Below are 56,692 nucleotides of genomic sequence, written 5' to 3'. Positions count from 1 at the left end.
GAACCACGTGGAGGGTGAACCACGTGGAGGGTGAACCACGCGGAGGGTGAACCACGCGGAGGGTGAACCACGCGGAGGGGACCGCGTGGGGACCGCGTGGGGGCCACGGGGGGACCGCGGGGGGCCACATGAAGGGTGGGACCGGACGTGAGTTGGACCGAACGTGGATGGGACCGAACGCGTGGTTGAGCCGAACACGTGGTTGAGCCGCGCGGAGGGCGAGGCCCGTGCGGGTCGGCCCTGCGGGCTTTGGGCCCGGCGGGGGCCAAACCCCGCAGGGGCTCGGGCCGCGTGGGTGTTGAGCCGCGCGGGGGGGGGCGGGCCCACCCAACGCTTGGGCCTCGCATGACCACCCCCGCCGAGAGGGGCCGCATTGGGCATTGGGCCGCGTGGAGAGGCCCATGCCTACGGGGTTAACCCCTGCGGACGTTGGGCCCCCTTGGGCCCAACGTCCGCAGGGGTTGGGCCGCGCGCGGGGTTGAGCCGCGCGGGGGCGGGCCCCACACGACGCTTGGGCCGCACGGCGTTGAGTCCCGTGGGGGTGGTTCACACAGGGGGCCATACGGGGCTTGGGCGCACGCGAGACGAGCCGAACGGGGTTTGGCCGCGCGCATCGGGTTGAGCCGCGCGGGGGCGGGTCCCATCACGGCGCTTGCCCACACGGCGCTTGCCACAAGGGACTTGGGCCACACGGGCGTGAGCCATGCGGGGGTGGTTCACACAAGGTTGGGCCATTCGGGGCTTGGACCGAACGCGAAACGCGCCAAACGGGGTTGAGCCGCATGGCGAGGTCAATCCCTGGGGGTTGACCTCGCGCATGGGGGTTAAGCCGCGCGCATGGGTTGGGCCGCGCATGGGTTGCGCCGCGCATGGGATTCAGCCGGGCACGGGGGCGAGGCCCACTGGAGGGCGGCCCAATGCCTTGGGCCTCGCGTGACCACCCCGCCGGGAGGGGGCTGCATCGGCATTGGGCCGCGTGGAGAGGCCCATGCCCGCGGGGATTACCCCTGCGGGCGTTGAGCGCCGTTGGGCCCAACCTCCACCGGGGTTGGGCCACGCACGAGGGATTGCGCCGCGCACGGGGGCGAGGCTCACCGGAGGGCGGGCCCGAGGCCTTGGGCCCCGCGTGACCACCCCCGCCAGGATGCGGCCGCATCGGCATTGGGCCGCATGGAGAGGCCCATGCCCGCGGGGATTACCCCTGCGGGCGTTGAGCGCCGTTGGGCCCAACCTCCACCGGGGTTGGGCCACGCGTGGGCTTGAGCTGCACGTGGGGTTAAGCCACCCGTGGGGTTGAGCCACGCCATGGGGTTGGGCCGTGCGCGGAGGGGAGGGCGCGCGGCCGGGTGGGGACTTGGGTGGGGTCAGGTTGTGGGGGTTGGGGTGGATTGGGGGGTGGACTGGGGCTTGGGGGTGGTGGGGGCGGGGGTGGGGGGTGTGGTGAAGCGGGGGACGGCGAGGGTGGTCAGGGCGGCGGCGGCGAGGACTGCTGAGGCGGTCCAGAGGGCGGCGGTGACGCCGGTGGCGAAGTTGTGGGGGGTGGTCATGTCGCCGGTGGCGGTGAACACGGCGCCCAGGACCGCCACCCCGAGGACGGTGCCTAGTTGGCGGCTGACGTTGCTGATGCCGGACGCCACTCCGGTCTGGGTGGCCGGAGCGAAGGCCAGGACGAGACGGGTGACCGGCGCGAAGAACAGGCCCATGCCGATGCCCGCCAGGACGAAGCCCGGGACGAGGGCGCCATAGCCGAAGGTGGGGGCGAGGCGGACGGCCAGCCAGGCCAGGCCCGCGGACTGGAAGAGCAGGGCCAGGACGAGCACCGTGCGAGTGCCCAGGCGGGATGCCAGCGGGGCGGTGAGGGGGGCCACCAGGAGCGGCATGGCCGTCCAGGGCAGGGTGCGGACGCCGGCCTCGAGCGGGGACATGTGGCCGATCAGCTGCAGGAACTGGACCAGCAGGAACGTCACGCCGAACATGCCGAAGCACATGGCGAGGCTGATCAGGTTCACGAGGGTGAAGCCGCGGGAGCGGAACAGGCTCAGCGGGAGCATCGGGTGCGGTGTGCGGGCCTCGTGGACGAGGAACGCGGCGAGGAAGGCGGCGCCCGCGATGACGGAGCCGAGGACCTGGGGGCTCGTCCAGCCGTGCTCGTTGCCGCGGACCAGGCCGAGGACGACGCCGAGCAGGCCGAGGGTGACCAGGACGGTGCCGAGCGGGTCGAGGCGCTGCGCGGAGCCGTGGCTCTCGGTCAGGAATCGCGGGGAGAGTGCGAGCACGAGCAGTCCGGCGGGGACGTTGATCCAGAAGATCCACTCCCAGGTGGCGTACTCGGTGACGGCGCCGCCGACGATCGGGCCCAGGGCGACGCCGAGGCCGCTCATCACGCTCCATGCCGCCAGGGCGACGGCCCGGCGGGCGGGCGGAACGGCGTGCGCGAGCAGGGTGAGGGTCAGCGGGGCGACGATCGCGCTGCCGATGCCCTGGACGGCCCGGGCCGCGATGAGGACGCCGATGCCGGGGGCGAGCGCCGCGGCGGCCGAGGCGAGCGTGAACAGGGCCATGCCGAGCATGAACAGGCGTCGCCGGCCGTGCCGGTCGGCGACGGCCGCCGCGGGCAGCAGCAGGACGGCGAAGGTGAGTGTGTAGGCGTTGACCGTCCACTGCAGCCCCTCGAGGCCGGTGCCGAGGTCTGCGCTGATGGCGGGCAGGGCGTTCGTGACGATGAGGTTGTCGAGGGTGACCATGAACAACGCGATGCCGGTCACCACGAAGGTGCGGAGTGCGTGAGGTCTCATGAGGCTTCCTTGATTAGTTATCAGTCACTAACTTGCTCGGGCAAAAGAAGGCGCGTCGGTGGACGCGCTCGGTCGAACGGCTTTTGCGGCTCCGCTTACCCCTCTTCAGCGGCCGCCGAGGAGGCCGGCACCGGTGGCGAGTGATCGGCGGCGCGACTTCCCACCGGGGCCTCGTAGGGGTGCTGCGACCACTCCACCAGGACGTGGGGCAGCCGCTCACCGCGGTCGAACGGGATGTTGAAGGCGGTCAGGACGTTCAGGAGCATGCCGACGGAGACGAACCGCAACACCTCTTCGGGCGTCTCGCCGGAGAGCTCGCCGATCGTTCGCCACAGCCGGGCCCACTTGGCGTTGCCGAGGTCGCGGAGTTCCGGGTCGTCGACGGCGGCGGCGTAGATGTGCAGCTGGAAGCGGAGCAGAGTCGGGTCGCCCGCCAGGATCTCGCGGTAGCGATGGCCCATGGCGGTGATCGCCTCGCCGCCGTACAGGCCGCCCGCCGCCTCGCGCATTGCCAGCTCTATCTCGTCGAAGCAGCGTTCGGCGGCGGCGAGGAAGAGCGCCCGCTTGGACGGGAACAGCCGGAACAGGTAGGGCTGCGAAACCCCCACCCGCTCGGCGATCGCCGCGGTGGAGGTGCCGTCGAAGCCGCTGCGGGCGAACTCGGCCATCGCGGCCCTGATCGTCTGCTCGCGGCGCTCGTCGGCGCTCATCCGTGGACTCATGGATCCGAAGTTATTGGTCGATCACTAACTTCGTCAAGCCGACCCCCGCCACAGTCCTCTTCCGTTTCGGTAAGCGACCGCGGGGCGAGGACTGTGATCTTGAGGGTCAGAGCGTCACGCCGACGAAGACCGGCTCGTTGACCAGCGCAACGCCGAAAGCGGCGTGGACGCCGTCTCGAACCTCGCGCGCGAGCGCGAGCAGGTCCTCGGTGTTGCCGCTGGCCGGATTGGTGAGGGCGAGTGTGTGCTTGGTAGAGATGCGCGCGCGCCCGCGAGCATGGCCCTTGGTGAAGCCGGCTCGGTCGATGAGCCATGCGGCGGATGTCTTGGTGCGGCCGCCATTCTCGGGGAAGCGCGGGAAGGTCACGTCCGGGCCAAGGCGCTCAGCGACGCGTCGTTCGAGACCGGCAAGGGACGCCGCGTCCAGGATCGGGTTGGTAAAGAACGATCCGGCACTGCGCGTGTCCGGGTCAGAGGGGTCGAGCACCATGCCCTTGCCCCGCCGCAGTTCGAGGACGGCGTCGCGCGCCTCCTTTAGCGGGACGCACGCACCCGGCTCAGCGCCCACGCGGCGGGCGAGCTCCGCATAGGCGATCGGCTGAGAGTCCTCGGACTCGCGAAGGGCGTAGGTGACCCCCAGGACGACATACCGGTCCGGCGTCCGCTTGAAGAGGCTGTTGCGGTAGGTGAAGCGACAGTCCTCACGGGAGAGCGTGATGATCGTCCCTGACCGGCGGTCGTAGGCGCGGACCTCGACGATGGTCTCCGACACGTCCTGCCCGTAGGCCCCGACGTTCTGGATCGGGGTCGCGCCCACGCGTCCGGGAATGCCCGACAGGCACTCCACTCCGGAGAGGCCGTCGGAGACGCAGCGCGCCACGAACGGCTCCCACTCCTCGCCCGCCTGCACGCGCATGAGGACGCGCCCCTGACCGTCCGTCAGCTGCTCCGCGCCACGGGTTCCGACGTGGACGACGGTTCCGGGGAATCCCTCATCCGACACCACGAGGTTGCTGCCACCGCCGAGCACCAGGACGGGTTCGCCGTCGGCGTCGGCCTCCTGGACGGCGTCCACGACTTCGGCCTCGGTGGTGGCCTCGACGAACCGCCGGGCCGGGCCGCCGAGACGGAGCGTCGTGTATCCGGCCAGGTTCACCTCTTCAGCGAACACCGCCACGTGGTGTCTCCCCTCCCCTACGCGCGCATGAGCCGGGGGCGACTGGCCGCCCCCGGCTCATGTGTACCGTACTCGCGGACCTCGACCGGACTCAGGCGAGCCGGACGACGGCCTTGGCGCGGGTCAGGACCTTCTGCCCCACCGACCTGGCCGTGAGGGCCACGACGACCGTGTTGTCGTCGCGCTTCTCCTCGATCTTCCCGGTGATCTCCAGGTCGGCCCCGCCCTCGTCGGGCACGACGACGGGCGCGGAGAAGCGCACGCCGTAGTCGACGACGGCACCGGGGTCACCCGCCCAGTCGGTCACGTAACGGCCGCCCTGGGCCATCGTGTACATGCCATGGGCGATGACGTCCGGCAGGCCGACCTGCTTGGCGAAGCTCTCCCGCCAGTGGATCGGGTTGAAGTCGCCGGACGCGCCCGCGTACATGACGAGGTTCGCCCGGTCGACGTGGTAGGTCTGGGCGGGCAGCTCGTCGCCGACGTTGACCTCGTCGAACTTCACCTTGGCGGTCATCAGGCCCCCCGCTCCACGATCGTGTTGTACGACTTGCAGACGAGTTCGCCCTCGGCCGTCCGGACCTCGGTGACGATGTCGACCTTCTCGTTGTTGCCGATCGCCTTGATCTCGGTGATCGTCGAGGTGCAGGTGACGACGTCCCCCGCGCGCACGGGGCGGACGTACTCGAAGCGCTGCTCGCCGTGGACGACCATGGCGAAGTTGATGCCCAGCTCGGGATCGCCGAGCGCGCCCCCTCCGAGGGAGACCACGATCGGGAAGGTGGGCGGCGCGATGACATCGGGGTGGCCGGCGGCGCGGGCGGCCTCGGGGTCGCGGTAGACGGGGTTGGCGTCGCCGATGGCGTCCGCGAACTCCCGGATCTTCACCCGGCTGACCTCGTAGGGCTCGCTGGGCGGGAACGTCCGCCCGATGAATTCACGGTTGATCGCCATGCACTCCGTCCCTCTCGCTCACGTGCGGACTCCCCTGCGGAGTCCGCGGGCTCGCGCGTGGAGTTCCCGTCCGGGCTCGTGCGCGCGGAGGCCGGCGGACGCCCGCGCCGAAGCGCCGTTACCGGTCTCGCTACGGGACGGTAACAGAACGACGTTCAGCCCGCCCTCGCGGGTATGGCGAGGACGGGCTGAGGCGCGTCTGCGTCTGGGGCAAGCGCGAAGCTGCCCGCGCGGACCGCTGTGCTCGAACGGCTACTAGCGGGTCTCGCGGTGCGGCCGGTGGGTCCGGCAGTTGGGGCAGTACTTCTTGATCTCCAGGCGGTCCGGGTCGTTCCGCCGGTTCTTCCGCGTGATGTAGTTGCGGTGCTTGCACTCCTGGCAGGCCAGCGTGATCTTTGGCCGGACGTCGGTGGCAGCCACGTTGGAGTGCCTTTCTGGGCTAGGGACATGGACGTTCTCGGTCGGCCGTCCAGGAGTGGAAGGCCGGCTGTTTCAACCCAGCCCTCTCGCCCCCGTGGGGGCCGAGAGGTTCGGGTAGTAGCGAGGGCCGGACTTGAACCGGCGACACAGCGATTATGAGCCGCTTGCTCTGCCTGACTGAGCTACCCCGCCGTGATGGTCGGTGACGACCGGATTGCAAGGATACCGGAAGTTCACCACACCAGGGAAACGCGAGCTCCCGGGGCTTGCAGGGGGACTCGGTTCCTCGTGGTCCGCAGCGGACCGGACCCCAGGTTACCCGCTGATGCGGTGACCTGCGAATCATCCCGCTGGGACCGGATGGACGGTACCACAACGCCCGCGCACGAGCGAATCCCGCGCCCACCTGACCAGCGCCTTCCGCACACAATCCGCACCACCGCCACCGTGGATCACATACGTGAGCCCAGTAGTCACCAGATCCCCACGCGCACGAGGCGCGCATGAAGCACACACAAAAAGAGCCGCCCTCCGTGATCGGAGTGCGGCTCTTCCTTCTGAGCCCCTTTACGGAATCGAACCGTAGACCTTCTCCTTACCATGGAGACGCTCTGCCGACTGAGCTAAAGGGGCTTGTCATCCGCGTTCTTCCGTTCGCGGCGACAGGAAGAACAGTACACGGTCCGGCGGCGTAGTGCGAAATCAATCCGCCGGGGCCGCAGACCCGCTCGGCAGGGGGTGTCACCAGGTGATCAGCGAGGCGAGCGGGCCCGTGGCGCAGGGCTCCCAGACGCTCAGCGAAGGAGGTGCCGGGCGATGACGAGCTGCTGGATCTGGCTCGTCCCCTCGTAGATCCGGAACAGCCGGGCGTCCCGGTAGAACCGCTCCACGGGGACCCCGTGCATGTAGCCCATGCCACCGAACACCTGGACGGCCCTGTCGGCGACGCGTCCGACCATCTCCGAGCAGAAGTACTTGGTGCAGGACGGTCCGAGCTTGGTGTCCTCCCCGGCATCGAACGCGCGGGCGGCTTCCAGGACCATGGCCCGTCCCGCGTACAGCTCCGCTTGGGAATCGGCGATGAGGCCCTGGATCAGCTGGTACTCGCCGATGACGTGGCCACCTTGGGTGCGCCCGCGCGCGTACGCGACGGTCTCGTCCACGATCCGCTGGGCCAGGCCGACACAGACGGCGGAGATGCTGACGCGCCCCTGCGCGAGGGAGGCCATCGCCGTGCGGAAGCCCGTTCCTTCCTGGCCGACCATCGCGGACGCAGGGACCCGGACGCCTTCGAAGAAGACCTCGGCTGTGTGCGCTCCGCGCTGGCCCATCTTGGCGTCGGGCGTCCCGATCTTCAGCCCAGGGGCGTCTCCAGGGACAAGGAAGGTGGAGATCCCGCGCGAGCCCGGTCCTCCTGTGCGCGCGAAGACCATGAACACGTCGGCCTCAGTGGCGTTGGTGATGAACCGCTTGGCGCCGTCGATGACGTAGTGGTCCTCGTCACGCCGGGCGGTCGTGGTGAGGGTGCTGGGGTCGGAGCCGGCCTCCGCCTCGGTCAGCGCGAACGCGCCCACGACCTCACCCGACGCCAGGCGCGGGAGCCAGGACGCCCGCTGCTCCGGCGAGCCGGACTTCACGAGGACCTGCCCGGCGATGCCGTTGCTGGTGCCGAACATGGAGCGGAAGGCGGGGCTGGCGTAGCCGAGTTCGAAGACCAGCCTGACCTCCTCGCTCAGCGACAGGCCGAGGCCGCCGTACTCCTCGGGGAGCGCGTATCCGAACAGGCCCATCTCGCGCGCGCCCTGACGGATCGGCTCCGGAATGGAATCGGACTCTTCGATCTCGTCCTCGCGGGGAATGACTTGCTCGCGCACGAAGGCGCGCACGGCCGAAACGACGTCGGCGAAGTCCTGAGCGTCCATGGAGCCGATTCTAGAATTCGACTCTAGAATCCGGTGTGCCAGGGTGATCCACATGGGTTCCGAGGATTTCCACCGGGCCTGCGATGCCCTCGTCCAGGCCGCGATCGACGACAACCCCGCGTTCGGTGAGTTGTTGCCGCAGGTCATGAACATGAGCCAGCAGGTCTCCCCCGCCGATCTGTCCGCGGCCCTGCCGCGCGTCGCGGACGGCCTGGGCAAGGCGCAGCCCTCCATCGGCGGGTGGCTTGCCGTCCTGTCCGGTTCCTGGGTGGAGAACGGCGCGGCTCCGGAAAGCATCGGCCTGACACTGGTCGAGCGCGCGACCGAGGTGTTCGTCGAAGCGGTCGCTTTCGCGCGCGCGTGGAGCGAGGCGACGCACAGCACGCCGCCCGACATGGAGGATGACGGCCCGTCCCAGGAGATCGTGGACGTTCTCGTCCCGAAGCTCGGGGAAGCCTCCGTCAGCGCGATGCTGGCCTGGTTCTCGGTCCCCCAGTTCGCCCTGGCGATGACCACGGTCCTGCAGAACTCCGCGATGGTGCGTGGAGCCATCCAGGAACGCGAGGGCCGCGCCCGCCTTGCCGGCGAGCTTGTCGAGTACCACTCGCACATGGGCTACGTGCAGGGCGTCCTGCAAGTGCTCGAGGGCGAGCGGCTCCTGGTGTTGGATCGTGCCAGCAAGCAGGGCTGGACGGTTCAGATCGCGGGCATCGGCGACAACTTCCAGTTGCACGTCCTTCTGGGCGGCGCGCTTCTGGGTCGTCCGGGATGCATGCCCGGCGAGCCGCTTCCGCCTGAGTGGGTCGCGTGGTTCACCGACCAGGATCCCGAGGGCCGTCCCATCGTCACCAGTCCGTGGAACCTTGTGGACGGCCACGGCGCATGGATCTACAACGAGGGCGTCCCCGCGGACATCCCCGCCATCAACGGCACTCGCGTGGTGGTCCTGGACCCGCCCTCGTACACGCGGCAGTTCCCGGCCGGACGACGCTTCCCGATGATGAACGCGACTCTCACGGTCGAGGGCGTCCATCACCCTGAGGACCTCGCCGCCTGGTGGCCGCACATCGCTCCGGACCAGGGACGCTAGGACCGGCTCGCGCGCGTCGCGCACGCGGGCCGGAGGTCGTTAGAGGCGGACCATGACGGCAGTCGCGTCGTCGTAGCGCTTCCCGCGACGCGCGCCGTCCGGCTCTGCGGACTCGGCGGCGCGCGTCCGCTCGATCACCCCGCGCGGCCCCTCGCGGTCGGTGAGGTCGAGGAGGCCGGGCCAGTCGAGCGTCCCGAAGCGTTCCACGAGCCGCGAGGCGCCGTCGGTGAACATCGCCGCCCGCCGGACCGAAGCCGCCTCGACACGGCAGCTGAGAGCCTCGTAGGCGGCCTCGGGACGGGTGCTCGCGACCCAGAACCCGTCGGACGCGTTCCGCGCCGCACGGACGGCCTCAAGCGTGTAACTGGTCAGGTGGTCAACGCGGTCATCACGGACGGCACGCACCTCATCATCCACATCGAGCAGAACCGGCGAATCGGCAAGAACCAGCCACTCCAGCGCGTCGGACCGGTGTCGCAGCATCGCGACCGTCGCGGACGGACTGTCCGGGTTGGTCAGGTCGCACCGGTCGGCATGGAGTTCGCACACCGTCTTGATGGCCTCGGCGAGCAGGTCGTCCAGCGGACGGTCTTCCTCTGCCGCGAGCCTCAGCGCAAGCGCTCCGCCTAGACGTCGCGCGAGCCAGGCGGGGTTGTGCACACATCCGCTATCCACACCCGGGGGCGCGGTGGCCCCATCTAGGACGACGGCCCAGTCCGGGCCCGCAACCACGAAATCCTCATTCGGACGTCCGGGCGTCGGTTCGCTCGCGAAGCTCACATGCACGAGCCTGGTCTACACGTCCGTTCGTCCTGGGAACAACAACGGCGTCCTGGGAACAACGGTGACCGGTGGCACGTCCACGACTTGGGGCCGATCCACAGGCGCGCTGAGGCATCGGACACCATAAGCTGGCAAGCCTGTCCCCGGGGAGGTTCTCGAACGTGCGACCTGACGCTGAACACCAGCACTCAGAACCCTCTCAGGAGGGCTCCGACCAGGAGAAGACCGAGGACGAGGGTAAGAAGAAGGGGTCGTTCTGGAAAGAACTGCCCATCCTCATCGCCGTCGCCGTGATCCTCGCCCTGGTCATCAAGACGTTCGCGGTGCAGGCCTTCTACATCCCGTCCGGCTCGATGGAGAACACGCTCCTGGTCGGCGACCGCGTCCTGGTGAACAAGATCGTGTTCCACACCCGGGACATCACGCGGGGCGACGTCATCGTCTTCAAGGGCCCGCCCTCGTGGCAGCCCGAGGTGCAGGTGTCCAAGCCGAGCAACCCGTTCTCGAAGGCGGTGCGCTGGATCGGGACGGCCTTCGGCGTCGCGCCCACCGAGAAGGACTACATCAAGCGCGTCATCGGCATCCCCGGCGACCACGTGAAGTGCTGTGACGCGCAGGGGCGCATCACGGTGAACGGCGTCGCGCTCGACGAGAAGGCCTACATCTACGTCGACCCGATCGACCACCAGCAGGACAAGCCGTCCGAGAGCCCGTTCGACATCACGCTCCAGGACGGCCAGCTCTGGGTCATGGGCGACCACCGCTCCAACTCGCTCGACTCGCGCGCGCACCAGGACGGCCCCGAGAACGGCGCGATCCCGACCAAGGACGTCATCGGACGCGCGTTCGTCAAGGTCTGGCCGCTCAACCGGATGGGCACGATCCCGATCCCGGAGACGTTCAAGCAGCCCGCCCTGAAGAAGAGCAAGGCCTTCGCCCCGCTGCCGGCCCCCGACCCGGGTCCCGTCCCGGCCTTCGCCGCGGTGATCCTGCCCCTGGCCCTGCGCGTCCGGTTCCGTCGCTAACGGACCTGTTCGGGACGGCCGCTCATGCCTGCGCGGCCGTCCCGACCACTTTCCGGGGCGAGATCCGCATCACGACACGGACCATCTCGGGCGGCAGCTCCAGGTACTCCTCGCCCGCGCCCGTCCCCTCGTACTTCTCCGCCAGCGCCACGGCGAGCGCGCGCCCCTCGTCCTCGGCGACGACGCACTCGCCGCGCACCTCCAGGTACCAGAGCGGGTCGTTCCGGTCGTACACGCTCAACGAGACCCGCGGATCCCGCAGCACGTTCAGGACCTTCCGCCGCCCCTCCTGGCTGGAGATGAGCAGATCGTCCCCGTCCCGCCCGACCCACACCACGGACGTCTGAGGGCTGCCATCGGGATTCACCGTCGCCAGCACCGCGGGGTTGTCCTCGTCCACCAGCCGCCGCACCGCGTCGTTCAACACATTCGCCACCCGCCGAACCTACTGGCACCCCGGCCCCTGTGGACGAATCCGTCCGGCCGATGTTCCGGTCGGCCCTGAAACACGGAACGGCCCTGACCGTTGCGCCTGGTCAGGGCCGTCCGCCTTGCGGTGGCCCCCGCTCAGCCCAGCAGGAAGCCGGTCACGGCGTCGCGTCCGGCGTGGCCGGGTTCGCGGTTCTGGATGGAGTGCGCTGCGCCCTTGACGACCACCAGGTCGGTGCCGGGCGGGCTGACGGCGAGCTCCTGCCGGGCCCACTCCAGTGGGGTGCTGAGATCGCGGTCGCCGCCGAGGATCAGCGTGGGCAGGCCGGGCAGCCTGCCGGACGGGTTGGAGTTCGGGGGCTCGGCCGGCCAGCGCAGGCAGGTCTGGACGCTGCTCTGGGCGAGCGCGACCGCCGAGGTGTACGGCCAGGTGGCGGACGAGGGCAGGGTCCGCGCGGTGAGGTCGACGAACGGCTGGCGAAGCTCCTTCGGAGTGGCCGAGGTGCCCCACGGGAAGCGCAGGTCGTCGCAGATGGTGGCGGCGTGCAGACCGGCGCTCAGCCGGCTCGCGGGCGTTCCGTCGGCCGGGCTCATCATGGCCTCGATGGCGTCGAGCCTCCGGGTGTCGCCGGCGACGGCCTGGTGCATCGCGCCGATGATGTCGCCCGGCAGGCCACTGCCTGGGAAGGGGTCGGGATTGCGGTAGGTCGGGTCGATGAACTCGTAGCCCGCGACCGCGCCGAACAGGCTCGACCCGCCGTTCGCGGTGCGCCGCCGGACGAGCGCGGCGAGGTCCTGCGCCGGGTCGAACCCGCAGGCGGGCGCGGCCTTGCAGGCGTCCCGGAGGACTCGGGGCTGGGCGGTCAGCCCGACCAGGTTCAGGTCCCCGGCGACCGTCCAGCGGTGCGGGACGACCGAGTCCATGATCAGCTTGGCCACGTGCCCGGGATGGGCGATGGCGTACCGGGCGGCGACGAAGCTGCCGTACGACACGCCGTCCACGGTCATCGTGTCCACGCCGAGCGCGCGCCGGACGTCCTCGATGTCGCCGACGCTCTGGTCGGTGCCGTAGAACGGGGCCCGGTCGCCGAGGAGCCGGACGCATTCGTCGACCGCGTCCGGGGTGGCCGGGGCGCTGTCCGAGCCGCCGATCTGGGCCTGCATCGCCGGGCAGTCGACGGCGCCGAGCGGTCCGGTGCCGCGCTGGTCGATCATGACGAGGCGATACTGCTCGAACACCTCGGGCAGACGTCCGGTGATGCGCTGGAGCAGGGCGACACCCTCCTGGCCTGGGCCGCCAGCGAGGAACAGCAGCGTGCCCTTGGGGTGGGCCGGGCCGTCCGCGGCGCCGACCTGGAGGTCGAGCGTGCCGGGCGTCCGGCCGGAATGGTCGAGCGGGACGGTCAGCTTCCAGCAGGTGAAGCCCGGCTGGACGGCGCCGTCGTCGTCCAGGCAAGGGCGCGGGTCACCGAGCCCCTGAGCCGTGGCGTGCGCGGTGGACGCCGGTGCCACGACGGCGAAGCCGCAGGCGAGAGCGGCGAGGGTACGACGGATCTTCTTCATCGCGAACTCCCCACGTGGGGTGGATGGACCGGCACTCGCGCCCCTGAGCGGATGCCGGCCCCGGCCCTGCCGGGGTGACGGGCTGCGGCCACCCTAGGAGCGGCCCCAAGGCGGTGAACGGGGCCGTGCGGCGAACGGGAGCGGGCGGCCGGTGAACGGGAGCGGCGGTCAGGTCGGCAGGCCGAGCGCAGCTGTCAGGTCGGCAGGCCGAGCACAGCCGTCAGGTCGGCAGGCCGAGCGTGGCCCGCACCTGGTCCCGGTAGGCGCGGCCGGAGATGAGGACGTCGCCGGAGCGGAGGATCAGCCGCATCTCCCCATGGCCGAGGATCTCGAGCTCGCGGATCCGGTCGACCCGGACGATGACCGAGCGGTGGATCCGCAGGAACTCCGCGGAACCGAGCCGCTCCTGAAGCTTGGCCAGGGTGCCGCGGACCAGGTGCGAGCGGGTGCCGGTGTGGATGCGCAGGTAGCCGTCCTCGGCCCGGACGTAGTCGATCGCGTCCAGGTCCAGCAGCCGGATCCGGCCGCCGATCTCGACGGGCAGCCGGTTCAGCGCGGGGACGGCGGCCCGCCGGGCCAGATGGTCGCGGACCCGGGTGAGCGCCAGGTCGAGCCGGTCCTGGTCGTAGGGCTTGAGCAGGTAGTCGACCGCGTCGATCTCGAAGGCGCGGACGGCGTGCCGGCTGAAGGCCGTCACGAACACGACGGCCGGGTCGTGCCGTCCCCAGATCGCCTCGAGGATGTCGAACCCGTCGCCCTCGGGCAGCTGGATGTCGAGGAAGACCAGGTCGGGCCGGTGCCGGTCGAGGGCGGCGAGCGCCGTCGCGGCCGACCCGCAACCGTCGAGCAGCTGGACGTCCTCGTGCGGGGTCAACATGCGCTGCAGCCGCCGCCGGGCCGGTGGCTCGTCGTCCACGATCAGGGTCTTGATCACGCCCGTGCCGTCCGCAGCGGGAGCCGGACGGTCGCCGCGACGCCTCCGTCGGGGCGCGGTTCGACGCTGAACCGGTGCTCCGTGCCGTACATCTGGGCGAGCCGGGCACGGGCGTTGGCCAGTCCGATCCCGGAGCGCGGACGGTCGGGCGGCAACCCGACGCCGTCGTCGGCGACGATCAGCTGCAGCCAGGAGCCGTCCGGCCGGGCCGAGATCGTCACCGTGCCCGGCGCGTCGCGGGGTGAGATCCCGTGCCGTACCGCGTTCTCCACCAGGGGCTGAAGCAGCAGCGGCGGGACCAGCGCGTCCAGCGTCCCGGGATGGAGCCGCCATTCCACCTCGAGCCGGTCCTCGAACCGGGCCTGCTCGATGTCCACGTAGGCGGACAGGACCTCCAGCTCCTCGCGCAACGTCACCTCCAGCGAGCCGTCGTGCTCCAGTGACTGCCGCAGCAGGGTGCTCAGCCGCACGACCATCTGCTCCGCGCGCGGCGGGTCGTCATGGACGAACGAGGCGATGGTGTTCATCGCGTTGAACAGGAAGTGCGGCCGCACCTGCGCCCGCAGGGCCTGCAGTCTGGCCCCGGCCAGCTGCTCGCGGGCCTGCGCCAGCTGTTCACGCCGCCGCCGGTACTGGGTGAAGTAGTAGACGCCGTGGGCCACGCCGACCCACTCGAAGTACATCGCCAGGTAGGCCCCGAGGTTGCGGAGGTACTCCGCGCCGAACCCCCGCGCGGGCGGCAGCCAGTGCAGCACCGGATCGAACAGGAACATCCGTCCGCTGAGCCAGCAGAGCGCGACCAGGTATCCGGCCAGGTGAACCAGCACCGCCCGCACCACATGGGGACGTCCGATCGGAGACCAGGCGGTGAGCAGGTACACGCCGATGTTCACCGGTATCCACGTCAGCGACGACGCCATCGTCTGCGCGAGCCCCAGCCCGGCACTGTGCGCCCCGTCCGCGTAGTCCTTCCACCACCCCAGCGCGTCCACGAGCGCGAGCAGCGACACGACCGCGGTCCAGACGCCAAACACCCGCCGATCCACGCCTGTACCGTAACGATCCCCCACACCCCGCCGCCAAGCCCACTACCGGCCACGGCCCCCAACGCCGACGGGCGAACCGGGCACTCGCCGAAGGTGCTCCCCCTCGGCCCGCCGGGCCGAATACGGGCCGAACCATCTCCGACGCCGCGGCCCCCCGCTCACGCAGATGATCTTCCAACGTCCTGGGCCCGACCTGCGGAACGTGCCCCGCTGGATTCCGCCCATATTCCGCAACCACCGGCGGCGTCCCGCCGCCTGGCCAAGATCCTGGACATGCGAACGGCCCCTGACCGTTCTTGCTGGTCAGGGGCCGTTCCACGTGGTGTGGCGGGTGCAGGGTTCGAACCTGCGTAGGCTAAGCCGACGGATTTACAGTCCGCTCCCATTGGCCACTCGGGCAACCCGCCGTGGTCGCCGCTGTCGCGGCGGCACTGGAAAGAATAGCGGACCTTGGGAGTGGGTGTGACATCCCTCCGGGTCGCTACGCTGGCGGGGCGCGCCGGGGTGGGCCCAGGGTCGCCCGCCTGGTGCTCGGGGCGGACGAATTCGCAGCCTAGAAGGGGTGAGGTGTCCGGTGGCGGACTCTTCCTTTGACATCGTCAGCAAGCTGGACCGGCAGGAGGTCGACAACGCGCTGAACCAGGCGGCCAAGGAGGTCGCCAACCGGTTCGACTTCCGGAACGTGGACGCCGGGATCAAGTGGTCCGGGGAGACGATCGAGATCCAGGCCAACACCGAGGAGCGCGCCAACGCGGTCCTGGACGTCCTGCGGGACAAGCTGGTGAAGCGCGGGATCTCGCTGAAGTCGATCGACCCGTCGGAGCCGAAGGCGTCCGGCAAGGTGCACAAGCTGAGCGTCGCGCTCAAGGAGGGCATCTCGCAGGAGAACGCCAAGAAGATCGGCAAGATCATCCGCGAGGAGGGGCCGAAGGGGGTCAAGGCCCAGATCCAGGGTGAGGAGCTGCGCGTCAGCTCCAAGAAGAAGGACGACCTGCAGGCCGTCATGGCGCTGCTGAAGGGGCAGGACCTCGACGTCGCCCTCCAGTTCGTGAACTACCGCTAGGGCGGGTGACAAAAGGGCACAACTCAGGCTGCGGCCCGTGTTGTGCCCTTTGTCTGTCCGGGCCCCCTGGTGATGTCGGTGACGGGAGTGCCCCGCCTCTAGGATCCGGTACATCGGAACAAGGGGAGCAGACATGGACGAACCGGCGGCCCTCGCCCTGCAGCAGGAGATCGCCCGCGAGCTCGAGGTCGCCGGGACCTTCGACGCCGGGCACGAGATCGAGCGCCGGGTGGGCTTCCTCACCGAGCGGCTGACGTCGACGGGCCTGTCCTCCCTGGTGCTCGGCATCAGCGGCGGCGTCGACTCCACGACCGCCGGACGGCTGTGCCAGCTCGCCGTCGAGCGGGCGCGGGACGCCGGGCACGAGGCGCGGTTCTACGCGATGCGGCTGCCCTACGGCGTCCAGGCGGACGAGGGGGACGCGCAGCTGGCGCTCTCCTTCATCCGCGCCGACCACGTGCTGACCGTGGACGTGAAGCCCGCGAGCGACGCCGCGCTCGATGCCGCGCAGACCGCCGGTGTGACCTTCCGCGACGTCCACCATGAGGACTTCGTGCACGGCAACATCAAGGCCCGGCAGCGCATGATCGCCCAGTACGCGGTGGCCGGCGCGCACAACGGGCTGGTCGTCGGCACCGACCACGCGGCCGAGGCGGTCTCGGGGTTCTTCACCAAGTTCGGTGACGGCGCGGCCGACCTCGTCCCGCTGACCGGGCTGACCAAGCGGCGGGTGCGCGCCGTGGCGGACGCGCTGGGCGCGCCGTCCGAGCTGGTGTGGAAGACGCCGACGGCGGACCTGGAGACGCTGGATCCGGGCAAGGCCGACGAGGACGCGCTCGGGGTCACCTACGACGACATCGACGACTTCCTCGAAGGCAAGCCCGTGGACGAGCGGGTCTTCGAGACGATCGTCCGGCGCTACCGGCTCACCGACCACAAACGGCGGCTGCCCCTCGCGCCGTAGTCGGCGAGGCGGGGAGCGCCTGAAAACGGCGGTCACGCGGCCGGGGCGCCGGGGGGATGGCGTCCCGACCGCGTGAGCCGAGGCAGAGCGCGCCCCGCGTCCCTTCCCCCGCTGAAGGGCGCGGACGGCGCGCTCCTGTGTTCTTTGACGAGGGCCGCGGCCGAGAGGTTCGGTCTTTTTTCGAGAGATCTCAGATGCGGCGATTTCGGCCTCACAGGGCCTGAGCCGGGTCCTTCACGCGCTCCAGGGGCGGAACGATCAGCGCTCGATGCCCGCCATGCGCTCGAGGCGGGCGACGCGCTCGGCGGTCGGGGGGTGGGTGGAGAACAGCTTGCCGATGCCGCCGCCGCGGAACGGGTTGGCGATCATGAGCGAGCTGGTCGTGGCGAGCTCGGCGTCCTGCGGGAGGGGCAGGGCCTGGGCGCCGGCCTCGATCTTGCGCAGCGCCGAGGCGAGGGCGAGCGGGTCGCCGGTGAGTTGCGCGCCCGACGCGTCCGCCTGGTACTCGCGGGTGCGGCTGATCGCCATCTGCACGACGGCGGCGCCGATCGGGCCGAGGATCATCATGAGCAGCGCGCCGACGATGCCCGGGCCGTCGTCGTCGTCCGAGCGGCCGATGGGCAGGAAGATCGCGAGGTGCGCCAGGTAGGTGATGACCGTCGCGATCGCGGCGGCCACCGACGAGATGAGGATGTCGCGGTTGTAGACGTGGGACAGCTCGTGGCCGAGGACGGCCCGCAGCTCCCGCTCGTCCAGGACGCGCAGGATGCCGCGCGTCACGCAGACCGCGGCGTTGCGCGGGTTGCGGCCGGTCGCGAACGCGTTGGGCTGCATGGTCTCCGAGACGTACAGCCGGGGCATCGGCTGGCGCGCGGACGTCGACAGCTCCCGGACGGTCCGGTACAGCACCGGCGCCTCGACCTCGCTGATCGGGTGGGCGCGCATGGAGCGCAACGCGATCCGGTCGCTGAAGAAGAAGGCGATCCCGTTGGTGCCGAGCGCGATCACCAAGGCGATGGCCAGGCCGGCGCTGCCGCCGAGGGCCCAGCCCGCCGCCAGCATCAACGCCGACAGCGCAGCGATGAGGGCCGCCGTCTTGATGCCGTTGAACTGCACGTGTTCCCTGCCTCCCGTTGACGGTTCGTACATTAGCGACAACGGCGTGACCTGGAAAAACGTTCCCTTCCGTCCGGAATGCCCCTGTGGGCGGGCGGCACCTCAGGCTGTCGCGCCTGGGCGCGTCAGGCAGTCGCGGAAGCTACGGCTGAGAGGACTAGTTGGGGTGCGATCGACAGGACCAGGGCGCCTGCGGTGGTCGCGACGATGGCTGCGCGGAGTGCGAGGCCGGGGCGGGGCGTCTCCTCCGCGGACGGGCCGGGCGGGCCGAAGACGCGGACGGCCCAGGCGAGGTAGTAGTACAGGCCGATGACGGTGTTCACGGCCATGACGACCGCGAGCCAGGTCACATCGCCCGCGACCGTCGCGCGGAAGACGACGACCTTCGCGAACAGGCCCATGACGCCCGGAGGCAGTCCGGCCAGGCAGATGAGGAAGAACGCGAGGGCCGTCCCGGAGACGGGGTCGCGGCGGGCGAGGCCTCGGAACCGGTCGATGGCGACGGGCGCGTCCCCGGCCCGCTGGACGGCGACGACGACCGCGAACGCGCCCAGGTTCATCACCGCGTAGAGCGCGACGTAGGCGGTGGTCGCGGCGACGGCCTCGGTGAGGCGGCGTTCGCCGACCGCGAGCGGCGCGAGCATGTAGCCGGACTGCGCGACCGACGACCAGGCCAGCAGCCGGATCGCGGTGCCCTGCCGCAGCGCCATCAGGTTCCCGAGCGTCATCGTGACGGCGGCCAGGACGGCGATGACCGGCCCCCACACGTGCCCGTAGGACGGCATGCCGAGCCCGACGACGATCGCCAGCCCGGCGAATCCGGCGGCCTTCGACACGACCGACAGGAACGCCGCGACCGGCAGCGGGGCGCCCTGGTAGACGTCCGGGGCCCAGAAGTGGAACGGAACGGCCGCGACCTTGAACGCGAATCCGGCCAGCACCAGCACCGCGCCGGCGGACGCGACCGGCTTCAGGTCGGCGGGCAGGCCGTGCAGCCCACCGGACAGCCGGTCGAGGTGCATCGCGCCGGTCACGCCGTACAGGAGGGAGATCCCGAACAGCATGACGGCGGTCGAGACGACCGAGACGAGGAACAGTTTCAGGGCGGCCTCGGCGGCGACGCCGTCCTGCCGGCGCAGGCCCACCAGCGCGAACACCGGGAGGGAGAGCGTCTCCAGGGCCACGACCAGGGTCACCAGGTCGCGGGCGGCGACCAGCGCGAGGGCGCCGACGATCGCCGAGAGCATCAGGAAGTGGTACTCGCCCGCGGGCAGGCCGTCCACGTCGATCGCGCGCAGCGACAGCAGGACGACGATGACGGCGGCGACGAGCACCAGCCCTTGGAACAGCAGCGTGAAGTCGTCGGTCACGTAGGAGCACGAGCGCGGGCCGGCGCCGCGAAGCCCGGACGGCACGCAGAACGTCCTGCGCCGCTCCCCCGCCGCGAGGACGATCACCGCGGCCAGGGCCGCGACGAGGAAGCCGCAGGTCAGGACGCCGAGCCAGCGGCGCGGGACGTCGAAGGCGTCGGCGAGGAGCACGACGACCGCCGCCACCGCGCAGAGCACCGGCGGCAGGATCGCGACGTAGTCGATCCCCTGGATCATCCAAGGCCTCCGAACAGGGCGCGGACGGGGTCGGACGTCACGGCAAGCAGGGTCTTCGGCCACACGCCGACCAGCAGGGTCAGCGCGACCAGCGGGACCCAGGCGGCGTACTCGTACACGCTCGGCGCCACGACAGCGGCGGCGCCCTCACGTGGGCGGCCGTGGGTGATCTTCGACAGGAGCCGCAGGAAGTAGGCGGCGGTCAGGACCGCGCCGAGGCCGCCGACCGCCATGAACGTCACGAACGCCGGACGGGACAGGCCCGCGTCCGGACGGTACGCGCCGAGCAGCGCGAGCATCTCGCCCCAGAACCCGGCGAGGCCGGGCAGCCCGAGGGACGCCACCGACGCGAAGGTGAGGAACGAGGCGAGCCGGGGCGCGGCGCCGAGCATGCCACCGCCGATCCGCTCGAGGTCGCCGGTGCCGTACCGGTCCTTGACGGACCCGGCGAGGAAGAACAGCAGGCCGGTGATCAGGCCGTGCGCGATGTTGCCGAACAGCGCCGCGTTGACGCCGACCGGGGTGAGCGTCGCGATGCCGAGCAGGACGAAGCCCATGTGCCCGACGGACGAGTAGGCGATCATCCGCTTGAGGTCGGTCTGCGCGAGGCAGGCGAGCGCGCCGTAGACGATCCCGATCACCGCGAGCAGGCCGAGCGCCAGGGCGCAGGAGCGGGCGCCGTCCGGCGCGGACGGGACGGCGATCCGCACGAGCCCGTAGGTGCCCATCTTCAGCAGCACCCCGGCGAGCAGGACGGACCCGGCCGTCGGTGCCTCGGTGTGCGCGTCCGGCAGCCAGGTGTGCAGCGGCCACATCGGGGCCTTCACCCCGAAACCCAGCATCATCAGCAGGAACCCGGTGACCTGGACGCCGTGCGAGACGCCCGCGCCGTGCCGCCGTGCGAGCTCGGTCATGTCGAGCGTCCCGGCGTTCACCGCGATGAGCAGCATCCCTGCGAGCAGAAGCCCGGACCCGAGCAGCGTGTACAGGATGAACTTGGTCGCCGCCGCGCGCCGTCCGGGGCCGCCCCACAGCAGGATCACCGCGAACATCGGGATCAGGACGACCTCGAAGAACACGAAGAACAGGATCAGGTCGAGCGCGACGAACGTGCCGAGCATCCCGATCTCCAGGACGAGCAGCAGCGCCGTGAACAGCCGCAGCCGTCCGCCCGCCGGGGGATGCCGGTGCGTGTAGAGGAGGCAGAGGAACGTCAGCAGCGCGGTCAGCACGACCAGCGGCAGCGAGATCCCGTCCACGCCGAGGTGGAACCGCAGCCCGATGGACGGCTCCCAGGTCCGGTTCACCGCGAGTTGCGCCCGGGACGCGTCCGAGAAGTCGAACGCCGTCACCGCCGACAGTCCGACCAGCAGCGTCGCGCCCGACACGAGGATCCCGAACCGGCCGAGCGACGCGTCGTCCGGCAGGAAGCGCCGCTTCGGGACGAGCAGCGCGAGCGCCGCGCACGCCGGGATCGCCATCATCAGCAGGAAGATCACTTGAAGATCACCACCAGGGCCGTGATGACGACCACGCCGCCGAGCAGCGCGGTCAGGTAGGACTGGGCGTTGCCGTTCTGCGGGATCCGCAGCGCGCCGCCGAGCCTGCGCGCGGCGCGGGCCGTCCCGACGACGGCCGCGTCGATCCCGACCCGGTCGATGACGGCGACTCCGCGCGCCAGCGCCAGGACGGGCCGGACGATCACCAGCGCGTACAGCTCGTCCAGGTAGAACGCCTTCGCGAACACCGGACGCACCGGGCCGAGCATCCGCGCGGGATCCCGTGCCGGATCGCGGTTCCAGATCATCCACACCCCGCCGAACCCGGCCGCCACGAGGACGACCCCCAGCAGGGACGACACCAGCTCGGGACGTAGCTCGGACGCGCCGAGCCCGAAGAACCCCAGGATCGCGGCGGGCACGGCCAGCGCCATCACAGGCCACGTCATCAGCTTCGGCGGCTCGTGCGTGCGCGCGACGCCAGGCGGCTCGTCCGCAGGCGCGTCGCCGCCCGCCTCGTGCGCAGGCGCGCTGCCGGGCGGCTCGGGCGCGTGTGCATCGCCAGGCGGCTCGTGCGCAGGCGCGGTGGCAGGCGGCTCGTTGGCGAGCGCGGTGGGAGGCGGCTCGTGGGCGTGGGCTTTGGTGCGTGGCTCACCGAAGAAGGTCATCAGCCATGCGCGGGCGGAGTAAGCCGCTGTGAGCGCGACCGTGAGGAGGAGCCCGAGGTAGATCGTCCAGGCCACCCACCCCGGCAGGTGGTGGGTGACGCTGACGTACTCGAAAGTGACGGTCGGGGCCCCTGACACCGTCGGCGGGCTGGGCGGCACGACCGGCTGAACCGTTTGGTCGATCAACGAGGCGGCGGTCTGGCTGGCGAGGGCGTAGTCGCCGTGGTGGAGGGCGCCGTGCTGGGCGGCGGCGATGACGGCGTCCTTGCTGAACCAGCCGCTGAAGGCCGGGACGCCGACGAGAGCGGCGAAGCCGATAGACATCGTCCAGAAGGTGATCGGCATCGTGCGGCGGAGGCCGCCGTAGCGGGCGAGCAGGTTCGTGGCGGTCGCGTGGATGACACAGCCCGCCGCCAGGAACAACAGCGCCTTGAAGGCGGCGTGCGTGACCAGGTGGAAGATCGCCGCCGAGCGCGCTCCGACCGCGAGCGCGGCGGCCATCACGGCGAGCTGGCTGATCGTCGAGTAGGCGAGGACGCGTTTCAGGTCGTCCTGGGCGAGGGCGGCCAGCGCGGAGCCGACCATCGACACGACCGCGACGAGGCCGAGCACGGTCAGCGCGGACGGGACGAGCCAGAACACGGGGTAGACGCGCGCGACGAAGTAGATCCCGGCCGCGACCATCGTCGCCGCGTGGATGAGGGCGCTGATCGGAGTCGGGCCCACCATCGCGTCCGGGAGCCAGGTGTGCAGCGGGAACTGCGCCGACTTGCCGACGACTCCGCACAGCAGCAGGAGCGCCGCGGCGGTGAGCGTCGTGTGGGACATGCTCCCTGCGCGTGCGAGGACGTCCGAGATGGTGAAGGACTTGGCGGCGACGCCGAGGACGAAGATGCCGAACAGGAACCCGACGTCGCCGAGCCGTGTCACCAGGAAGGCCTTGACGGCGGCGCGGGAGTTCGCGCGGTCCTCCCAGTGGTGGCCGATCAGGAAGTACGAGCAGACGCCCATGACCTCCCAGCCGACGTACAGCAACAGGAGGTCGCCCGCGAAGACGACCAGCAGCATCGCGGCGGTGAACAGCGAGATGAACGCCGCGTAGGACGGGTAGCGCGGGTCGTCCGCCATGTAGGCGACCGAGTACACCTGGACGGCGAGCGCGACGCAGCACACCATGATCCCGACGAGCCCGGACAGGCCGTCCACCTGGAGTCCGACGCGGATCGGCAGCGAGCCGGTCTGGATCAGGGTGAGCGTGCCGGCGCGCTCGCCGGGCGACCGCCACACGGCGAACGCGACGATCGCTGCCAGGACGGTCGAGACCGCGACCGGGACGCACGCGACCCACGGCTGCGGCAGGCGGCGTCCGCCGAGCATCCCGGCGAACGCGCCGGCGAACGGGAGCAGGACGACCAGCGCCGCCAGCGTGATCACTTGACCGCCTCCCGCTCCGCGGCCGTGGCCCGCCCGGGCTCGGCGAGGGACCGGAGCCGGTCGACGTCGATCATCCGGCGGTTCCGGAACACCAGCAGGACGATGGCGAGGCCGAGCCCCACCTCGGCGGCGGCGATCACGATGGTGAACAGGGTGAGGACCTGGCCGCCGTGCAGGCGGTCGCGCAGGTGCACGTCGAACGCGACGAGGTTGAGGTTCACCGCGTTCAGCATCAGCTCGACCGACATCAGCACGAGGATCGCGTTGCGCCGCGCGAGCACCCCGTAGACCCCGGCGGAGAACAGCAGCGCGGCCGTGACGAGCGGGAAGGCGAGATGCATCAGCGGTCCCTCCGGTCCATCAGCGGTCCCTCCGGTCCATCTGCGGGTTCCTGCCGGGCATCAGCGGTCCTTCCGGGACGCGAGGTCCGTCCTGGACAGGACGATCGCGCCGACGAGCGCGGCGAGCAGGAGCACCGACAGGACCTCGAACGGCAGCACCCAGGTGCGGAACACGGCTTCGCCGAGGTGTTCGGCACTGCCGTTCGCCTGGGCCGGGCAGGACGCGGCGTCCGGGCACTGCGGGGCGTCGTTCAGCTTCGTCCCACGAAAGCCCATGACCAGCACGGTGACCAGCAGCGCGGCCGTGCCGAGGGCGACGGCGAGCGCGGCCCAGCGGTTGCCGGAGTCCAGGTTCTCGGACGGCCCGACCGGCGCTCGCGTCAGCATGATTCCGAACAGCAGCAGCACGACGACCGCGCCGACGTAGATGAGCACCTGCACCCAGGCGACGAACTCGGCGGTCAGCACCAGGTAGCAGCCCGCGAGCGCGCCGAACGACACGACCAGCCACAGCGCCGCGTGGACGAGCTGACGCGTCGTCACGACCAGCAGGCCCGCGCCCACCGCGACCACTCCGAGCAGCGCGAACACCACGTCCCGGCCGGTCATCGGCGGTCTCCGCGTTCGGCGGCCTTCTGCGCCGCCTGGACTTCCTTGGTCGGCTCGGCGCGCTCGTCCGGGGCCTGCGGCGGCGGGACGGTCCACATCCACTCGCGCAGGCGGTCGCGTTCGTGGGTGAGTTCGGCGATGTCGTACTCGGCGTACTCGAACTCCGGCGACCAGAACAGCGCGTCGAACGGGCACGCCTCGATGCAGATGCCGCAGTACATGCACAGCGCGAAGTCGATGGCGAACCGGTCGAGGACGTTGCGGGTGCGCGGGCGTCCGCCGCCCTCGGCGGGCAGCGTCTCCTTGTGCGAGTCGATGTAGATGCACCAGTCCGGGCACTCGCGCGCGCAGAGCATGCAGACGGTGCAGTTCTCCTCGAAGAGCGCGATCACCCCCCGGCTGCGCGGCGGGAGGTCCGGTTCGGCCTCCGGGTACTGCCGCGTGATAGAACGCCTGGTCATCGTCCGCAACGTGACGGCGAGCCCCTTGGCAAGCCCGCCTCCTGGCAACCGTCCCACGGGCCCATGATTGCGTAACCGGCCTCGATGGGGAACGCGCCGGGCGCCACGTTCGTCTGTTCGGGTGTGGGCGGGGAAGGAGGAGGCGCAGCGTGACACCGGGTTCCGATCGTCGATTCCCGGACGGGCCATTGCCGTCCGGCCGCCATCCCCTGCCGTCCGTCCCGTCGCCGAAGCCGCTCCTCGCGCCCGGCCTCGGCTGGGCGGTCATCCCCTTCGTGACGCTCGGCTGGGGCACTCCTCTCTCGTTCCTGTACGCGTCGGTGCGGAGGCGGTCGGCCGGGCTCGCGCTCGGCGCGGCGGCCTACACGTTCGGGATCGGGCTCTCGATGCTCCTGTGGAGCGTCGGCGACATCTTCATGTTCCTGCTCGGCAGCTTCCTGATGACGACGGTGTGGATCGCCGGAACGGCCAACGCGTTCGCCGTCCGGTCCTCGGTTTTCACGCCCACCGCGACGCACGACCGGGCGAACGAGTACGCCGTCCGCGCCGTGCAGTACCGGCGCGAGCTGCGCGCGGAGGCCCGCCGCCTCTGCGCCGACGATCCCGCGCTCGCGCACGAACTCCGGATCGGGCGTCCCGACCTGCAGGGCACCTACGACGACGGCGGCCTGGTCGATGTGAACCACGCCCCGGCCACCGTCCTCGGCACCCTGCCCGGGCTGACGTCCGAGCTGGTCGACCGGATCGTCGCGCACCGCGCCGAGCACGGCGGGTTCACCTCGGTCGAGGAGCTCTCCGTGGACGTCGACCTCCCGCCCTCGCTGGGCCCGAAGCTCAAGGAGTACGTGGTCTTCCTCGACTGAGGCGGGAGCCGCGGGGGGAGGCGAGGTTCAGCGGGGCGCGGTCAGGCCGAGGGCTTGGTCGGCGTGGGCGCGGTCAGGCGGGCCCGGTCAGGCGGGCGAGGTCAGGCGGGCGGGGTCAGGCGAGGGCGATCGTGAGGACGCCGGTCAGGGCGAGCTGCGCGAGGGAGAGCGGGACGAGCCAGGCCCACGCGAGTTTCTGCAGCTGGTCCTCGCGCAGGCGCGGGTAGCTGACGCGGAACCAGATGACGACGAAGGCCAGCGCGAACACCTTGGCGAGCGTCCAGAGCCAGCCGAGCTGACCGTCCAGGAAGGGGCCCTTCCAGCCGCCGAGGAACAGGACGGTCGTCAGCGCGCACAGCACGACGATGCCCGCGTACTCGGCGAGCAGGAACAGCGCGAACCGCAGCCCGCCGTACTCGGTGTACGGACCGAAGATGATCTCGGAGTCGGCGACCGGCATGTCGAACGGCGGACGGCGCAGCTCGGCGAGGCCCGCGACGAAGAACACCACGCCGCCGACCAGCTGCCACGGCAGCCAGTACCAGCGCCACTGCTCGACGATCCCGGACAGCGACAGCGTCCCGGCGGCCATCGCGACCGAGGCCGCGGTGAACACCATCGGCAGCTCGTAGGACATCAGCTGCGCCGCGACCCGCATCCCGCCGAGCAGGGAGTACTTGTTCGCGCTCGCCCAGCCCGCCATGATCGCGCCGATCACGCCGACGCCCATCACGGCGAGCGCGAAGAACACGCCGGGGCCGAGGTCCAGCGCGACCTGACCGTGCGGTCCGACCGGGACGACCAGCAGCACCAGCAGGTACGGGACGAGCGCGACCGCCGGGGCCAGCTTGAAGATCCGCCGGTCCGCGGCGGCGGGGACGACGTCCTCCTTCTGGACGAACTTGACCCCGTCGGCGACCAGCTGCGCCCAGCCGTGGAACGCCCCGGCGTACATCGGGCCGAGCCGTCCCTGCATGTGCGCCATGACCTTGTGCTCGGCCTGCCCGACCAGCAGCGGCAGCACCGCGAACGCGGCGGCGACCAGCACCAGCTTGACGACGACCTCAAGCATGCGAGGGCCCCCAGTCGTCCGGGACGCCCGGCGGGCGGACGCGGCGGCGCGACGGCGCGCCGTGCCCCGACTCGCCCGGTTCCTTCGCACCCGGCCACGGCTTGGCGACGCGCGAGGCGAGGACGAAGTCCTTGCGCAGCGGATGGCCCTCGAACCCGTCCGGGAGCAGCAGCGGGACGAGGTTCGGGTGGCCGTCGAAGACGATCCCGAACATCTCGAACGTCTCGCGCTCGTGCCAGTTCGCGCCGCGGAACACGCCGGTCGCCGTCGGGAGCGCCGGGTTCTCACGCGGGACGCGCGTGCGCACGAGCAGGTGGTGTTTGCCCTCGAGCGAGTACAGGTGGACAACGATGGCGAAGCCGTCTTCGAGCTCGTCCACGGCGGTGAGCCAGTCGAAGAAGGCGCAGCCGAGGTCGTCGCGGGCGAACGTCAGGGCGTCCAGCCAGGATTCGACGGGGACGTCCGCGGTGACCTCGCCGTGGCTCTCCGACGTGGCGGCCTCGTCGGCGAAGCGGGTCGTCCACGCCTCGGACAGCTCGGCGGGCGTCACCGCGTCCTGCCCATCTGGTCGTCGCCACCGTCGTCGTCCATGAGGCCGGGGATGATCGACGGGTCGTGGTCCTCGAGGCGTGACCTGCGCTTACGCCCGTTGCCGTTGCCGTTCTCGGCGGATGGCGGCGTCTCCAGGGGACGCGTCGCGTCCGGGTGCCCCACGGTTCTGGTGGGGATGGTCGGGGCATCCGGCTCAACGGCGGCGGGCTCGGCGGTCGGCTCGGTCACTGGTGGGACGGGCCTCGTCGCGGCCGTGTCCGGGGACTCGGGTTGGGGCACGGGCTGCGTGATCGCGTCCGACGCGGGCGGCTCGGGCTCGGGCCGGGGTTCCGGCGCGGGCTCGGGCTCGGGTTCGGGCGGCGGCGGGGCGGGTTGGATCGGGCGGCGCAGCACCGTGGCCGGAAGTGGACGCGGCGGAGGCGGCGGCAGGACGGTCTCGGCGCCGGACCCGCCCTGGTACCGGTCGCCGAGCGACTCGGCGGCGATCTTCTCCTGGAGGCGGATGATGCCGTGCAGCAGCGCCTCGGGACGCGGCGGGCAGCCGGGCACGTACACGTCCACCGGGATGATCTGGTCGACGCCCTTGGTGACGCAGTACGAGTCCCAGTAGGGGCCGCCGCAGTTGGAGCACGCGCCGAACGAGATGACGTACTTCGGCTCGGGCATCTGCTCGTACAGGCGGCGGACGGCCGGGGCCATCTTGTCGCTGACCGTCCCGGACACCACCATCAGGTCGGCCTGGCGGGGGCCGGGCGCGAACGGGATCACGCCGAGCCGGATGAAGTCGTGGCGGCTCATCGACGTCGCGATGAACTCGATGGCGCAGCAGGCGAGCCCGAAGTTGAAGACCCACAGCGAGTAGCGGCGCCCCCAGTTGAGGACGAACCGCACCGGCTTGGGCGCGAGCCGGGACAGGGGACCGACGGTGGGCGACGGAAGATCCACGGCGCTCATGCCGCCATTGTGACCCACGCCCTTCGCCGCGCCGCCCACACCGCCGCGCGCGCCGGAGACCTGGTCGCCCACACCGTCGCGCGCGCCGCTCATACCCATGACAGGACGCCCTTCTTGCCCGCGTAGGCGAGGCCGACGGCGAGGAAGGCCAGGAAGACGAACATCTCCCCCAGCGTCGTCATGCCGTAGCCCGGCGCGGAGAACACCGTCGCCCAGGGGAAGAGGAACACCGCGTCCACGGCGAACACGACGTACAGGTACGCGAAGACGTAGTAGCGGACGTAGGACTGCGCCCACCCGTCGCCGACCGGGTCGACGCCGCACTCGTAGGTGGTGAGCTTCTCTCCGGTCGGACGGTTCGGACGCAGCAGCCGGTTCGCGGCGAGGCCGCCGCCGACGATGCCGCCGCCGACCGCGAGCAGCGCGGCGACGACGCCGTACGTGTGGAAATAGTCCTGCACGGGCTCCTCCGTGGCCGGGTCCCGTCAAGTATCCCCGACCGGCTCCGGCGTGAGGCGTAGCGCGGCCCACGCATCTGACGGGTTCACAAACCGGATTCTTCGCCTCACGTTGGTGGGAGGAAACACCTCGTTCAGGTGGATTCCGACGGCAGGCGCGGCGACCGGAGAGGACGTGATCACCATGGGCACACCGCCGTCCGGCTGGGAGCCTCCGTCCGGACGTCCCGAATGGTGGGAGATGCCAGGGCCCGCCACGCCCCCGCCGTCCCCTCCTCCACCGGGGCCGCAGTACGGGCCGCACGGGGGTTCGGAGGAGGGCGCGAGCACGCCGCCGCCGTTCTATCCCGCGCGTCCGGGCGAGGTTCCCGCGCCGACGGGCGGGTCTCCGCCGACGGGCGCGCGCCGACGGACGGGACTCGTCGTCGGAGTGGCGTTCGGGACGCTCCTGCTCCTCGGGCTCGTGAGCGTGGCGGTCGTCCTGACCGTCCGGGAGAACACGAAGGAGAAGCCGCGCGACACGTTGCTCAAGGCGGCCTCCGCGCTCGCGAACGTCCGCACGCTCACCTACTCCGGGACCATCAGTTCCACGTCGCAGACGCTGACCGGGAAGCTGAAAGTGACCAAAGGTGGCCGCGCGTACGGACCGGTGACCTGGGGTGGCACCGCCGCGACGCTGCTCGCCGCAGACGGGCGTGTCTTTCTGAAGGAACCGAAGTCGGCGTGGACGAGTCGGATGCAGGTGTACACAACGGACGCCGCGCTCCTCCCGGACGGCGACTACTGGGGAGCCATCGCCCCGGACGAGCTCGGCCTGGACTTCAAGGGCGCGCTGTCGCCGCCCGCGATGGCCGCGCTGATGCGCCGGTACGCGGGGCTGCGCACGACCCGGTCCGAGACGACGGCGCGCGGCCGCAAGGCGATCAAGATCAGCACGAGTGACGTCGCGTTCTACATTTCCCGGACGGGCGGGCACGAACTGCTGCGGTACGAGTTGTCCTATCCGAAGATCGCGGCGGATGTGACGGCTCAGCCGGTGTCGGCGGGGCCCGCTACGGTCGCGGACGTGATGACCGACATGGGACGGCTCGGCGACGCGTTCGACGCGTCCCGGCGCGCGAAGGTGGCCGCGAAGCCGGAGTTCACCGGCTGCGGCACGTTCGGCCGTCCCTGCACGGTCAGCGTGAAGGTCCAGCCGGATCCGGGCACGTCCGGACCGGCCCGGATCAGGGCGTACTTCCGCCTGGCGTCGGAGCGGAACGGAGGGGGCAAGGTGTTCGGCGACTGCCGGGCGGACGGCGTCGTCCCGGCGGGGCAGTCGCAACCGGTCCAGTGCACGGTCTCCGGCGGCGAGTGGGCGAAGCACGGTAGCGAGTACAAGACGGTGTGGGTCTACACCGCCGCGTTCCAACTGGCGATGGGCCTTCAGGACGTTCCCCGCATGCAACGCGCACTGGCCGACGAATAACTCAAAGCTCACAATTAACCGTCAATTGGGGGCTCAGGGATCAAGGACCCCCACCTTTGCTGCACACTGGACAGGCATTTGAGGTCATATGACCTGGAAGGATGTGACCGGATGAGCAGTCCTCCGCCGCCACCGCCCGGATGGGACCCCCCGGCCGGTCCCTCCTGGCCGCCTCCGCCGCCCGAGGGCCCCGGAGGTCCCGGTGGGGCGGGCGGGCCCGGGTATCCCGGCGCGCCCGGAGCGCCCGGCGCTCCCGGATACGGGCCGCCCGGCGTGCCTGGAGCGCCCGGCTACGGCACGCCCGAAACGCCGCCGCCGTTCTACAGCCCGCCGCCGCCCGGCCCCGGCATGCCGCCCGGACCGGGGATGCCCCCGCCGATGGCGCCCCCCAAGTCGGGAGGCAACGGCGGCCTGATCGCCGCGATCATCGGCGGCGCGGTGCTGCTCGTCGCGATCATCGTGGTCGTGGTCGTCGTCGTGGTCGTCAACAACGGCGGCCAGAAGCCGGCCGACCGCCTCACCAAGGCCGCCGACGCCGTCGCCGCCGCGCGCGTGCTCAGCTACAAGGGCACGATCGGCTCGTCGTCGGACTCGCTGAACGGCGAGATCAAGGTGACCAAGGGCGGTCGCGCCTACGGGCCCGTCCAGTGGAGCGGCCAGAACGTCACGTTCCTGTCGGCCGACGACAAGCTGTTCGTGAAGGCGCCCAAGTCGTACTGGTCGGGCAAGTTCACCTCCACGGTCAACTCCGGGATGCTCAAGGACGGCGACCAGTGGGGCGCGCTGAGCTCCAGCGACCTCTCGGTCGACTTCAAGGAGGACCTCACTCCGACCGCGGTCGCCGACGAGATGCGCAAGTACAGCAAGTACCGCCTCACGACGACCAAGACGACGGCGCAGGGCAAGAAGGCCATCAAGATCACCGCGATCGGGACGAGCTTCTACGTCACGGCCGACGGCGACCCGCAGCTGCTGCGCTACGAGAGCAGCTACCCGACGGTCAGCGCGGACGTCACCCCGCTGTCCGGCGGCGCGGCGGCCCCGGCGCTCGGCGACATGCGGTCCCAGATGGGACAGCTGTCGGACGCGGTCGACTCCGACCACACCGCCCGCATCCAGGGCAAGGCGCAGTTCGTCAGCTGCAAGTCCTTCGGCAACCCGTGCACGGTGAAGGCCGAGGTCTGGAGCATCCGCGGCTCGCTGTCGTCCATCACGGTCAAGGTCACCTTCAAGCTGACCGAGAAGCAGGACGGCGGGAAGTACTTCGGCGACTGCACCAGCTCCGGCACGGTCACGTCCTACGACGACGTCCCGGTGCAGTGCACGATCTCCGGCGGCGAGTGGGCCCGGACGGGCAAGAACTACAACCGGGTGTGGGTGACGCCGTACGCGGTGTCGCTCGCCATGTCGTCCGCCGACGTCCAGACGCTCCAGCGGAACCTGGACTCCGAGTGACGGCCTCGGGGTAAGAGCGGGAGACCCGGCATGCGGAGTGCCGGACGGGCTGCACCAGTGCGTCCCGTCCGGCACTCTTTGTTCTTGATCCGGTCGTCGGCAGGAAGAGCGCTGCGTGAGTTCCAATCAGGAGGGGACGTCCCCCGCACCCCCTTCTCCCCCCGTCGGGAACCTTCCACCTGAGACGCCCGGCCTGCCCGGGGCGCCCGTCCCACCTGAGGCACCCGTCCCGGGCGGGGTGGCGGGGGCGCCTGGGAAGAAGGCGCTCGGGCGGGTGCTCGGAGTGCCGTCGCCGGTGCTCATCGCGGGTGCGGCGGTGGTCGCGATCGCGCTGGGGGCCGCGGCGTTCATGCTGACCGGCGGTGACTCGGGGAAGAAGCGGCGGGGCGGCGCGAAGCCGCAGGCCACCGCGCCCTGGGCGTCGGCCGCGCGGCAGCGGCTGCTGGCGGCGACGGGCGTCCGCTACGACGGGACGGTCCGCAGCGACGGAAAGCCCGTCCGCCTGACGCTGACCGTGTTCGCGGGCGGCGCGGCGTCCGGGACGCTCACCGCGGGTCCCGAGCACGCGGACGTCGTCGCGGCGGGCGGCGACACCTACATTCGCGCCGCCGCGTCCTTCTGGAAGACCTACGGCGGCGAGGCCGAGCACGCCGCCGACTACGCGGGACGCTGGACGAAGGCCCCCGCGAACCTGCCCGGCCTGGACGTCAGGGCCGTGTTCGCGCCGGACACGATCGCCAAGCGGCTCGCGTCCGCGCCGGACAAGCCGTCCACCGAGAACGTCGGGAACGTCCGCGCGTACCGGGTGAAGACGCCGCGCGCCGACTACCTCGTCGGGGCGGACGCGCCGAACCCGCTCCTGAAGGTGCAGGCGGCGGCCGGCGACGAGCCGGTGTTCACGGTCGGTGCCGTCCCCGACGCGAAGAAGGCGTTCGCCGAGGTGCGCGGACGCGTCGCCGCGCTCGCGGGGGCCGCCGACCCGGCGCTCCGGTTCCGTCCGGGCAAGCTGAGCTTCGTCAACTGCGACCAGAACACCGAGGCGTGCACGGTCAGCGTCCCGGCCACCCTCGTCCGCCCGGACGGCGCCCCGCCGCAGGGCGCGCGGGCGACGCTGCGCGTGACGATCCTGGCGGAACACCGCGCTCTCGGCTCCTGCACGGGTTCGGGGGCCGTCCCGTCGAACGGCTCGCTCGTGCTGCGGTGCACAGTGGCGAGCAAGGGCTGGCGGTCCTGGATGCGGTCGGCGCTGGACGATCCGGGCGCGCACGCGTACGAGGCTCAGGCAAGGGTGCTGGGCGAGGCCGTCTCGTCGTCCCGCGTCCCGCAGCTGCTCGCCCAGCTCGACCGGCGCCGTCCGACCGGCACCCCCTGACCAGCCGTGGCGCGACAGGGGACCATGAGAACCGTGACCTGGGACACAGGGGAGATTCGGGACAGGGGGCGGTGCACACCGGGGCGCAAGCCGCTGCTTATAGTGCGTGGCGTGAAACCCGTGCCCCCGGGGAGCCTCCGACGTGCCGTGCTCGTCCGGCGACTCCACGTCGACTACTGCCGACTGACCAGCTGCCTGTGTCGACGTCGTGCCTGACGCCCTGACCCGCGATCGCCCCTGAGCCGGGGACGCCGGGTCGGCCCCGGTACGGGATCCCGGCGGACGCCTTGGACGTCCGGGCGTCCCGGCAGCCGATCCCGCCGGTTTCGGAGCCGCCCCGGACGGTGCGTCCTCCGGTCCGGAACGGCCTGATTCCCGTACCGCGCAAGGACGGAGATACGACGGCCCCGCACGGGTGCTACCCCTGAGATTGCGGGGCCTGGGCTCGACGGTATGCCGACCGAGGCACCGCGGCCCGGACATACGATGAAGGTAAGCCTAAGTAGCGCCATGATCCCGGTTTCCTCCTCCGGGACGGACGCTGCGCGTCGAGGAGGTCTTCCTCTGTGACCAAACAGGTCCAGCAACTCGACCGCGTCATCATCCGCTTCGCCGGTGACTCCGGTGACGGTATGCAGTTGACCGGTGACCGCTTCACCCAGGAGACGGCGGCGTTCGGCAACGACTTGTCGACCCTGCCGAACTTCCCGGCCGAGATCCGCGCCCCGGCCGGCACCCTCCCCGGCGTGTCCAGCTTCCAGTTGCACTTCGCCGACCACGACATCCTGACCCCCGGCGACGCGCCGAACGTGCTCGTCGCGATGAACCCGGCGGCGCTCAAGGCCAACCTCGGCGACCTGCCGCGCGGCGCCGACCTGATCGTCAACACCGACGAGTTCACCAAGCGGAACCTGGCCAAGGTCGGGTACGCGGCGAGCCCGGTCGAGGACGAGTCGCTCAGCGAGTTTCGGGTGCACGCGCTGCCGCTCACCTCGATGACGGTCAAGGCGCTCGCGGACTTCGACATCTCCAAGAAGGACGCCGAGCGGGCCAAGAACATGTTCGCCCTCGGGCTTCTGTGCTGGCTCTACCACCGTCCCACCGAGGGCACGGTCTCCTTTCTGGAACGTAAGTTCGCCAAGAAGCCCGAGATCATGAAGGCCAACATCGCGGCCTTCCAGGCGGGCTGGTCGTTCGGCGAGACCACCGAGGCGTTCTCCGTCCAGTACGAGATCAAGCCCGCCGAGCACGCGCCCGGCCTGTACCGCAACATCACCGGCAACACCGCGCTGGCCTACGGGCTGGTCGCGGCCGGCGAGCGCAGCGGCCTGCCGGTGTTCCTCGGCTCCTACCCGATCACCCCGGCCTCCGACATCCTGCACGAGCTGTCCCGGCACAAGCGGTTCGGCGTCCGGACGTTCCAGGCCGAGGACGAGATCGCGGCGGTCGGAGCGGCGCTCGGCGCGTCCTTCGGCGGCTCGCTCGGCGTCACCACCACCTCCGGGCCGGGCATCGCGCTGAAGTCGGAGACGATCGGCCTCGCGGTCGCGACCGAGCTTCCGCTGCTGGTCATCGACGTGCAGCGGGCCGGGCCGTCCACGGGTCTGCCGACCAAGACCGAGCAGGCCGACCTCATGCAGGCCATGTACGGCCGCAACGGCGAGGCCCCCGTCCCGGTTGTCGCGCCGCGCTCCCCGTCGGACTGCTTCGACGCCGCGCTGGAGGCCGCCCGGATCGCGGTCAAGTACCGCACCCCGGTGATCGTCCTGTCGGACGGCTACCTCGCCAACGGCTCCGAGCCCTGGAAGATCCCCGCGGTCGACTCCCTGCCGATGATCGAGCCGGGCTTCGCCGAGGCGGACCAGGACGACTTCCAGCCCTTCAGGCGCGACCCCGAGACGCTCGCGCGTCCGTGGGCCGTGCCCGGCACCCCCGGCCTGGAGCACCGGATCGGCGGCCTGGAGAAGGCCGACGGGTCCGGCAACATCTCCTACGACGGGGCGAACCACGACAAGATGGTCCGCCTGCGGCAGGCCAAGGTCGACGGCATCGCGAACGACGTCGAGCCGCTCGAGGTGGACGACCCGTCCGGCGAGGCCCGGGTGCTGGTGCTCGGCTGGGGCGGCACGTACGGCGCGATCTCCGCGGCCGTCCGGCGCGTACGCAAGTCCGGTGGCACGATCGCCCAGGCGCACCTGCGGCACCTCAACCCGTTCCCGGCCAACACCGAGGCCGTCCTCCGTTCCTACGACAAGGTCGTGGTGCCGGAGATCAACCTCGGGCAGCTCGCGATGCTGCTGCGCGGCCGGTTCCTCATCGACGTCGTCAGCTACAACCGCGTGCGCGGCCTGCCCTTCAAGGCCGAGGAGCTCGCGGGCGTGATCCGGGATGTGATCGACAGTGAGTGAGATCAACGGCCACGGCGTCAACGGTGGCGGCGTCGACGGCGGCGGCCCCCTCGCGCTGTCGCTGGTGCCGAAGACCGACGCCAAGCAGACCATGAAGGACTTCAAGACCGACCAGGAGGTCCGCTGGTGCCCCGGCTGCGGGGACTACGCGATCCTGGCGGCCGTCCAGTCCTTCCTGCCCGAGCTCGGGCTGCGCCGGGAGAACATCACCTTCGTCTCCGGCATCGGCTGCTCGTCCCGGTTCCCGTACTACATGAACACCTACGGGTTCCACTCGATCCACGGCCGCGCCCCGGCGATCGCCACCGGCCTCGCCACCTCCCGGCCCGACCTGTCGGTGTGGGTCGTCACCGGTGACGGCGACGCGCTGTCGATCGGCGGCAACCACCTGATCCACGCGCTGCGCCGCAACGTCAACCTGAAGATCCTGCTGTTCAACAACCGGATCTACGGGCTGACCAAGGGCCAGTACTCGCCCACCTCCGAGACCGGGAAGATCACCAAGTCCACCCCGATGGGCTCGCTGGACGCCCCGTTCAACCCGCTCTCGCTGGCGATCGGCGCGGAGGGCACCTTCGTCGCCCGGACGATCGACTCCGACCGCAAGCACCTCCACTCGGTGCTGCGCGCGGCGGCCGAGCACCGCGGCACCGCCCTCGTCGAGATCTACCAGAACTGCAACATCTTCAACGACGGCGCGTTCGACCCGCTCAAGGACGCCTCGGTGCGGGACGACATCACCGTCCGCCTCGAGGACAAGCAGCCGATCGTGTTCGGCGCCGAGGGCCAGAAGGCCCTGCGCCGCACCCGGACCGGCTCGTTCGAGGTCGTGAACACCGCGGACGTCGACCCGTCCGAGATCGCCGTCCACGACGCGTCCAACCCCGACCCGTCCCAGGCGTTCGCCCTGTCCCGCCTCGACTCCCCCGCCTTCGAGCACACCCCGATCGGCATCTTCCGCAACGTGGACCGCCCGTCCTACGACGAACTGATGCGCGACCAGCTCGACGAGGCCGCCGAATCCCAGGGCAAGGGCGACCTGGCCGCCCTCCTGGCCAGCGGCGACACCTGGCGAGTCGACTGACCCACCCCCCGAAGGGCCGGGCGGCCCCACCCCCCGCCCGGCCCCTCACCCCCTCCCGGACGGGCCCCTCACAACCCCTCCTGGCCCCTTCGCCCCTCCCGGACGGCCTTCTTCGCTGCGGGCCGTGGCCCCTTCTCCATCCCTCCCGAACGGCCACTCGCCGCCTCCCCCGCCCCTGGACGCCCCCTCGGCCACCTGAAGCCCCCTTTCCTGCGGCATTCGCTCGCCAGCGGTCGCGCCGCCCGGTTCTCAGCAGGGCCTCGGCGCCAGCTAGGGCCCGGAGGTCGGGGGCCATCTGATGGCCTACGCGGCCGGGAGAACCGCGTGGCGACGTCCGCCTTCGGGACGTCGCCACGCGGCGGCTCCGTGTGCGGTTCGTTGGCGCGTGTCGGAACACGCGGCACGCGCTTTGTCCGTCGGAGCGAATTTCGCCCGCACCCAAAGCCCGGTTTTACTCACTTGTTCATGGCCGGTTTTGCCTGTGTCGCGACCTCCGCTCCCTCAAGGGATGCGTCGGCGGGCCCCTTCCTGCAAGACTTGGAGATCAACTGTCGGGGAGGTGACGATGCGGGTCGTTCCGCGCCGCAGCAAGGATCGTCAGGACACGTCCGCCGATCCCACGCCCGAGCACGCCCTCAAGGGCCGCCGCCAGGGCGACACCCCCGACACCCCCACGTCCGACGACCACCCCCAAGCCCCGGACGAGCAGCGTGACCAGGGGCGCGGAACCGAAGGCGCCCACGCGGCTGGACATTCCTCCCCCGCACCGACCTCGGCACCGAAGCAATCCTCCTCCGCCACGGCACCGAAGCTGGGCCGCCGCGAACGCAAGCGCCTCGAACGCCTCCAGGCCGCCACCGCCGCACAGCAACAAAGGCTGACCTCCGCCCAAACGGAGACCACCGAGCCTCGTCCCGCGACGCCGTCGGCAACCTCCCCCCTTGACGAGCCTGCAAGCCAGACGCGAGCAACAGGCGACTCCCCTCGTCACAGCGCGAAGAGCCGCCAAAAGGCGAAGCACGGCAAGGCACCCCGGTCCGCCAACGACGCCGAAGCGTCCACGAACCCGGCCACCTCCTCTGAGGCGGGCGCCACACCACCCGCCACGAGAACGGCCCCGGGCGCAGCGACACCCGCTTCGTCCGCTGGCGAGGCAGCAACACCCTCCAGCGCCCTGTCCTCAGACGCGCCCGCACCAACCGCACCGGCATCAACCGACTCCACAGCCACCAGCGTCCCCGCCAACCCCAGCGCGCCTGCATCGGCCGCAACGCTGCCCACCGAACCTTCGAGCCTTGGCTCATCCGAACGCCGCAAGGCGGCATCCCCTAGCGCCGCAGCGGACGACGCAGCCCAGGCCAACACGGACCAAGCCAACGCAGACCGAGACGACGCAGACCCAAGCGACACGGGCCAAGGCAACGCGAACCTAAGCGGCACGGGCCCCCGAGGCGGCGCCAACCAAAGCGACGCAGGCCGTAGTAAAGCTGGTCGCCGTAAAGCTGGTCGTCGTAAGGCGGCCAACCGAGGCAACGCTGACCGAGCCGACATGGAGAGCCGCAGCAACACCGGCCGAGGCAACGCGGCCCAAGACGACACGGGCCAAGCCGCGGGGGGCCACCGCAACGCGGACCGAGCCAACGCGGACCGAGCCAACGTCGGCCGAGCCAACGCGGCCCAAGGCGACACAGGCCGAGGCGGCACGGGCCAGGACGACGCGGGCCATGGCCGCGCGGGCCGAGGTGACGTGGGCCAGGACGACGTGGGCCACGGCCGCGCGGGCCGGGGTGGCTTGGGGCAGGGTGGGGCGGGGGTTGCCGGCCCTGGGGTGGGGGGTGCTTCGGCGATCGTTCTGGGGGCGGACGTTGACGAGGACGGGGATGTCGCGCGGCGGCGGGCGCGGGCGAAGGCGCGGCAGCGGGAGGCGGCCGAGGTCAAGCGGAGTCGTGCCGAGCTGCGCGGCGGGCATGCCAAGCAGGACGGACGGGACCAGGCGGCTCGCGAGCATCGCGCGGCTCTCGTCACGATGGTGCTGACGCTGGGCATCCTGATCGCCGCCGTCGCCGTGACGGGTGGGCTGATCGCGAACTCGATGCGAAACCGTCCCGTCGCACTGGCCTCGCCGCTGCAGATCTTCCCGGTGGCACAGACGAGCCCGGGCCAGTGTCAGGCGGGGACGCAGGGCGTGACCGGGCAGACCACCACGGGTCTGGTCTGCTACCAGCTCACCCAGGGCATGGCCATCCGCAAGGTCACCGACCTGCGCGTCCAGCGCGGACGCACCGGCGGCGCCTACGACGTCGCGGTCACGCTGCGTCCCTCCGACCGGAAGGCGTTCGCCCAGCTCACCCGCTCGACCGTCGGGCGGGACGTCGCGTTCGTCATCGGTAATCGCCTGATCACCGCGCCGCGCGTCGAGATGGCCATCACCGACGGCAAGGTCGTGATCACCGGCACGCCGGACCACGCCTCCGCCACCCGGCTGGTGCGCGACCTCAAGGGCCACTGACCCCGGACCTCCGACCGGCGTCCCGAAAACGCCCGCTTGTACCGAAAGCTCATCGAGAGCTCCTTCCCCTGTGCGCGGATCGACGACTTCGCTTCCATCGTCGCCGCAGGGGACGCGCACCCTCAAGGCAATCCACAAGCTGTGGATAACTCCGGGTCAGCTGGGGAGAGAAGTGCCCTGAGCTGCCTGGATCTCCAGTTCGATCTTGATGCTGTCGCCGACGGCCGCGATGCCCGCCTCGAGGACCTGGTTGAAGCGGATGCCGAAGTCGACGCGGCGGAGCCGGGTGGTGGCGCGAAAGGCGGCCCGGACACCGCCCCACGGGTCGGGCCCGGTGCCGAGGTAGGTGAGGTCCAGGTCGACCGGGCGGGTGTGGCCGTTGAGGGCGAGGTGGCCGTGGACGGTCCAGCGGTCGGTGCCTCGCGGGGTGAGACCGTCGCCGCGGTATTCGATGACCGGGTGGTCGGCCACGTTGAGGAAGTCGGCCGAGCGCAGGTGCTCGTCGCGCGTCCTGGTGCCGGTGTCGATGGACGCGGCGTCGATGCGGGCGATGACCTGCGAATTCTCGACCGGCTCGGCGATGTCGACGCGTCCTTCGAAGGAGGCGAATCGGCCTCGGACGCTGGACAGGCCGAGGTGCTGGGCGATCGCGGCGACGGACGAGTGCGCCGGATCGATCGTCCACGGACCGGGCGGCGGGAGTTCGACGCCGCCCGTGCGCGCGAGGACGATCGTGCCGAGGTCGGCGCGTCCGGACGCGGTGACGATCAGAGTGGACGCGGACGGCGCGTAGCCCACGGCCGTCACGATCGCCGTGTAGGTCCCCGGCGGTGGTGCGGACGCTGCGAGGTCGCCGTTCTCCTCCGCCTGCTCCCGCGCGACCTGTGCGCCCGTCATGTCGGTGACGGTCACGACGGCATGCGGAACGGCCCATCCGTCCCTGGTCCGCACCGCAGCGCGCAGCCCCTGGCTGTCATCCATGCCGAAACGCCCGCATTCCGTAATCGCCTTTCCTCGTGACTTGTGAACGTTCAAAACAAGCCCGGAGCGGCGGACTGAAAGGTGCGGACAGTCCGCCGCTCCGGGGGTTTCGCGACGCCCCTGAGCGGCTCCTCATCACGCATCGGGGCAGTCTCAGTACGCCTCAGGAGCGGCGTTCGCCCTTGAGGCAGTGGGCCCGGGGCCGCCCCGCACGAACGGCCCTGGGGGCTCACTGCTCGGGGTGGCCGAGGTGGAGGTCGTGGCCGTCCAGGCTGCCGCCGGACAGGTTGAGCCCGGTGGCGACCGGCGGATACCCGGACGCGATCACCGTGTACTGGCCGCCGGTCAGGTCGGTGAAGGCGTACTCGCCGTCCGGCCCGGTGGTGCTGAGCGCGGCGACGTTGCCCGCGGCGTCCACCAGGGTGACGCGGGCCCTGCCGACCGGGAGCCCGGCCTCGTCGCGGACGACGCCGCGCACGTGCACACCCGCCGGAAGCCGGACGTCCTGCCTGGTCAGGCCGTTCCCCGACACCTCGACCTGGAGCGCTGCGGGACGGTGCCCGGCGGCGCTGACCGCGATCGTGTAGGAACCGGCGGCGACGTCCTGGAACTGGTATTCGCCGTTCGTGCCGGTTCGTCCGGTGCCGACGACCTCGCCCCGGACGTCCGTGACGACGACGGTCGCGGCGTCGAGCGGAGTGCCGTCCGCGCCGGACACGGTCCCGGCGAGCCCGCCGTTCCCGGCCAGGACCAGGTCGAACTCCACCGGACGGTCTCCGACGACCAGGGTCGCGGCCTGCGGCTCGTGCCCGCCGGTCGCGGCGATCAGCACGTACGTGCCGGGGCCGGGGGTGTCGAGCGCGTACCCGCCGTCCGCCCCGGTGAGGGCGCGGCCGAGCTGGCGTCCGCTCACGTCGATGAGGGTCAGCGCGGCGGACTCGACGGGCGATCCATCCCCGCCGCGAACGACGCCCTTGACCGTCACACCACCACCGGCGCCCACCTCTGTGGACGACGGGACGACCTCGGCCACCGACGCGCCGCTCGCGGACGCGCCGCCCGCCGAGGCACCGTCCACAGACGAGCCATTCGAGGACGATCCGTTCACGGACGCGCCGTTCGCGCTGGTCAGGGCAGTCGCGGACGGCGTGGAAGCGCCGACGGCCGCGAGTTCCTGCCCGGTCCGTGCGTGCCGCCCGTTGGGGGACGTGGAGGCCGGGGCGTCCGCCGGAGCGGGGGCGGCGGCGGACGCGCCCGGGGCCTTGTCGGCGCTGATCGCGGACGAGCCGCGCAGCGGCAGCTCCTTCAGGAAGAGGACCACGACGAATCCGACCGCCGCGACCGGGACGCCCACCAGGAACACCGTCTGCAGCGACTGGGTGAACGCCTCCAGGACGATGCCCTTGAACGGTTCGGGCAGGTGCTGGACGGCGTCCGGCGTGCCGAGCGAGGTGCCGCCCGCCGGAGGACGGACGTGCGCGGCGGTCAGGCCCTCCGCGAGGTGGTGCGTGAGCCGGTTGTTGAGGATCGCGCCGAACGCGGCGGTGCCGATCGCGCCGCCGAGGTTCCGGAAGAAGGAGACGCCGGAAGTGGTGGCGGCGAGGTCGGTGACCGCTGCGGCGTTCTGCGCGGCCAGGATCATGATCTGCAGGGTGAGGCCGAGGCCCGCGCCGAGGACCGCGATGTCCGCGCCGATGACCAGCTTGCTGGAGTCGACGTGCAGACGCGACAGCAGGAACATCGAGCTGGCGACCAGCGCGAGGCCGACGACCGGGAACCACTTGTAGCGGCCGAGACGGGTGACGATCTGGCCGGATCCGGTCGAGGTGACGAACATGGCCGCCACCATCGGCAGGGTCATCAGGCCGGACCCCGTGGGCGACATGCCCTTGACGATCTGCAGGTACTGCGGCAGGTAGATCATCGCGCCGAACATCGCGACGCCGACGGCCAGCGAGGCGATCGAGCAGAGCACGAAGGTCGGGTTGCGGAACAGCCGCGGCGGCAGGATCGGCTCACGCGCCGCGCGCTCGGCGACCACCGCGCCGATCAGCAGGACGACCGCGACGGCCGCGAGGACGTAGGTCCACGTGGAGTTCCAGTCGAACTCCTTGCCGCCCATGGTGAGGATCAGCATGACGACGGTCGCCGCGCCGGTGATGGTGAAGGCGCCGAAGATGTCGATGCGGGTGTCCCGCTTGACCTTCGGGAGCTTCAGCACCTTCTGCATGACCGCGAGCGCGATGATCGCCAGCGGGACGCAGACGTAGAAGCACCAGCGCCAGCCGAGTCCGTCGGCGTCCACGATGAAGCCGCCGAGCATCGGCCCGGCGACGGTCGCGACGCCGAACACCGCGCCCATGTAGCCGGAGTAGCGGCCGCGCTCGCGAGGCGGGACGACGTCGCCGAGGATGACCTGCGCCAGCGCGGACACGCCGCCGACGCCGAGGCCCTGGAGCGCACGGGCCCCGATGAGCTGGCCGATGTTCTGCGACAGTCCGGCGCCGACCGACGCCAGGACGAAGATGACCAGCGCCGACTGGAACATCAGCTTGCGGCCGAGGATGTCCGACAGCTTGCCCCACAGCGGGGTCGAGGCGGTCATCGTCAGCAGCGACGCGCTCGCCACCCAGGACAGCTGGTCCTGGCCGCCGAGGTCCCCGACGATCGTCGGCAGCGCGGTGCCGACCACCGATGTCGAGATCATCGTGGTCAGCATCGCGATCATCAACCCGGAGAGGATCTCCAGGATCTGCCGGTGCGAGTACCGCGCCGGCGCCGCCGCGTGCCCGGCCGTCGCCGCACCTGGACTCCGCGGCACCATGCCGGTCTGAGCCACTCCGTCTCCTGTCCATCGATTACCTGTGTTTTGCATATATCTTATGTAGACGTCCGTTTACTTGCAACGCGGGGATACTGGAAGCGATCAGGATCACGTTGGAGCCGGGAGCGATGACCGACCTCATGAGCAACCCGCCGGGCGGCGCCCGCCACGAGCCCACCCCCACGGCTGATGCGGCCGGTGTGGCCGGCGAGGAGCACGTCACCCGGAAGCGGAACCGCGAGGCGACCGAGCGGCGGCTGCTGGACGCGGCGCGCGACCTGTTCGGGGAGCACGGCTACGACGGGGTGACCGTCCGGATGATCGCCGCCGCGGCGGGCGCGAACGTCGCGCTGGTCAACCGCTACTTCGGGTCGAAGTCCGGGCTGTTCGGACGGGTCCTGAGGGGCGAGTCGGCACTGCGCGAGGTGATCACCGGGACGCCGGACGCCGCGGACCTCCCCCGGCGGCTGGCCGAGCACGTCGCCCGGCAGACGCACCGGGCCCCGCCGAGCCCGCTCGTCCGGATGCTGGACCGCTCGGTCGGCAACCCCGAGGTCCAGGCGATCCTGCGCGAGCACATGAACGACGTGCTGGTCGAGCCGCTGGTCGCCAAGCTCACCGGCCCGGACCGGCGCGCCCGCGCGACCGTGGCCGCCCTGGTCATCATGGGCGGCGGCCCGGTCCGGCGGATGCTCGTCATCGACGACCTGCGCTCCATCGACCGCGCCGACCTCACCGAACGCCTGACCCTGATGTTCGCCGCCGCCCTCGCCGTCCACGCGGACGACCCCGGTTCCGGCAACCGCGCGGACGACCCCGGTTCGGGCAACCACGCGGACGACCCTGGTTCCGGCGACCGCGCGGACGACTCCGGTTCCGGCGGCTGCGCGGACGGTCTCGGCTCCGGCGACCGGACGGACGGCCAGGTGGCCGCGCCGGGTCCTGCCTGAGGAGGACGGCCGGGCCGCCGGTACGCCACCGGGCGCATGATCGACCTGGACCAGCGGCCGAGCGGCCGGCGCGGACGGCCGCGTAGTCTTCCGGATATGCGGCTGGGCGGGGGATTCGTACGACGCTGGGCGGCCATCGGAGGCCGGGGACGGCGCTGGACGGCCGCCGGAGGCGCCGTGGCCCTGGCCGCCGCGGGCGGCCTGGCCTACGGGGTCGCCGCGTCGGACGGGCGCGCGGTCGCCTCGTCCGAGCAGTGGATCTCCGTGGTGGACGGGCCGCGCGACGACCAGCAGGTCCGGCTGGACACGGCGTTCTACCGTCCGGCCGGGAGCGGACGCTCCCCGGCGATCCTGCTCGGGCACGGGTTCGGCGGCACCAAGGACGACATGCGCGCCGAGGCGCGGCGGCTGGCCCGCGACGGCTACGCGGTGCTGACCTGGTCGGCGCGCGGTTTCGGCCGCTCGACCGGGCAGATCGCGCTGAACTCCCCCGACTACGAGGTCAAGGACGTCCGGCAGCTGGTCGACTGGCTGGCGCGCCGTCCCGAGGTCCGGCTGGACGGCCCGGGCGACCCGCGCGTGGGCATGACCGGCGAGTCCTACGGCGGCGCGATCGCGCTGATGACCGCGGGCTTCGACCGCCGCGTGGACGCCATCGCCCCGCGCATCACCTGGTACAGCCTGCCCGACGTCTTCTTCCCCAACGCGACCGGCCGGGGCCCGGGCGCCGGCGTCTTCAAGAAGCTGTGGGCCGGGCTCTTCTTCACCAGCGGCGCGGACGGTTCCGCCTGCGGCCGCTTCCTGCCCGCGCTGTGCACGATGTACCAGCAGGTCGCCGAGTCCGGACGTCCGACGCCGGAGGCGTTGAGCCTTCTGGCCAGGTCCAGTCCGATGGTTGTGGCCACCCGAATCCGGGTCCCCTCGCTGCTCATCCAGGGACAATCCGACTCATTGTTCCCCTTGGACCAGGCGGATGCGAACGCGCGCGCGATCGCCCACAACGATTCGCCCGTCCGAACCGTTTGGTATCAGGGGGGACATGATGGCGGCGATCCCGAGACGAGCCGACTGGAGGGCTATGTACGCACCTGGTTCGACACCTACCTGAAGAGCAACACGCCAACGGCCACCGCGAAAGGCCCGAAGCCACCTCCCACCCAAGGCGGCGGCGCGACGGGCGACGGATTCACTGTGACGCGTGCGGGCGGTATCGACTCGTCCAGCCAGCGTGTGGTCGTGCGCGCCGCGTCCACCGGGACGTATCCGGGGCTGTCGGCGAACCCGCGGACGCTGCCGTTGAGGGGAGCGGCACAGACCGTCCAGAACCCGGCGGGCGGCACCCCGGCGTCGATCTCCGCGCTGCCCGGCCTCGGCGGCCTGGACGCGCTGGGCTCGCTCGGCGGCCAGGTCATGGGCGGCGGCAGCGGTGACGACGGCGCCGGTGGCGGCAACGACGGTGGCCGTGGCGGCACGGGCAGCAGGGGCGGTTCCGGCGGTGGGGGCGGCTTCACGCTGGACGTCCCAGGCCAGTCGGCCGTGTTCGACACGCCTGCGCTCACCGGGGCGGTCCAGCTCACGGGGGCCGCGTCCCTGCGCCTCAAGGTCACGAACGTCCCGTCGGACGGCGCGTCGCTGTTCGCCAAGCTCTACGACGTCGCACCGGGCGGGGGCGCCACCCCGGCCCGGCGGCTCGCCGCGCCCTTCCACGTGTCCTCATCGGACGACGTGACCGTCACGCTGCCCGCACTCGACTACCGCTTCGAGGCGGGCCACCGGATCCGTGTCGTCGTCTCGACGACCGACATGGGCTTCGCGACGCCACCCAAGCCCGCGTCGTACACGGTCGCGGCCACGTCGGGCATCACCGTCCCGTCCGTCCCGTCGCTGCGCACCCCGGCCGCCCCGCTCCCCGCCTGGGTCTGGGCCCTTCCTGTGGCCGCCGCCGCGATCGCCGCCGGAATCCTCCTCACCGGCCGCCGAAAGCCGATCCTCCCGGCCCCCGCCACAGGCTCCGAGCCGCGCACAGCCAAACCCGCCAAGGCGCAGGCCAAAGCAACCGCCACGATCACGGCTCCACAGCCCGACGAAACCACCAAACCCACCAAGACCCCCAGCGCCACAAGCACAGGCAATGGCTCGCACCCGAACGAGGGCAACCCAGCCCCCGATGCACAGGCGGACGGCAACAGCCCGGCCCGTCGTGGCGCCCAAACCGACAAGGTCGGTGCGGGCAGCGGCGCGTCGGCAGGCGCCAACGGTTCGAAGGCGCTCACGGACGGTCCGGAGCGTCGACCGGCCAAGGCCGCCTTCGATCCCGGCCTGGCCGACGTGCCGTTGGAGATCAGTGGGCTGACCAAGGCCTACTCGAACGGCTACCGCGCCGTGTCGGAGTTGTCGTTCCGGGTCGAGCGCGGGCAGGTGCTCGGGCTGCTGGGTCCGAACGGCGCGGGGAAGACGACGACGCTGCGCATGCTGATGGGGCTGATCCATCCGGACGAGGGCGAGATCCGGATCTTCGGGCACCGGGTGACTCCGGGCGCGCCGGTGCTGTCGCGGCTCGGGTCGTTCGTCGAGGGCCCGGGGTTCCTGCCGCACCTGTCCGGGCGCGACAACCTCGACCTGTACTGGCGGGCGACGGGCCGTCCGGCCGGATCCGCGCACCTCGAGGAGGCCCTGGAGATCGCGGACCTCGGCGCCGCGCTCGACCGGGCCGTCCGCACCTACTCGCAGGGCATGCGGCAGCGCCTCGCCATCGCGCAGGCCATGCTCGGGCTGCCCGACCTGCTCGTCCTGGACGAGCCGACCAACGGCCTGGACCCGCCGCAGATCCGCGAGATGCGCGAGGTGCTGGTGCGGTACGCCGCGTCCGGCCGGACCGTGATCGTGTCCAGCCACCTGCTCGCCGAGGTCGAGCAGAGCTGCACGCACGCGGTGGTCATGGCCGGCGGACGGCGCGTCGCGGCGGGCCCGGTCAGCGAGATCACCGGCACCGGACGCCGCCTGGAGGACGCGTTCCTGGAGATCATCGGAGAGGGATCATGACCGGAACCGCGCCTCTCAACGGCAGCGCCCCCCCGTCCGGAACCGTCGTCCCGGGCCCGTCCGAAACCCCGGGCACCCCGCACGCGGCGGACGGTTCGTCCACCGGGTACGCGGTCGGGCGGACGCTGCCGCTGCGCGTGGAGGCGATACGACAGTTCCGGCGACGCCGGACATTGCTGGCGTTCGCGATCCTGCTGATCCTCCCCTGGGTGCTGGTCGCCGCGTTCGAGATCGGCGGCGACTCGTCCCGGCAGGGCGCGCCCGCACTGGTGGACGTCGCGACCTCCGGCGCGCTGAACTTCGCCCTCTTCGCCCTGTTCGTGTCGGCGGGCTTCCTGCTCGTCGTCGCGGTGGCCCTGTTCTGCGGCGACACCGTCGCGAGCGAGGCGAGCTGGTCGTCCCTGCGCTACCTGCTCGCCGCGCCCGTCCCGCGCGCCCGGCTGCTCCGCCAGAAGCTGATCGTCGGGCTCGCGTACGCGACCGTCGCGGTCGTCAGCCTGCCGCTGATGTCGCTGGTCGCGGGAACCGTCGCGTTCGGCTGGCACGACGTGCGGCTGCCGACCGGCGGCACCGTCCCGGTCGGCACCGCGCTCGGCCGGATGGGGATCGTCATCGCCTATGCCCTGGTCAGCGAGCTGGTGGTGGCGGCGCTGGCGTTCCTGCTGTCGGTCCTGACCGACTCGCCGCTCGGCGCGGTCGGCGGCGCGGTCGGCCTGGTGATCGTCAGCAACATCCTGGACGCGGTGACCGCGCTCGGCGGCTGGCGCGACTTCCTGCCCACCCACTGGATGTACGCGTGGACGGACGCGCTCCAGCCGCAGATCCAGTGGACCGGCATGATCAAGGGCGCCACGATCTCGGTCGCCTACGCCCTCGTCCTGCTGGCGCTGGCGTTCCGCCGCTTCCGCAACCGCGACATCGTCTCCTGACACCCCCGAAACGATCTCCGATCCCCTCACTCCGGGCGACCCACCCGCCACGCGGAGCATGACCGGCTTCCGGAAAATCGGTCGAACGGGCAGAAGGACGTCGCATAAGCTCGTCGAACCTGACGCTCGGCGGCCACGTCGAACGAGGTGAGCGCGACATCGGCTCGATCGAACGGGTTAAACCCGGCCCGACGGGGGAGATGATCACCATGGCACGGCAGCAGCTCGTCAAACGCCCGCGACCCCCACGTCAACCGAGCCCGCTCGACCTCAGGACGCCCTCGGGCCGCCTCCTGCCGTACTGACATCACCCTTCCGCCGCCGGCGGAACCACCGGGCCGAGCGCCGGATCCCCTTCTCCTGAAGGGCTCGGCGCTCCGCCACCCTTTGTTCGCTATGCGCGAACACGCGCGAGAAACCGCTCCCGGTCCACCACAACGCGCTGCACTCGCCCGGTGGCCAGCACCGTCCCGTCCTCCCCCACGGCCCGGACGTCGAACACCACGCGCCGCCCGTCCCGCTCGATCAGCTCGGCGATGATCGCCACGCGCGCTCCCACCGGACTCGCCACCAGGTGATCGACCTCCACCCGCGTCCCGACCGACGTCTCCGCCACATCAAGCCGTCCTTCGAGCGCCCGAACCGTGGCCGCCTCGAACAGCGCCACCACCCTGGGCGTCGCCAGGACCGGAACGTCCCCGGACCCCACGGCGATGGCCGTGTCCCCCAGCGCCACCTCCAGGCGCATTTCAACCCGCAGATCTGCATCCGTCATGGTCACAATGTGCCCGAACCCTGGGCTCGGCCACCCCGATCATCGCCACTTTGCGCGCCCGTGGGATTACCCGCCCCACCTTCGCCGCATCTTCCCCATGAAGGAAGCGAGGCGCCCATGGTCCGCCGCCGAACCGGCAGGAAAGCGGCTCTCACCTGGCCAATCCTCGCCGGAACCGCAACCGCCGCCGCAGTGGCCACATTCCTGGTCTCACGCCGCAAAAAGCGCTCACGCAAACCCGTCCCTGCCCACCCGACCGAAGGAACACCCATGCCCCGCACCCGAACCGCCAGAAAGGCCGGCTTCAACTGGCCACTGCTCCTGGGCGTCCTCACCACCCTGTTCCTACTCTGGCTCTGGTGGTGGTCCGCCACCCAAGGCGGCCCCGGCTAACCCCAACAGCCGAAACGGGCGATCACCCTAGAGCTCTCCGGGACCCGGAATACCAACCAGGTAAGCAAGGCAATCTCGTCAAGCGCACGGTCAGCCCTCCGCCGAACCTCCGCCCATCAAGCCCACAAAGCCCGCTCCGCTGCCTCCTCGACCCCAATCCCGGGCAACCGGCAGGCCGTTCATCCTCCGATGTGTGCCAGGAGGTCGTCCCCGGAGGGGTACGGACGCTCCTTCGGCAGTAGTCGAGTCGCGGAATCCTGATCACGCCCCTGAACGAGCGCGTGGATCTCATGGACAAGCGGTGTCACGTCGTCGATGGAGACGATCCACTCGTCCGCGTAACGTCGTGCGGCCTCACCGGAGAGCCCGAGTTGCAGGGAGCGGTGAGGCAGGGGCCGCAGGTGCAGGTCACGCTCGGGATCCCACTGGACGCGCGCCGGTGCGCGCTTGACCTGCCGCTGCCAAGCATCGCGATCCGGGTGCGGTCCGGGCACGTAATGCGACAGACACGAGTGCTGCAGCGCCCACTCGAACCCCCCGCGAGTGATCTCGACCGCGAGGACGGTCTCCTGCCCAGCCTTCGTACCCCAGCCACAGCGGTACATCATCCACAGGAAGGACGGCTTGATCCACGTCATCCGATCCCGCTTCCAAGCCGAAGGAAACCGGCCCTCGCGCGCTGCAGGCACCCCGATCTCAGGACCGTACGCCTGATAGACGGTGATCGTGGACGCCGTGTAAAGAGCACGAACCCTGTGCTGTGGTTCTCCCATGCCGTCGATAGTGAGGCCGACCGATTCCCTTCGGCCAGTCATTATCAACCCCAGCAGCCACCCTCCCCGAGCAAGCTCCCGCCCACCTGCCGGAACCTGCCTCTACGCCCCCGCCAAGCGTGCTCCCGCACCATGCCTTACTCCTCCGGGGGGGGGGGGGGGCGACGCCTACGGGGCAGGTGAGCCGGTGCCTCCTGTCCTCCCTGCCAAGTGCCCCGTCCCGGCGAACGCAGGGACGCCAGTAAAGGTCGCAACGCCGGGCACATGGCCCCGGAGGCTGAGCTGCTCACGAGTCGGTCGACGCGGTCTCGCCCTGGCGTTCGTCTCCCGTGTCGAAGAACCGCGTGAGGTAGGCGTCCGGCTCGAAGGCACTCTCACGTATAAGCGAGAAGACTTCGGCCCCATCGCCTGGCGGCTCATCCCCGATGAGATACGCCTGCGCCAGTCCTAGATACTCTCCGCCAAGCAGGGCGGCACGCTCACACGCCTCAGACTCCGCCTTCGCGATCGCGTCATCGAAGGAAGCCGCCCGCCAAACGGTGATGCTCTCCTCGTAAGGCCGCCCCACCTCCTGCGACCAGCGGAACAAGCAACGCACTCCGTACCAACCGGCCTTGTCCACAGGCACTCGGCTCCCTTTGCATTGCCCGGCGGGGCATGTCCACGGGCACGACAGGCCAATCCCCTCAGGCCCTCAGTGCCAAGTGACGATACTCGGTGAGCCTCAGAGGATCACCAGGCTGGGAAGTGACCGGGGTCAAACGAGCCCGGCGCCCCCTCGACCGAGGCCGAGTAGAAGCCGACCCTTGGGAGCCTCGCGCAGGCCAGGAACGTCATTCACCATCCGGGCGGCAACTCGGTGGGGCATCGCGTCCACCACCAGCGGACTTCGCTGCCCTCAGCCAGAGGAAGCCAGTACTTCGACAACTCTGCCCCGTTGTCTTCGCGGGTGACGGCTCGGAAACGTGTGTCGAGTCGCTCCACGCAACGACCGACCTTGGTACGCAGGGACGACGGCATGTCGCTGAGGAAGCTCTCAATGCGATCTCGAACACCAAGATCAAGCAGGTACTCGTCCACCATGTAGTAGTCCTGGCGAGGCCATCCGTCCTCCATCCGGGAGATCAGGATCTCCCAGCAGCGCAGGCAGGCGAGGACGCCGTAGGTCGGCTCACTGTCCTTGAAGCCCCGCCCGGCGTTCTCCCGCGCCAGGACTTGCAGATCAAGGAGTGCGATCACCTCCCTGTCCTCTACCACGAGCGCGCGAACCAGGCGGCCCGTCTCGTTTGCGCTCACTCGGCGGGGGCGACGCCTACGGGGCAGGTGAGGCCGGTGCCGCCTAGGCCGCAGTAGCCGTTGGGGTTCTTGGTGTCGGAGAGGTACTGCTGGTGGTAGGGCTCGGCGAAGTAGAAGGGTGGGGCCTTCGTCAGCTCGGTGGTGATCTCGGGGTAGCCGGCGGCGGTGAGGGTCTGCTGGTAGGCGGCCCTGGAGGCTTCGGCCTGGGCCTGCTGGGCCTCGGAGTGGGTGAAGATCGCCGAGCGGTACTGGGTGCCGACGTCGTTGCCCTGGCGCATGCCCTGGGTGGGGTCGTGGGACTCCCAGAAGACCTTGAGGAGGGTCTCGTAGGAGACCCTGGCGGGGTCGTAGACGACGCGGACGGCCTCGGTGTGGCCGGTCTGGCCGGAGCAGACCTCTTCGTAGGTGGGGTTGGGGGTGTGGCCGCCCTGGTAGCCCGCGGCGGTGGTGATCACGCCGTCGGTCTGCCAGAACTTGCGCTCGGCGCCCCAGAAGCAGCCGAGCGCGAAGTCCGCGATCTCGGCGTGGTCGGGGTACGGCGGGGTGAGGGGGGTGCCCAGGACCTCGTGGCGGGACGGGACGGGCATCGGCTCGTCCCGGCCGGGCAGGGCCTTCTCAGGGGCGACCATCTGGGTCTTCGCGAAGCCGAACATGTCTCTCAGACTACGTCCGCGACGCCCGGATCGTCCGCCGTGAAGGGGGCCGTCGTCCGTTCCGTGGCAGTCATCAGCGTCACATGGATTGACTGCTTACGTCCTGATAACGTGCCTTTTGTGGTCAACCGTCGCGGAATGGTGTTCGGTGTCGCTGCGTACGTTCTCTGGGGACTGTTCCCGCTCTACTGGCCTCTGCTGAAGCCCGCCAACGCGGTGGAGATCGTTTCGCACCGCATCATGTGGTCGCTCGTCGCGATCGTGGTGATCCTCGCCTTCGGGCGCAACTGGTCCTGGATCCGGACGCTGGACCGCAGGAAACTCTGGATGCTGGCGCTCGCGTCGGTGCTCATCTCGGTCAACTGGTGCGTCTACATCTACGCGGTGAACACCGGGAAGACGATCGAGGGGTCCCTCGGCTACTTCATCAACCCGCTGATCAGCATCCTGTTCGGGGTGCTCATCTTCCGGGAGCGGCTGCGCCGGTGGCAGTGGGCCGCGGTCGGCCTCGGGACGGCGGCGGTCGCGGTCCTCTCGGTGGACTACGGACGGCTCCCCTACATCGCCCTGGTCCTCGCCTGCTCGTTCGGCGTCTACGGGCTGCTGAAGAAGTTCGCCTCCATGCCGTCCGCGGAGGGGCTGGCGGTGGAGACGACCGTCATGTTCGTCCCGGCGGCGGCGGTGTCGATCGTGATGCAGGCGAACGGAACGGCGGCGTTCGGCCACCACGGCGCCGGGAACATGGCGCTGCTCGCCGCGGCGGGCGTCGTGACCGCGGTCCCGCTGCTGCTGTTCAACGCCTCGGCGGTTCGGGTGCCGATGAGCACGCTGGGGCTGCTCCAGTACCTCGCGCCCATCCTGCAGTTCCTCATCGGCCTGCTCGTGCAGCACGAGGAGATGCCCGCGAGCCGCTGGGCCGGGTTCCTCCTCGTCTGGGCCGCGCTGATCGTCCTCACGGTGGACGGTCTGCTCACCGGACGCCGCACCCGCCGCCTCGCCCGCCAGACGCCGGCGCCCGCGCTGGCCGACCCGATCGCCGAGCCCGCCACCTGACGCCACCCGGCGCTGACCTCGGACGATGCGGACGTCCTCCGGCAGACAGGGAAAACCCTGAAAGTTTCCTGAGGAATCCGACAACCATCGGCGGTTTAAACCTGTCTATAGAGTGAGATGCCCGCACCCGCTAGAGTGCGGGAGATCACACTCCCAGACATCCACTCGAACCCCCCGAGGAGCCCCGGTTGCGTCTGCTCAGCACGGCCGTCGTCGGAGCGGCCATCGTCGGAGCCGGCCTGCTCGCCCCCGCCACCGACGAGGCCACCGCGGCGTCCCGCGACGTCAGCTTCAGCCCCTCCGTCGCCCAGCCCGGGCAGCACGTCCAGATCGACGTCCTGAAGTGCTCGGTCGGCAAGAAGCGTCACTGGGTGCACTCGAAGGCGTTCACCAAGGACGTCCCCGTCTTCGGCAAGGGCGCGAACGGCGAGGCCAAGGTCGTCGTGAAGCACGGCGTGAAGTCCGGCAGCTACAAGGTGACGGTCCACTGCGGGAGCCGCACCCTGGTCACCAAACTCCGCGTCTCGAACAAGCCGTGGCCCTCGGTCATCCCCTCGGCGCTGCCGGGCGTCCGCTGAACCCACGCCCGCGCCCCCGCTCGAGCTCGAGTTCCGCGCGTGAACCGAGCCCCCGAGCATGAGAAAAGGCCCTCCTCGGAGGGCCTTTCCTGTTCTGAGCGTGAGCGTCAGCCGGTGCGGGAGACGACGTAGTCGCAGAGGCCGATGAAGGCGTCCCGCGCCGGGATGTCCGGGAGCGTGAGCAGGTCGGCGCGCGCGTCCTCGGCCCAGGAGCGCATGTCGGCGCGCGCACGCTCCATCGCCGGGTGGGCGCGGAGCAGCGCGAGCGCCTCGGCGTGCAGGGCGTCGTCGGTGAGGTCGGCGACCAGCAGCTCGCGGAGCCGCTCGTCGTCCGGGCCGGAGCCGACGCCTTCAAGGACCAGGTGCATCGGTAGCGTGCGGATGCCCTCGCGCAGGTCGGTGCCCGGCGTCTTGCCCGACTCCTCGGTCTCGGACGCGATGTCGAGGATGTCGTCGGAGAGCTGGAAGGCGATGCCGATCTTCTCGCACGCGGACGTGATGGTGTCCACGACCGCGGGCGAGGCGCCGGCGAGCAGCGCGCCGAACTGGCCGGAGACCGCGATCAGCGAGCCGGTCTTGTCGGCCATGACCGACAGGTAGTGCTTGAGCGGGTCCACGCCCTCGGCGGGGCCCACGGTCTCCTGGATCTGGCCGCGGACGAGCCGGGCGAACGCGCGCGCCTGGATGCGGACGGCCTCGGGACCGAGGTCGGCCAGCAGGTCCGAGGCCCGCGCGAACAGGTAGTCGCCGGTGAGGATCGCGACGGTGTTGTTCCACCGCGAGTTCGCCGACTCCTGCCCGCGACGGACGGTCGCCTCGTCCATCACGTCGTCGTGGTAGAGCGTCGCCAGGTGGGTCAGCTCGACGACGACGGCCGCCGGGACCACGCCCGGCGCGTCCGGGGAGCCGAAGTGGGAGGCGAGCAGCACCAGCATCGGCCGGAACCGCTTGCCCCCCGCGTCGACGAGGTGCTTGGAGGCCTCGGAGAGCAACGGATCCTCGCCCCGCACGGAGGAGAGCAGCATCTCCTCCACCGCGGCGAGCCGCTCCCGCACATCTGAGGTCAGCCCTTCGGGCAGACCGAACGGAACGGCGCTACTCACCCAAACCCCCTACGGAGCACTACCGGACGAACATCTGTGTCGCGGCGTGTCCCGCCAGATCCAGCATGGGCTGGGGCAGGACGCCGAGTACCACAGTAGCCGCCACGCCGAGCGTCACGGCAGCCGCGGTCATCGGGCCCGCGACCACGGTCGGACCGTCCGCCTCGGGCTCGCTGAAGAACATCACCACGATGACCCGGACGTAGAAGAACGCGGCGACCGCCGACGACAGGACGCCGACGACCACCAGCGGGGTCGCGTGTCCCTCGACCGCCGCCTTGAACACCGCGAACTTCCCCGTGAAGCCGGACGTCAACGGAATTCCGGCGAAGGCTAGCAGGAAGAAGGAGAAAACGCCCGCCACCACCGGAGACCTCCGGCCCAGGCCGGCCCACCGGGACAGGTGCGCCGCCTCCCCGCCGCCGTCCCGCACCATCGTGATCACCGCGAACGCGCCGATCGTGGTGAAGCCGTAGGCGACCAGGTAGAACAGCGCGCCCGCAAGGCCGTCCCGCGTCACCGCGATGATCCCGGTGAGCAGGAATCCGGCGTGCGCGATGGACGAGTAGGCCAGCAGACGCTTCAGGTCGGTCTGGGTGATCGCGATGATCGCGCCGGCGATCATCGTGAGAATCGCCACACCCCACGTGAACGGCCGCCAGTCCCACCGGAGCGTCTCGAACCCGACATAGTAGACGCGCATCAGCGCGCCGAACGCCGAGACGAGCGTGCAGGACGCCATCAGCGCGGTGATCGGGGTCGGGGCGCCCTGGTAGACGTCCGGCTTCCACATGTGGAACGGCACCGCGCCGATCTTGAACAGCAGGCCGACCGACAGGAGCGCCACGCCCGCGAGCATCAGCGTCTCGCTGCCCGCGTCCCTGCCGAGCTGCGCGGAGATGACCGCCAGCCGGACCGAGCCGGCGTAGCCGTACAGCAGCGCCGTCCCGTACAGGAAGAACGCCGAGGAGAACGCGCCGAGCAGGAAGTACTTGACCGCGGCCTCCTGCGACAGCAGGCGGCGGCGCCGGGCCAGGCCGCACAGCAGGTACAGCGGCAGCGACATGATCTCCAGCGCGGCGAACATCGTCAGCAGGTCGTTCGAGGCGGGGAACATCAGCATGCCCCCGACCGCGAACATCATCAGCGGGAACACCTCGGTCTGGGTGAACCCGGACGCCATCGTCTCCTGCTCGGCCTCGGTGCCCGGCAGCGCCGCCGCCTGCGCGGCGAAGCTGCTGTGCCGCCGCTCGGCGATGAGCAGCAGCGACAGGCAGGCGAGCACGAGGATGGTGCCCTGGATCAGCAGGGTCGGGCCGTCCACGCCGATGGCGCCCATCGCCGCGGCGTGGAACGCCTTCTCGTCCGGGTCCAGGAACCCGATGCCGGTCCAGGCGAGCCCACCGGCCAGGTAGACCGTCCAGAGGAACGCGATGACCAGGCCGGCCGCGGCGAGCGGGGCCTGCACCCGGTAGCGGTGGCTCCGGCCGACGAACGCCTCGACGAGCACCCCGACGATCGCCGCGCCGAAGACGAGCAGCATCGGAGCGACCAGGTGGTACTCGACGATCGGCGCGGGGAACTTCTCCACGCCGGACGGGGCTGCCGCGAGTCCCGCGGCGACCATTGACACACTCACGGCCGGGCTCCGTTCTCGGCGACGTTACCGGTGATCTTCGGGGCCGGGTCGTGGACCTCCACCCGGGCCAGCCCCTCCTTGACGGAGGGGTTGATGGCCTTGAGCACCGGCTGGGGGAACAGGCCCATCGCCACGATGATCGCGATGATCGGGGCGACCGCGACCTTCTCCCGCAGGGAGAGGTCGGGCATGCCCTTGACCTCCTCGCGGGCGGGGCCGCCCATGGTCCGCTGGTAGGTCCACAGGATGTAGATCGCGGCGAGCACGATCCCGGACGCGGCGAGCACGGCCGGGAGCCGGTGCCTGCTGAACGTGCCGATGAGCACCATCAGCTCGGACACGAAGGTCGACAGACCCGGCAGCGACAGCCCGGACAGGCCCGCCACCAGGAACGTCCCGGCGAGCACCGGGGCGACCTTCTGCACACCGCCGAACGCGTCGATCCGCGCCGAGTTCCGCCGCGAGATCATGAAGCCGACCAGCAGGAACAGCGCGCCGGTGGAGAACCCGTGGTTCACCATGTACAGCGTCGCGCCGGACTGGCCCTGCGAGGTCATGGCGAAGATGCCGAGCACGATGAACCCGAAGTGCGACACCGAGGTGTAGGCCACCAGCCGCTTCAGGTCGACCTGCCCGATCGCCAGGACCGCGCCGTACACGATGCTGACCACCGCGAACGCGAGGACGACCGGGGTCGCCCACTTGGCCGCGCCGGGGAACAGCTCCAGGCAGAACCGGAGCATCCCGTAGGTGCCGACCTTGTCGAGCACGCCCACGACGAGCACCAGCGCGCCCGCCGGGGACTGCGCCGCGGCGTCCGGCAGCCAGGTGTGGACGGGCACCATCGGCGCCTTGATCGCGAACGCGACGAAGAAGCCGAGGAACA

51 protein-coding genes and 3 tRNA genes (1 of these 54 only partly in view) are annotated in these 56,692 nt (G+C 70.9%); 17 read left to right on the top strand and 37 right to left on the bottom strand.

Going from position 1 to position 56,692, the window contains the following annotated elements; all coding sequences use genetic code 11:
- Nucleotides 1-1,364: 1,364 nt before the first annotated feature.
- The 9 genes from P696_RS47585 to P696_RS0123575 all read right to left on the bottom strand — a co-directional run bounded on the left by P696_RS47585 (nucleotide 1,365) and on the right by P696_RS0123575 (nucleotide 7,990).
- Nucleotides 1,365-2,795 (bottom strand): MFS transporter, encoded by a 1,431-nt coding sequence (locus tag P696_RS47585; RefSeq protein ID WP_051468047.1) that lies wholly within the window; start codon nucleotides 2,793-2,795, stop codon nucleotides 1,365-1,367.
- A gap of 95 nt (nucleotides 2,796-2,890) precedes the next feature.
- The gene (locus P696_RS47580; protein WP_084338006.1) at nucleotides 2,891-3,517 is read right to left on the bottom strand and encodes a TetR/AcrR family transcriptional regulator; all 627 of its coding nucleotides are present in this window, start codon (nucleotides 3,515-3,517) and stop codon (nucleotides 2,891-2,893) included.
- Nucleotides 3,518-3,623: 106 nt separating this feature from the next.
- Nucleotides 3,624-4,694 carry a UDP-N-acetylmuramate dehydrogenase gene (locus P696_RS0123605; RefSeq protein ID WP_026414275.1) on the bottom strand — a complete coding sequence of 357 codons (1,071 nt, stop codon included), beginning with the start codon at nucleotides 4,692-4,694 and terminating at the stop codon, nucleotides 3,624-3,626.
- A gap of 91 nt (nucleotides 4,695-4,785) precedes the next feature.
- Nucleotides 4,786-5,211, bottom strand: a complete 426-nt coding sequence (locus P696_RS0123600; RefSeq protein ID WP_026414274.1) for a MaoC family dehydratase — start codon at nucleotides 5,209-5,211, stop codon at nucleotides 4,786-4,788.
- A complete protein-coding gene (locus tag P696_RS0123595; protein WP_026414273.1) occupies nucleotides 5,211-5,648 on the bottom strand; it encodes a MaoC family dehydratase N-terminal domain-containing protein in 438 nt (145 codons plus the stop codon). Before P696_RS0123595 ends, P696_RS0123600 begins: the two co-directional genes overlap by 1 nt.
- Nucleotides 5,649-5,903: 255 nt before the next feature.
- Entirely contained in the window at nucleotides 5,904-6,068 is a 165-nt protein-coding gene (gene rpmG / locus P696_RS0123590) for a 50S ribosomal protein L33 (protein WP_026404241.1), read from the bottom strand.
- A gap of 118 nt (nucleotides 6,069-6,186) precedes the next feature.
- A tRNA-Met gene (locus P696_RS0123585) sits at nucleotides 6,187-6,260 on the bottom strand.
- 368 nt (nucleotides 6,261-6,628) lie between these two features.
- A tRNA-Thr gene (locus tag P696_RS0123580) sits at nucleotides 6,629-6,701 on the bottom strand.
- Between the two features lie 161 nt (nucleotides 6,702-6,862).
- Nucleotides 6,863-7,990, bottom strand: a complete 1,128-nt coding sequence (locus tag P696_RS0123575; RefSeq protein ID WP_026414272.1) for an acyl-CoA dehydrogenase family protein — start codon at nucleotides 7,988-7,990, stop codon at nucleotides 6,863-6,865.
- 52 nt (nucleotides 7,991-8,042) lie between these two features.
- Here P696_RS0123575 and P696_RS0123570 point away from each other — a divergent pair, with 52 nt between their 5' ends.
- Nucleotides 8,043-9,080 (top strand): hypothetical protein, encoded by a 1,038-nt coding sequence (locus P696_RS0123570; RefSeq protein WP_026414271.1) that lies wholly within the window; start codon nucleotides 8,043-8,045, stop codon nucleotides 9,078-9,080.
- 39 nt (nucleotides 9,081-9,119) lie between these two features.
- On the opposite strand, the gene P696_RS0123565 is transcribed toward P696_RS0123570, so the two are convergent.
- On the bottom strand, nucleotides 9,120-9,860 hold the full coding sequence (locus tag P696_RS0123565; protein ID WP_342669033.1) for a protein phosphatase 2C domain-containing protein: 741 nt from the start codon (nucleotides 9,858-9,860) through the stop codon (nucleotides 9,120-9,122).
- 164 nt (nucleotides 9,861-10,024) lie between these two features.
- On the opposite strand from P696_RS0123565, the gene lepB reads away from it, so the two are divergent.
- A complete protein-coding gene (lepB, locus tag P696_RS47575) occupies nucleotides 10,025-10,888 on the top strand; it encodes a signal peptidase I (protein WP_051468046.1) in 864 nt (287 codons plus the stop codon).
- 22 nt (nucleotides 10,889-10,910) lie between these two features.
- On the opposite strand, the gene P696_RS0123555 is transcribed toward lepB, so the two are convergent.
- From P696_RS0123555 to P696_RS0123535, 5 genes are all read right to left on the bottom strand, one after another.
- Entirely contained in the window at nucleotides 10,911-11,324 is a 414-nt protein-coding gene (locus tag P696_RS0123555; protein ID WP_026414269.1) for a PPOX class F420-dependent oxidoreductase, read from the bottom strand.
- 131 nt (nucleotides 11,325-11,455) lie between these two features.
- Entirely contained in the window at nucleotides 11,456-12,880 is a 1,425-nt protein-coding gene (locus tag P696_RS0123550) for an alpha/beta hydrolase (RefSeq protein ID WP_026414268.1), read from the bottom strand.
- A gap of 220 nt (nucleotides 12,881-13,100) precedes the next feature.
- Nucleotides 13,101-13,814, bottom strand: a complete 714-nt coding sequence (locus tag P696_RS0123545) for a LytR/AlgR family response regulator transcription factor (RefSeq protein ID WP_026414267.1) — start codon at nucleotides 13,812-13,814, stop codon at nucleotides 13,101-13,103.
- Nucleotides 13,811-14,860, bottom strand: coding sequence for a sensor histidine kinase (locus P696_RS52865; protein ID WP_157429873.1), 1,050 nt, complete (start codon nucleotides 14,858-14,860; stop codon nucleotides 13,811-13,813). The genes P696_RS0123545 and P696_RS52865 overlap by 4 nt, the downstream gene beginning before the upstream one ends.
- A gap of 325 nt (nucleotides 14,861-15,185) precedes the next feature.
- A tRNA-Tyr gene (locus P696_RS0123535) sits at nucleotides 15,186-15,267 on the bottom strand.
- Nucleotides 15,268-15,434: 167 nt separating this feature from the next.
- Between P696_RS0123535 and P696_RS0123530 the strand changes: the two genes are divergently transcribed.
- Both P696_RS0123530 and nadE read left to right on the top strand, forming a co-directional pair.
- On the top strand, nucleotides 15,435-15,923 hold the full coding sequence (locus P696_RS0123530; protein WP_026414266.1) for a YajQ family cyclic di-GMP-binding protein: 489 nt from the start codon (nucleotides 15,435-15,437) through the stop codon (nucleotides 15,921-15,923).
- 133 nt (nucleotides 15,924-16,056) lie between these two features.
- Nucleotides 16,057-16,887, top strand: coding sequence for an ammonia-dependent NAD(+) synthetase (nadE, locus tag P696_RS0123525; RefSeq protein WP_026414265.1), 831 nt, complete (start codon nucleotides 16,057-16,059; stop codon nucleotides 16,885-16,887).
- Between the two features lie 258 nt (nucleotides 16,888-17,145).
- Here the strand turns inward: nadE and htpX are convergent, their stop codons facing one another.
- From htpX to P696_RS0123490, 7 genes are all read right to left on the bottom strand, one after another.
- Nucleotides 17,146-18,003, bottom strand: a complete 858-nt coding sequence (gene htpX, locus P696_RS0123520) for a zinc metalloprotease HtpX (RefSeq protein WP_026414264.1) — start codon at nucleotides 18,001-18,003, stop codon at nucleotides 17,146-17,148.
- A gap of 125 nt (nucleotides 18,004-18,128) precedes the next feature.
- Complete coding sequence (locus P696_RS0123515) at nucleotides 18,129-19,610, bottom strand: NADH-quinone oxidoreductase subunit N (RefSeq protein WP_026414263.1); 1,482 nt, start codon at nucleotides 19,608-19,610, stop codon at nucleotides 18,129-18,131.
- Nucleotides 19,607-21,109, bottom strand: a complete 1,503-nt coding sequence (locus P696_RS0123510; protein ID WP_026414262.1) for a complex I subunit 4 family protein — start codon at nucleotides 21,107-21,109, stop codon at nucleotides 19,607-19,609. The genes P696_RS0123515 and P696_RS0123510 overlap by 4 nt, the downstream gene beginning before the upstream one ends.
- On the bottom strand, nucleotides 21,106-23,211 hold the full coding sequence (locus P696_RS0123505; RefSeq protein ID WP_026414261.1) for an NADH-quinone oxidoreductase subunit L: 2,106 nt from the start codon (nucleotides 23,209-23,211) through the stop codon (nucleotides 21,106-21,108). Before P696_RS0123505 ends, P696_RS0123510 begins: the two co-directional genes overlap by 4 nt.
- On the bottom strand, nucleotides 23,208-23,552 hold the full coding sequence (gene nuoK, locus P696_RS47565) for an NADH-quinone oxidoreductase subunit NuoK (RefSeq protein WP_051468044.1): 345 nt from the start codon (nucleotides 23,550-23,552) through the stop codon (nucleotides 23,208-23,210). Before nuoK ends, P696_RS0123505 begins: the two co-directional genes overlap by 4 nt.
- 60 nt (nucleotides 23,553-23,612) lie before the next feature.
- Nucleotides 23,613-24,161 (bottom strand): NADH-quinone oxidoreductase subunit J family protein, encoded by a 549-nt coding sequence (locus P696_RS0123495; RefSeq protein ID WP_026414260.1) that lies wholly within the window; start codon nucleotides 24,159-24,161, stop codon nucleotides 23,613-23,615.
- Complete coding sequence (locus P696_RS0123490; protein ID WP_051468043.1) at nucleotides 24,158-24,622, bottom strand: 4Fe-4S binding protein; 465 nt, start codon at nucleotides 24,620-24,622, stop codon at nucleotides 24,158-24,160. Before P696_RS0123490 ends, P696_RS0123495 begins: the two co-directional genes overlap by 4 nt.
- 149 nt (nucleotides 24,623-24,771) lie before the next feature.
- On the opposite strand from P696_RS0123490, the gene P696_RS0123485 reads away from it, so the two are divergent.
- A complete protein-coding gene (locus tag P696_RS0123485; protein WP_026414258.1) occupies nucleotides 24,772-25,485 on the top strand; it encodes a ComEA family DNA-binding protein in 714 nt (237 codons plus the stop codon).
- A 115-nt stretch (nucleotides 25,486-25,600) separates the two neighbouring features.
- On the opposite strand, the gene P696_RS0123480 is transcribed toward P696_RS0123485, so the two are convergent.
- From P696_RS0123480 to P696_RS0123465, 4 genes are read right to left on the bottom strand one after another with little or no spacing between them, the layout of a single operon-like run.
- Nucleotides 25,601-26,557, bottom strand: coding sequence for a complex I subunit 1/NuoH family protein (locus tag P696_RS0123480; protein WP_026414257.1), 957 nt, complete (start codon nucleotides 26,555-26,557; stop codon nucleotides 25,601-25,603).
- Nucleotides 26,550-27,107: an NADH-quinone oxidoreductase subunit C gene (locus tag P696_RS0123475; protein ID WP_034486342.1), complete on the bottom strand. Its 558-nt coding sequence runs from the start codon at nucleotides 27,105-27,107 to the stop codon at nucleotides 26,550-26,552. Before P696_RS0123475 ends, P696_RS0123480 begins: the two co-directional genes overlap by 8 nt.
- Entirely contained in the window at nucleotides 27,104-28,156 is a 1,053-nt protein-coding gene (locus P696_RS59390) for an NADH-quinone oxidoreductase subunit B (RefSeq protein ID WP_425394162.1), read from the bottom strand. The genes P696_RS0123475 and P696_RS59390 overlap by 4 nt, the downstream gene beginning before the upstream one ends.
- A complete protein-coding gene (locus P696_RS0123465; protein WP_026414254.1) occupies nucleotides 28,153-28,524 on the bottom strand; it encodes an NADH-quinone oxidoreductase subunit A in 372 nt (123 codons plus the stop codon). The genes P696_RS59390 and P696_RS0123465 overlap by 4 nt, the downstream gene beginning before the upstream one ends.
- A gap of 172 nt (nucleotides 28,525-28,696) precedes the next feature.
- Between P696_RS0123465 and P696_RS0123460 the strand changes: the two genes are divergently transcribed.
- From P696_RS0123460 to P696_RS0123440, 5 genes are all read left to right on the top strand, one after another.
- Complete coding sequence (locus tag P696_RS0123460) at nucleotides 28,697-29,989, top strand: hypothetical protein (RefSeq protein WP_157429872.1); 1,293 nt, start codon at nucleotides 28,697-28,699, stop codon at nucleotides 29,987-29,989.
- 111 nt (nucleotides 29,990-30,100) lie between these two features.
- Nucleotides 30,101-31,444 carry a hypothetical protein gene (locus P696_RS0123455; protein WP_034486338.1) on the top strand — a complete coding sequence of 448 codons (1,344 nt, stop codon included), beginning with the start codon at nucleotides 30,101-30,103 and terminating at the stop codon, nucleotides 31,442-31,444.
- Between the two features lie 115 nt (nucleotides 31,445-31,559).
- On the top strand, nucleotides 31,560-32,816 hold the full coding sequence (locus P696_RS0123450) for a hypothetical protein (protein WP_157429871.1): 1,257 nt from the start codon (nucleotides 31,560-31,562) through the stop codon (nucleotides 32,814-32,816).
- Between the two features lie 566 nt (nucleotides 32,817-33,382).
- Nucleotides 33,383-35,224: a 2-oxoacid:acceptor oxidoreductase subunit alpha gene (locus P696_RS0123445; protein WP_026414250.1), complete on the top strand. Its 1,842-nt coding sequence runs from the start codon at nucleotides 33,383-33,385 to the stop codon at nucleotides 35,222-35,224.
- Between the two features lies 1 nt (nucleotide 35,225).
- Nucleotides 35,226-36,308, top strand: a complete 1,083-nt coding sequence (locus P696_RS0123440) for a 2-oxoacid:ferredoxin oxidoreductase subunit beta (protein ID WP_026414249.1) — start codon at nucleotides 35,226-35,228, stop codon at nucleotides 36,306-36,308.
- 544 nt (nucleotides 36,309-36,852) lie between these two features.
- Here P696_RS0123440 and P696_RS0123435 read toward each other — a convergent pair.
- Nucleotides 36,853-37,062, bottom strand: a complete 210-nt coding sequence (locus P696_RS0123435) for a hypothetical protein (protein ID WP_026414248.1) — start codon at nucleotides 37,060-37,062, stop codon at nucleotides 36,853-36,855.
- Between the two features lie 1,074 nt (nucleotides 37,063-38,136).
- Between P696_RS0123435 and P696_RS47560 the strand changes: the two genes are divergently transcribed.
- Nucleotides 38,137-38,817, top strand: coding sequence for a SecDF P1 head subdomain-containing protein (locus P696_RS47560; protein WP_157429870.1), 681 nt, complete (start codon nucleotides 38,137-38,139; stop codon nucleotides 38,815-38,817).
- 156 nt (nucleotides 38,818-38,973) lie between these two features.
- Here P696_RS47560 and P696_RS0123415 read toward each other — a convergent pair whose 3' ends face one another.
- Together P696_RS0123415 and P696_RS59105 are read right to left on the bottom strand one after the other, a co-directional pair.
- On the bottom strand, nucleotides 38,974-39,798 hold the full coding sequence (locus P696_RS0123415; RefSeq protein WP_026414245.1) for a YceI family protein: 825 nt from the start codon (nucleotides 39,796-39,798) through the stop codon (nucleotides 38,974-38,976).
- A 229-nt stretch (nucleotides 39,799-40,027) separates the two neighbouring features.
- Nucleotides 40,028-42,622 (bottom strand): MFS transporter, encoded by a 2,595-nt coding sequence (locus P696_RS59105; RefSeq protein WP_084338000.1) that lies wholly within the window; start codon nucleotides 42,620-42,622, stop codon nucleotides 40,028-40,030.
- Nucleotides 42,623-42,750: 128 nt separating this feature from the next.
- On the opposite strand from P696_RS59105, the gene P696_RS47555 reads away from it, so the two are divergent.
- The 3 genes from P696_RS47555 to P696_RS0123395 all read left to right on the top strand — a co-directional run bounded on the left by P696_RS47555 (nucleotide 42,751) and on the right by P696_RS0123395 (nucleotide 47,543).
- A complete protein-coding gene (locus P696_RS47555; protein ID WP_064744094.1) occupies nucleotides 42,751-43,572 on the top strand; it encodes a TetR/AcrR family transcriptional regulator in 822 nt (273 codons plus the stop codon).
- A gap of 96 nt (nucleotides 43,573-43,668) precedes the next feature.
- Nucleotides 43,669-46,614 (top strand): alpha/beta fold hydrolase, encoded by a 2,946-nt coding sequence (locus tag P696_RS58310; protein WP_051468037.1) that lies wholly within the window; start codon nucleotides 43,669-43,671, stop codon nucleotides 46,612-46,614.
- Nucleotides 46,611-47,543, top strand: coding sequence for an ABC transporter permease (locus P696_RS0123395; protein WP_034486335.1), 933 nt, complete (start codon nucleotides 46,611-46,613; stop codon nucleotides 47,541-47,543). The genes P696_RS58310 and P696_RS0123395 overlap by 4 nt, the downstream gene beginning before the upstream one ends.
- A gap of 394 nt (nucleotides 47,544-47,937) precedes the next feature.
- Here the strand turns inward: P696_RS0123395 and P696_RS0123390 are convergent, their stop codons facing one another.
- Nucleotides 47,938-48,318: a thioesterase family protein gene (locus P696_RS0123390; RefSeq protein ID WP_051468071.1), complete on the bottom strand. Its 381-nt coding sequence runs from the start codon at nucleotides 48,316-48,318 to the stop codon at nucleotides 47,938-47,940.
- Nucleotides 48,319-48,588: 270 nt separating this feature from the next.
- On the opposite strand from P696_RS0123390, the gene P696_RS58845 reads away from it, so the two are divergent.
- Nucleotides 48,589-48,711 (top strand): hypothetical protein, encoded by a 123-nt coding sequence (locus tag P696_RS58845; RefSeq protein WP_281174979.1) that lies wholly within the window; start codon nucleotides 48,589-48,591, stop codon nucleotides 48,709-48,711.
- A gap of 179 nt (nucleotides 48,712-48,890) precedes the next feature.
- On the opposite strand, the gene P696_RS0123380 is transcribed toward P696_RS58845, so the two are convergent.
- The 4 genes from P696_RS0123380 to msrA form a co-directional block, all read right to left on the bottom strand.
- A complete protein-coding gene (locus tag P696_RS0123380; RefSeq protein ID WP_026414241.1) occupies nucleotides 48,891-49,484 on the bottom strand; it encodes a DUF4291 domain-containing protein in 594 nt (197 codons plus the stop codon).
- A gap of 286 nt (nucleotides 49,485-49,770) precedes the next feature.
- Nucleotides 49,771-50,112: a hypothetical protein gene (locus tag P696_RS47545; protein ID WP_211245830.1), complete on the bottom strand. Its 342-nt coding sequence runs from the start codon at nucleotides 50,110-50,112 to the stop codon at nucleotides 49,771-49,773.
- A gap of 209 nt (nucleotides 50,113-50,321) precedes the next feature.
- Nucleotides 50,322-50,723 (bottom strand): hypothetical protein, encoded by a 402-nt coding sequence (locus P696_RS0123370; RefSeq protein ID WP_157429868.1) that lies wholly within the window; start codon nucleotides 50,721-50,723, stop codon nucleotides 50,322-50,324.
- Between the two features lie 53 nt (nucleotides 50,724-50,776).
- A complete protein-coding gene (gene msrA, locus P696_RS0123365) occupies nucleotides 50,777-51,433 on the bottom strand; it encodes a peptide-methionine (S)-S-oxide reductase MsrA (protein ID WP_026414239.1) in 657 nt (218 codons plus the stop codon).
- Between the two features lie 138 nt (nucleotides 51,434-51,571).
- On the opposite strand from msrA, the gene rarD reads away from it, so the two are divergent.
- Both rarD and P696_RS0123355 read left to right on the top strand, forming a co-directional pair.
- Nucleotides 51,572-52,486 carry an EamA family transporter RarD gene (gene rarD / locus P696_RS0123360; RefSeq protein WP_034486332.1) on the top strand — a complete coding sequence of 305 codons (915 nt, stop codon included), beginning with the start codon at nucleotides 51,572-51,574 and terminating at the stop codon, nucleotides 52,484-52,486.
- A gap of 188 nt (nucleotides 52,487-52,674) precedes the next feature.
- Nucleotides 52,675-53,064: a hypothetical protein gene (locus tag P696_RS0123355; RefSeq protein ID WP_026414237.1), complete on the top strand. Its 390-nt coding sequence runs from the start codon at nucleotides 52,675-52,677 to the stop codon at nucleotides 53,062-53,064.
- Nucleotides 53,065-53,171: 107 nt separating this feature from the next.
- On the opposite strand, the gene P696_RS0123350 is transcribed toward P696_RS0123355, so the two are convergent.
- The 3 genes in view from P696_RS0123350 to P696_RS0123340 are tightly spaced (at most 19 nt apart) and all read right to left on the bottom strand, a layout consistent with a single transcriptional unit that may run on beyond the window.
- Nucleotides 53,172-54,167: a polyprenyl synthetase family protein gene (locus P696_RS0123350; protein ID WP_026414236.1), complete on the bottom strand. Its 996-nt coding sequence runs from the start codon at nucleotides 54,165-54,167 to the stop codon at nucleotides 53,172-53,174.
- A 19-nt stretch (nucleotides 54,168-54,186) separates the two neighbouring features.
- Complete coding sequence (nuoN, locus tag P696_RS0123345; RefSeq protein WP_034486329.1) at nucleotides 54,187-55,794, bottom strand: NADH-quinone oxidoreductase subunit NuoN; 1,608 nt, start codon at nucleotides 55,792-55,794, stop codon at nucleotides 54,187-54,189.
- A gap of 8 nt (nucleotides 55,795-55,802) precedes the next feature.
- Nucleotides 55,803-56,692 carry the 3' portion of an NADH-quinone oxidoreductase subunit M gene (locus P696_RS0123340; protein WP_026414234.1) on the bottom strand. It continues 679 nt past the right edge of the window, so 890 of the gene's 1,569 nt are visible here — the last part of the coding sequence; its start codon lies off the right edge, out of view — the gene reads right to left on this strand; its stop codon occupies nucleotides 55,803-55,805.

This window comes from Actinomadura oligospora ATCC 43269, assembly GCF_000518265.1.
In the GTDB taxonomy this organism is placed as follows: domain Bacteria; phylum Actinomycetota; class Actinomycetes; order Streptosporangiales; family Streptosporangiaceae; genus Spirillospora; species Spirillospora oligospora.
The sequence above is the reverse complement of the archived record's forward strand: the minus strand, read 5'-3'. Positions and strand labels throughout refer to the sequence as shown.

Excerpts from the sequence above, each read along its gene's own strand:
- P696_RS47585 (WP_051468047.1), bottom strand. The coding sequence starts at position 2,795 with ATGAGACCTCACGCACTCCGCACCTTCGTGGTGACCGGCATCGCGTTG.
- P696_RS47580 (WP_084338006.1), bottom strand. The coding sequence starts at position 3,517 with ATGAGTCCACGGATGAGCGCCGACGAGCGCCGCGAGCAGACGATCAGG.
- P696_RS0123600 (WP_026414274.1), bottom strand. The coding sequence starts at position 5,211 with ATGACCGCCAAGGTGAAGTTCGACGAGGTCAACGTCGGCGACGAGCTG.
- P696_RS0123595 (WP_026414273.1), bottom strand. The coding sequence starts at position 5,648 with ATGGCGATCAACCGTGAATTCATCGGGCGGACGTTCCCGCCCAGCGAG.
- P696_RS0123575 (WP_026414272.1), bottom strand. The coding sequence starts at position 7,990 with ATGGACGCTCAGGACTTCGCCGACGTCGTTTCGGCCGTGCGCGCCTTC.
- P696_RS0123570 (WP_026414271.1), top strand. The coding sequence starts at position 8,043 with ATGGGTTCCGAGGATTTCCACCGGGCCTGCGATGCCCTCGTCCAGGCC.
- P696_RS0123550 (WP_026414268.1), bottom strand. The coding sequence starts at position 12,880 with ATGAAGAAGATCCGTCGTACCCTCGCCGCTCTCGCCTGCGGCTTCGCC.
- nadE (WP_026414265.1), top strand. The coding sequence starts at position 16,057 with ATGGACGAACCGGCGGCCCTCGCCCTGCAGCAGGAGATCGCCCGCGAG.
- P696_RS0123515 (WP_026414263.1), bottom strand. The coding sequence starts at position 19,610 with ATGATCCAGGGGATCGACTACGTCGCGATCCTGCCGCCGGTGCTCTGC.
- nuoK (WP_051468044.1), bottom strand. The coding sequence starts at position 23,552 with ATGCATCTCGCCTTCCCGCTCGTCACGGCCGCGCTGCTGTTCTCCGCC.
- P696_RS0123495 (WP_026414260.1), bottom strand. The coding sequence starts at position 24,161 with ATGACCGGCCGGGACGTGGTGTTCGCGCTGCTCGGAGTGGTCGCGGTG.
- P696_RS0123490 (WP_051468043.1), bottom strand. The coding sequence starts at position 24,622 with ATGACCAGGCGTTCTATCACGCGGCAGTACCCGGAGGCCGAACCGGAC.
- P696_RS0123480 (WP_026414257.1), bottom strand. The coding sequence starts at position 26,557 with ATGCTTGAGGTCGTCGTCAAGCTGGTGCTGGTCGCCGCCGCGTTCGCG.
- P696_RS59390 (WP_425394162.1), bottom strand. The coding sequence starts at position 28,156 with ATGAGCGGCGCGCGCGACGGTGTGGGCGACCAGGTCTCCGGCGCGCGC.
- P696_RS0123455 (WP_034486338.1), top strand. The coding sequence starts at position 30,101 with ATGAGCAGTCCTCCGCCGCCACCGCCCGGATGGGACCCCCCGGCCGGT.
- P696_RS0123435 (WP_026414248.1), bottom strand. The coding sequence starts at position 37,062 with ATGTCCAGCCGCGTGGGCGCCTTCGGTTCCGCGCCCCTGGTCACGCTG.
- P696_RS0123415 (WP_026414245.1), bottom strand. The coding sequence starts at position 39,798 with ATGGATGACAGCCAGGGGCTGCGCGCTGCGGTGCGGACCAGGGACGGA.
- P696_RS59105 (WP_084338000.1), bottom strand. The coding sequence starts at position 42,622 with ATGGTGCCGCGGAGTCCAGGTGCGGCGACGGCCGGGCACGCGGCGGCG.
- P696_RS47555 (WP_064744094.1), top strand. The coding sequence starts at position 42,751 with ATGACCGACCTCATGAGCAACCCGCCGGGCGGCGCCCGCCACGAGCCC.
- P696_RS58310 (WP_051468037.1), top strand. The coding sequence starts at position 43,669 with ATGCGGCTGGGCGGGGGATTCGTACGACGCTGGGCGGCCATCGGAGGC.
- P696_RS0123395 (WP_034486335.1), top strand. The coding sequence starts at position 46,611 with ATGACCGGAACCGCGCCTCTCAACGGCAGCGCCCCCCCGTCCGGAACC.
- P696_RS0123390 (WP_051468071.1), bottom strand. The coding sequence starts at position 48,318 with ATGACGGATGCAGATCTGCGGGTTGAAATGCGCCTGGAGGTGGCGCTG.
- P696_RS58845 (WP_281174979.1), top strand. The coding sequence starts at position 48,589 with ATGCCCCGCACCCGAACCGCCAGAAAGGCCGGCTTCAACTGGCCACTG.
- P696_RS0123380 (WP_026414241.1), bottom strand. The coding sequence starts at position 49,484 with ATGGGAGAACCACAGCACAGGGTTCGTGCTCTTTACACGGCGTCCACG.
- msrA (WP_026414239.1), bottom strand. The coding sequence starts at position 51,433 with ATGTTCGGCTTCGCGAAGACCCAGATGGTCGCCCCTGAGAAGGCCCTG.
- rarD (WP_034486332.1), top strand. The coding sequence starts at position 51,572 with ATGGTGTTCGGTGTCGCTGCGTACGTTCTCTGGGGACTGTTCCCGCTC.
- nuoN (WP_034486329.1), bottom strand. The coding sequence starts at position 55,794 with ATGGTCGCCGCGGGACTCGCGGCAGCCCCGTCCGGCGTGGAGAAGTTC.